The 42,631-nt window shown below is 65.2% G+C and carries 37 protein-coding genes, 1 other RNA gene and 1 pseudogene (1 of these 39 cut by a window edge); 22 read left to right on the top strand and 17 right to left on the bottom strand.

The features are described 5' to 3' along the window. Positions 1–99 precede the first annotated feature (99 nt). From IVA78_RS22640 to IVA78_RS22620, 5 genes are all read right to left on the bottom strand, one after another. On the bottom strand, positions 100–924 hold the full coding sequence (locus tag IVA78_RS22640; protein WP_247417969.1) for a TIGR00282 family metallophosphoesterase: 825 nt from the start codon (positions 922–924) through the stop codon (positions 100–102). Next, complete coding sequence (locus IVA78_RS22635) at positions 902–1,498, bottom strand: 5-formyltetrahydrofolate cyclo-ligase (protein ID WP_247468048.1); 597 nt, start codon at positions 1,496–1,498, stop codon at positions 902–904. Before IVA78_RS22635 ends, IVA78_RS22640 begins: the two co-directional genes overlap by 23 nt. A 204-nt stretch (positions 1,499–1,702) precedes the next feature. Continuing rightward, positions 1,703–1,863, bottom strand: a non-coding RNA gene (gene ssrS, locus IVA78_RS22630) — 6S RNA. Between the two features lie 256 nt (positions 1,864–2,119). After that, positions 2,120–2,503 (bottom strand): cell division protein ZapA, encoded by a 384-nt coding sequence (locus tag IVA78_RS22625; protein WP_247468047.1) that lies wholly within the window; start codon positions 2,501–2,503, stop codon positions 2,120–2,122. Continuing rightward, positions 2,500–2,790, bottom strand: coding sequence for a DUF4164 domain-containing protein (locus IVA78_RS22620; protein ID WP_008546526.1), 291 nt, complete (start codon positions 2,788–2,790; stop codon positions 2,500–2,502). Before IVA78_RS22620 ends, IVA78_RS22625 begins: the two co-directional genes overlap by 4 nt. Before the next feature lie 405 nt (positions 2,791–3,195). On the opposite strand from IVA78_RS22620, the gene tkt reads away from it, so the two are divergent. From tkt to IVA78_RS22580, 8 genes are all read left to right on the top strand, one after another. Beyond that, positions 3,196–5,181: a transketolase gene (gene tkt, locus IVA78_RS22615; protein ID WP_247468044.1), complete on the top strand. Its 1,986-nt coding sequence runs from the start codon at positions 3,196–3,198 to the stop codon at positions 5,179–5,181. A 149-nt stretch (positions 5,182–5,330) separates the two neighbouring features. Next, a complete protein-coding gene (gene gap, locus IVA78_RS22610; RefSeq protein WP_247468041.1) occupies positions 5,331–6,338 on the top strand; it encodes a type I glyceraldehyde-3-phosphate dehydrogenase in 1,008 nt (335 codons plus the stop codon). Between the two features lie 152 nt (positions 6,339–6,490). Then, positions 6,491–7,687 (top strand): phosphoglycerate kinase, encoded by a 1,197-nt coding sequence (locus IVA78_RS22605; RefSeq protein ID WP_247468038.1) that lies wholly within the window; start codon positions 6,491–6,493, stop codon positions 7,685–7,687. Between the two features lie 57 nt (positions 7,688–7,744). Then, a complete protein-coding gene (fba, locus tag IVA78_RS22600) occupies positions 7,745–8,812 on the top strand; it encodes a class II fructose-bisphosphate aldolase (protein WP_247468035.1) in 1,068 nt (355 codons plus the stop codon). Positions 8,813–9,045: 233 nt separating this feature from the next. Continuing rightward, positions 9,046–10,071 (top strand): class I fructose-bisphosphate aldolase, encoded by a 1,026-nt coding sequence (locus IVA78_RS22595; RefSeq protein ID WP_247468032.1) that lies wholly within the window; start codon positions 9,046–9,048, stop codon positions 10,069–10,071. A gap of 3 nt (positions 10,072–10,074) precedes the next feature. Continuing rightward, positions 10,075–10,749 carry a thiamine phosphate synthase gene (locus IVA78_RS22590; RefSeq protein ID WP_247468029.1) on the top strand — a complete coding sequence of 225 codons (675 nt, stop codon included), beginning with the start codon at positions 10,075–10,077 and terminating at the stop codon, positions 10,747–10,749. An 8-nt stretch (positions 10,750–10,757) separates the two neighbouring features. Further along, positions 10,758–11,840 carry a tetratricopeptide repeat protein gene (locus IVA78_RS22585; protein ID WP_247468026.1) on the top strand — a complete coding sequence of 361 codons (1,083 nt, stop codon included), beginning with the start codon at positions 10,758–10,760 and terminating at the stop codon, positions 11,838–11,840. 84 nt (positions 11,841–11,924) lie between these two features. Next, positions 11,925–12,716 (top strand): inositol monophosphatase family protein, encoded by a 792-nt coding sequence (locus IVA78_RS22580; RefSeq protein ID WP_247468022.1) that lies wholly within the window; start codon positions 11,925–11,927, stop codon positions 12,714–12,716. A 71-nt stretch (positions 12,717–12,787) separates the two neighbouring features. On the opposite strand, the gene IVA78_RS22575 is transcribed toward IVA78_RS22580, so the two are convergent. From IVA78_RS22575 to IVA78_RS22565, 3 genes are all read right to left on the bottom strand, one after another. After that, positions 12,788–15,943 (bottom strand): multidrug efflux RND transporter permease subunit, encoded by a 3,156-nt coding sequence (locus IVA78_RS22575; protein ID WP_247468020.1) that lies wholly within the window; start codon positions 15,941–15,943, stop codon positions 12,788–12,790. Positions 15,944–15,949: 6 nt separating this feature from the next. Further along, the gene (locus IVA78_RS22570; protein WP_247278087.1) at positions 15,950–17,143 is read right to left on the bottom strand and encodes an efflux RND transporter periplasmic adaptor subunit; all 1,194 of its coding nucleotides are present in this window, start codon (positions 17,141–17,143) and stop codon (positions 15,950–15,952) included. Positions 17,144–17,374: 231 nt separating this feature from the next. Continuing rightward, positions 17,375–18,403, bottom strand: a complete 1,029-nt coding sequence (locus IVA78_RS22565) for a cyclopropane-fatty-acyl-phospholipid synthase family protein (RefSeq protein ID WP_247468018.1) — start codon at positions 18,401–18,403, stop codon at positions 17,375–17,377. Positions 18,404–18,570: 167 nt separating this feature from the next. Here IVA78_RS22565 and IVA78_RS22560 point away from each other — a divergent pair, with 167 nt between their 5' ends. The 4 genes from IVA78_RS22560 (at position 18,571) to IVA78_RS22545 (ending at position 21,386) form a co-directional block, all read left to right on the top strand. After that, positions 18,571–19,587 carry a flagellar motor protein MotA gene (locus IVA78_RS22560; RefSeq protein WP_247468015.1) on the top strand — a complete coding sequence of 339 codons (1,017 nt, stop codon included), beginning with the start codon at positions 18,571–18,573 and terminating at the stop codon, positions 19,585–19,587. A gap of 23 nt (positions 19,588–19,610) precedes the next feature. After that, on the top strand, positions 19,611–20,639 hold the full coding sequence (locus IVA78_RS22555) for a peptidoglycan -binding protein (protein ID WP_247468010.1): 1,029 nt from the start codon (positions 19,611–19,613) through the stop codon (positions 20,637–20,639). After that, positions 20,639–21,085, top strand: coding sequence for a GNAT family N-acetyltransferase (locus IVA78_RS22550; protein ID WP_247468007.1), 447 nt, complete (start codon positions 20,639–20,641; stop codon positions 21,083–21,085). Before IVA78_RS22555 ends, IVA78_RS22550 begins: the two co-directional genes overlap by 1 nt. A gap of 79 nt (positions 21,086–21,164) precedes the next feature. After that, positions 21,165–21,386, top strand: a complete 222-nt coding sequence (locus IVA78_RS22545) for a hypothetical protein (protein WP_247468004.1) — start codon at positions 21,165–21,167, stop codon at positions 21,384–21,386. A 168-nt stretch (positions 21,387–21,554) separates the two neighbouring features. Here the strand turns inward: IVA78_RS22545 and IVA78_RS22540 are convergent, their stop codons facing one another. Further along, on the bottom strand, positions 21,555–23,393 hold the full coding sequence (locus tag IVA78_RS22540) for an ABC transporter ATP-binding protein/permease (protein ID WP_247468074.1): 1,839 nt from the start codon (positions 23,391–23,393) through the stop codon (positions 21,555–21,557). Between the two features lie 243 nt (positions 23,394–23,636). On the opposite strand from IVA78_RS22540, the gene rpmE reads away from it, so the two are divergent. Further along, positions 23,637–23,864 (top strand): 50S ribosomal protein L31, encoded by a 228-nt coding sequence (gene rpmE / locus IVA78_RS22535; protein WP_007599895.1) that lies wholly within the window; start codon positions 23,637–23,639, stop codon positions 23,862–23,864. Between the two features lie 159 nt (positions 23,865–24,023). On the opposite strand, the gene IVA78_RS22530 is transcribed toward rpmE, so the two are convergent. Both IVA78_RS22530 and IVA78_RS22525 read right to left on the bottom strand, forming a co-directional pair. Further along, positions 24,024–24,533, bottom strand: coding sequence for a DUF1465 family protein (locus IVA78_RS22530; protein ID WP_247278082.1), 510 nt, complete (start codon positions 24,531–24,533; stop codon positions 24,024–24,026). 573 nt (positions 24,534–25,106) lie between these two features. Then, the gene (locus IVA78_RS22525; protein ID WP_247278081.1) at positions 25,107–25,298 is read right to left on the bottom strand and encodes a DUF1192 domain-containing protein; all 192 of its coding nucleotides are present in this window, start codon (positions 25,296–25,298) and stop codon (positions 25,107–25,109) included. A 104-nt stretch (positions 25,299–25,402) separates the two neighbouring features. On the opposite strand from IVA78_RS22525, the gene IVA78_RS22520 reads away from it, so the two are divergent. Both IVA78_RS22520 and IVA78_RS22515 read left to right on the top strand, forming a co-directional pair. Next, positions 25,403–26,401, top strand: coding sequence for an NAD(P)H-quinone oxidoreductase (locus tag IVA78_RS22520; RefSeq protein ID WP_247468001.1), 999 nt, complete (start codon positions 25,403–25,405; stop codon positions 26,399–26,401). A 139-nt stretch (positions 26,402–26,540) separates the two neighbouring features. Continuing rightward, complete coding sequence (locus IVA78_RS22515) at positions 26,541–29,417, top strand: EAL domain-containing protein (RefSeq protein WP_247335013.1); 2,877 nt, start codon at positions 26,541–26,543, stop codon at positions 29,415–29,417. Positions 29,418–29,442: 25 nt separating this feature from the next. Here IVA78_RS22515 and IVA78_RS22510 read toward each other — a convergent pair. Together IVA78_RS22510 and IVA78_RS22505 are read right to left on the bottom strand one after the other, a co-directional pair. Continuing rightward, positions 29,443–30,218: pseudogene (locus IVA78_RS22510) on the bottom strand (ISAs1 family transposase); the annotation flags it as partial. A 131-nt stretch (positions 30,219–30,349) separates the two neighbouring features. Then, on the bottom strand, positions 30,350–30,610 hold the full coding sequence (locus IVA78_RS22505; RefSeq protein WP_247467998.1) for a hypothetical protein: 261 nt from the start codon (positions 30,608–30,610) through the stop codon (positions 30,350–30,352). Between the two features lie 141 nt (positions 30,611–30,751). Between IVA78_RS22505 and IVA78_RS22500 the strand changes: the two genes are divergently transcribed. Further along, the gene (locus IVA78_RS22500) at positions 30,752–32,248 is read left to right on the top strand and encodes a sensor domain-containing diguanylate cyclase (protein ID WP_247467995.1); all 1,497 of its coding nucleotides are present in this window, start codon (positions 30,752–30,754) and stop codon (positions 32,246–32,248) included. Between the two features lie 108 nt (positions 32,249–32,356). Here the strand turns inward: IVA78_RS22500 and galU are convergent, their stop codons facing one another. Next, a complete protein-coding gene (galU, locus tag IVA78_RS22495; RefSeq protein WP_247467992.1) occupies positions 32,357–33,232 on the bottom strand; it encodes a UTP--glucose-1-phosphate uridylyltransferase GalU in 876 nt (291 codons plus the stop codon). A gap of 200 nt (positions 33,233–33,432) precedes the next feature. Between galU and IVA78_RS22490 the strand changes: the two genes are divergently transcribed. After that, positions 33,433–34,830, top strand: coding sequence for a lytic murein transglycosylase (locus tag IVA78_RS22490; protein WP_247468072.1), 1,398 nt, complete (start codon positions 33,433–33,435; stop codon positions 34,828–34,830). 169 nt (positions 34,831–34,999) lie between these two features. Further along, on the top strand, positions 35,000–36,694 hold the full coding sequence (locus IVA78_RS22485; protein WP_247467989.1) for an SGNH family hydrolase: 1,695 nt from the start codon (positions 35,000–35,002) through the stop codon (positions 36,692–36,694). A 71-nt stretch (positions 36,695–36,765) separates the two neighbouring features. On the opposite strand, the gene IVA78_RS22480 is transcribed toward IVA78_RS22485, so the two are convergent. Next, positions 36,766–37,134 (bottom strand): CsbD family protein, encoded by a 369-nt coding sequence (locus IVA78_RS22480; RefSeq protein WP_247277787.1) that lies wholly within the window; start codon positions 37,132–37,134, stop codon positions 36,766–36,768. 64 nt (positions 37,135–37,198) lie between these two features. Next, the gene (locus IVA78_RS22475; RefSeq protein WP_247467986.1) at positions 37,199–37,936 is read right to left on the bottom strand and encodes an SDR family oxidoreductase; all 738 of its coding nucleotides are present in this window, start codon (positions 37,934–37,936) and stop codon (positions 37,199–37,201) included. A gap of 97 nt (positions 37,937–38,033) precedes the next feature. Between IVA78_RS22475 and IVA78_RS22470 the strand changes: the two genes are divergently transcribed. Together IVA78_RS22470 and IVA78_RS22465 are read left to right on the top strand one after the other, a co-directional pair. Then, on the top strand, positions 38,034–38,813 hold the full coding sequence (locus IVA78_RS22470; RefSeq protein WP_247467983.1) for an SDR family NAD(P)-dependent oxidoreductase: 780 nt from the start codon (positions 38,034–38,036) through the stop codon (positions 38,811–38,813). 97 nt (positions 38,814–38,910) lie between these two features. Beyond that, positions 38,911–39,798: a TauD/TfdA family dioxygenase gene (locus tag IVA78_RS22465; RefSeq protein ID WP_247277790.1), complete on the top strand. Its 888-nt coding sequence runs from the start codon at positions 38,911–38,913 to the stop codon at positions 39,796–39,798. Positions 39,799–39,960: 162 nt separating this feature from the next. Here IVA78_RS22465 and IVA78_RS22460 read toward each other — a convergent pair whose 3' ends face one another. Further along, entirely contained in the window at positions 39,961–40,605 is a 645-nt protein-coding gene (locus IVA78_RS22460; protein WP_247277791.1) for a YqgE/AlgH family protein, read from the bottom strand. A gap of 141 nt (positions 40,606–40,746) precedes the next feature. On the opposite strand from IVA78_RS22460, the gene IVA78_RS22455 reads away from it, so the two are divergent. Together IVA78_RS22455 and IVA78_RS22450 are read left to right on the top strand one after the other, a co-directional pair. Further along, positions 40,747–41,586, top strand: coding sequence for a protein-disulfide reductase DsbD domain-containing protein (locus IVA78_RS22455; RefSeq protein WP_247467980.1), 840 nt, complete (start codon positions 40,747–40,749; stop codon positions 41,584–41,586). Between the two features lie 255 nt (positions 41,587–41,841). Next, positions 41,842–42,631 carry the 5' portion of a flippase gene (locus IVA78_RS22450; protein WP_247467978.1) on the top strand. 578 nt of this gene lie beyond the right edge of the window, so only the first 790 of its 1,368 coding nucleotides appear in the window; its start codon is at positions 41,842–41,844; the stop codon falls past the right edge of the window.

The raw sequence follows: 42,631 nt of genomic DNA, 5'->3' as shown, positions 1-42,631 counted from the left end.
ATGGTCAGCCCTCCAAGAGCCGACCACCCATGAATCATTGAAAAATCGATTCGGGAATCCTAAAAATTCAGAGGAATCCGACAATCTGCCAAAGTAGTGCTAGCTCAACCAGAACTTCGGCGTCGTCGGCTCCAGCCTGCCTCCTAGCCGCACCGGCGCGATCCGCAGCGCGAGCCCCGTTGCATCATCGGTCTCCACTGCTACGCCGCTGAGCGTCGCCATTCCAGCGGCGGGCTCGAAGCGGCCCGACGGAATCCCCGAGGTGAACCGGCGCAGCGGCTCTTCCTTCTGCATGCCGATGATCGAATCGTAATCCCCGGTCATGCCGGCATCGGTCATGTAGGCGGTGCCGCCTGACAGGATCTGATGGTCGGCGGTCGGCACATGCGTATGCGTGCCGACGACGAGGCTGGCGCGGCCGTCGCAGAAGAAGCCGATGCCCTGCTTCTCGCTGCTCGCCTCGCAATGGAAGTCAACGATGATGGCATCGGCCGCGACGCCGAGCGGGCAGGCGCCGAGCTCGCGCTCCAGCGCCGCGAACGGATCGTCGAACGGGGTCATGAAGACGCGCCCCAAAGCGTTGACGACGAGCGCATGCTTGCCGTTCTTGGCCTCGACCAGCGCGGCGCCGCGGCCCGGCGTGCCGCGCGGATAGTTCGCCGGCCGCACCAGGCGCTCGGCGCGCTCGATGAAAACCAAGGCTTCACGCTGGTCCCAGGAGTGATTGCCGAGCGTTACCGCGTCGGCGCCGGCATCGAGGAATTCCTGGTAGATCGCTTCCGTGATGCCGAAGCCGCCGGCGGCATTCTCGCCGTTGACGACGACCAAGTCGAGCGACCAGTCCTTGACCATGCCAGGCAGATGATCAGCAATCGCCGTGCGTCCGGCGCGGCCAACGACGTCACCCACGAAGAGAATGCGCAACTTCAGAACTCCGGAAATCGAACACGTCCGATTCCGTTAGCACATAATCCAGCGCGACGTCGTGCGATAGTGCAGGAACCGCCTCGATCTCCTGCGCCGCAAAGGCAAGCCCGATCCCGACGATATTCTTGGCTTTCCGCAAATGCGCGAAGGTGAAATCGTAATGCCCCGCACCATAGCCGATGCGATGGCCAAGACGGTCGAAGGCGGCGAGCGGCGTCAGCATGATGTCGGGGATGACTTCGCTGGCGGCCGGCGACGGCTCGGGAATGCCGAGCGGGCCGAGCATGAGGCGGTCGCTCGGATGAAAGAGACGGAAGATCAACGACTGGCCGCGCGCGGTGACGCAAGGCAGCGCCAGCTTCGCGCCTTGCTCGGCGAGCTCTCGCATCAGCGGCATCGGATCGATCTCGCTGCGGATCGGCGAATAGCCGGAGACGATGCTGCCGGGCAGCAGCTTGAACGGCAGTCCGCGCTCGGCGAGCTTCGCGGCGGCGATGGTGCGCTTCTTCTCGCTCAGCGCGTCGCGCTTGCCGAGCGCTTTGGCGCGGAGTTCGGCTTTGGAGCTGGACATGCGCGTTTTCCCCCGAGGGCGAAGTCTTGCTCCGCCGTCATCGCCCGCGCAGGCGGGCGATCCAGTATTCCAGAGACGCCAGTGCTTGAACCTCAACGCTGCGGCGTACTGGATGCCCCGCCTGCGCGGGGCATGACACCGAGATTGACTGAACCGCAAGCGTGTCGGGACGCAATTCGACAAACACAAACCGGAAGCAAACAGTGCGAAGCCGCGGACGCCGTTGAAGCACTCGATCCCGGAGTTCCCTACGAAAGTAGGTGGGCACCATATGTCCGGGCCCACGGGCCCGGCCAGGGACAGTTCCCTAAAGGATCGATAAGGCCCCGGGGATATATGGCTCCTGACGCACGTCGCAGCCTCGCTTGCGCAATGTAACAACGATATTGACGAACCGCCAGCCCGGCGAGAGTGCGGAGCTTCGGTGCAGCCACGGCGGAAGTGCGCTCCCTCCCCCGCTTGCGGGGGAGGGTTGGGGAGAGGGTATCTCCACAGGCGAGACCCCCAAGAGGTGAGAGCCCTCACCCGCGCCTTCGGCGCGACCTCTCCCGCAAGCGGGAGAGGTTGAGCCCGCCGCCACATCGAGAACGACAGCTCAGCGCGTCTCGTCTATCGCGGCCCCTAACCGATTGCGATGCCGTTGCCGACCGTCCGGTTCAGGACCTGGGTCGACTTCTCGATGCGTTCGGCGGCGGCGTTCAGCGCATTCACCACCGCGGTCTGCGTCATCCGGGCGCGCTCGACGGCGGCGTTGCGGAAATCCCTGAGCTCGATCAGCTCCTGCTCCATGGTGCGGATCCGATTGCCGGCGTCGACCAGCTCGTCGCACACGGTCAGCGCTGCCATCACCGTGAGGCGCGCATCGCCGATCTCGCCGAACTTTCCGCGCAAGGACTGGATGCGGGTCTCCAGGCCTTCGGCGAGCTTCAGCAGCCGCACCTCCTGGCCCTCCTCGCAAGCCATGCGGTATTGCCGGCCATTGATGGTGACATTGATGTGGCTCATCCGTCCTCTCCGGTATCGAGCACCGAACGTATCGTGACAATCGCGGAATCCAGCCGGTCGGAGATCTCGCGATTGGTGCGCTCGAGCTTGCGCGCCTTCACCAGCGCACCATCGAGCTCGTCGGCGAGCCGCGAGCGGTCCGCGCCGAGCGCCTGGATTCGCGCCGCGAGCTCGTTCTCGTCGCGATCGGCATCGCGCCGCCGCTCCACCGCGCTTTCGAGTGCGTCGAGCGCCGCCGTGAGCCTGCGGGTCGCGATCTCGATCTCGACGGCGGATGATTCCGTCATGGCAGAGCTGTTGGATACGCGATCGTTCATGCAGTCAGCGGCGGAACCTACCGGCCTTTGCCCAGTGGCCTTGTTACTGGGGCTCGCCGTCCGGCAAAAGACTCGGTTCGGCAAGCGGTTAGAAGCAGAAATTTACGTGGCAAGCTAGCCAAGCGCAACGCCGCCGCGAAACTATGCACCGATAGATCGGGAGAAGGTCGTGCTGATCCGTCAGTTCTCCTGGGCCCGATCCCGGCGGAAATCCGATTTCCACACAGGCAACTTTTGCGGCCAAACCGGCGTTTGATTGCCTTGGACTCCCGGAACCGAGGTGCTATCCCAGCCCCGACCTTCAGTGGCCGCCAGGCTCCTTCCCGCGCGGGCGTACATCGCCTCCAAGCGCTTCATTTCAGACGGATTTCAGACATGACGCAGGTCGATCACACCCGTATGGCCAACGCGATCCGCGGCCTCTCGATGGACGCCGTCGAGAAGGCCAAATCGGGCCATCCGGGCCTGCCGATGGGCGCTGCCGACATCGCCACCGTGCTGTTCACCCAGTTCCTGAAATTTGACGCCTCCGCGCCGGCCTGGCCGGATCGCGACCGCTTCGTGCTCTCGGCCGGTCACGGCTCGATGCTGCTCTATTCGCTGCTGTACCTAACCGGCAATTCCGAGATGACGCTGGACCAGATCAAGCAGTTCCGCCAGGTCGATTCGCTCACCCCAGGACACCCCGAGAATTTCCGCACCAGGGGTATCGAGACCACCACCGGCCCGCTCGGCCAGGGCATCTCCACCGCGGTCGGCATGGCGCTCGCCGAGAAGATGCTGGCAGCCGAGTTCGGCAAGAAGATCGTCGACCACCACACCTACGTGCTCGCCTCCGACGGCGACCTGATGGAGGGCGTGTCGCAGGAAGCGATTGCGATGGCCGGGCACTGGAAGCTCAACAAGCTGATCGTGCTCTACGACGACAACGGCATCTCGATCGACGGCCCGACCACACTCTCCGATTCCGTCGACCAGGTGAAGCGCTTCAAGTCGGCGGGCTGGGCGGCCGAGAAGATCGACGGCCAGGACCAGGCCGCGATCACTGAGGCGATCACGCGCGCCAAGAAATCGAACAAGCCGACGCTGATCGCCTGCCGCACCACCATTGGCTTCGGCGCGCCGCACAAAGCCGGCACGTCGAAAGTGCATGGCGAGGCGCTCGGCGCCGACGAGCTCAAGGCCGCCAAGGAAAATCTCGGCATCTCGCTCGAGCCATTCGCGGTCGCCGAGGACGTGCTGAAGGCGTGGCGTGACGCCGGCCGTCGCGGCGCAGCAGCGCGCCAGGAATGGGAAGCACGGCTCGGTGAGCTCGGCAGCCGCAAGCGCGCCGAGTTCGAGCGCCGCCTGCGCCATGAGCGTCCGGCCTCGCTGGCAAAGGCGCTGCGGGCGCACAAGAAGGAGCTGTTGGAAAAACCGCTGACGGCGGCGACCCGCAAATCGTCGGAGGCGGCGATCGAGGCGATCGCGGCCGCGATGCCGATGGAATTTTTGGCGGGCTCCGCCGACCTCACCGGCTCCAACAACAACAAGGCCAAGTCGGCGACCGCCTTCTCCGCCAAGACGCCGAAGGGCCGCTTCATCCATTACGGCATTCGCGAGCACGGCATGGCCGCCGCGATGAACGGCATCTTCCTGCACGGCGGCTTCGCGCCGAACGGCGCGACCTTCCTGGTGTTCACCGACTACGCACGTCCCGCGATGCGCCTTGCCGCGCTGATGGGCGCCGGCGTCGTCTATGTGATGACGCACGATTCCATCGGCCTCGGCGAAGACGGTCCGACTCATCAACCGGTCGAGCATCTCGCCGCATTGCGCGCCATTCCCAACATGCGCGTGTTCCGTCCTTGCGATTCCATCGAGGTCGCCGAGTGCTGGGAGCTCGCGCTCAACCGCGTCGACGGCCCGACCGTGCTGGCGCTGACGCGCCAGAACCTGCCGCAGCTCCGTACCAGCGCACCGAACGACAATCCCTGCGCGGCCGGCGCCTATGAGCTGGTCGCAGCTCAGGGCGAAGCCAAGGTGACGCTGTTCGCCTCCGGCTCAGAGGTGGAGATCGCGGTCGCCGCCCAGAAGCAGCTCGCCGAACGCGGCATCGCGTCACGGGTGGTCTCTGTTCCTGCACTCGAGCTGTTGTTAGCGCAACCAGAGGCCAAACGCGCCGCGATCATCGGGAACGCGCCGGTCAAGATTGCGATCGAGGCCGCCGTGCGCTGGGGCTGGGACGCCGTGATCGGCCAGGACGGCGAATTCATCGGCATGCATTCCTTCGGCGAAAGCGGACCTGCCAAGGAGCTCTACAAGCATTTCGGCATCACCACCGAGGCCGCGGTTAACGCTGTGCTGAAGCGCGTTTCCTGAGAGTTGAGCTTGCCGCAAAAAAGGACTACCTAATCTCCCATATGATCAAGCACCGCCCGGCCGAACCGGGCGCCCGCCCCTAAAAAACCCTCGCAGGCGCACGAAAGCGCGTTGTGCGGGATGACAACGGTCATTGAAGGAGACGAAACATGGCAGTCCGCGTCGGAATTAACGGTTTTGGCCGCATTGGCCGCAACGTCCTGCGGGCTATCGCGGAGTCAGGCCGCAAGGACATCGAGGTGGTCGGCATCAACGACCTCGGCCCGGTCGAGACCAACGCCCATCTGCTCCGTTTCGATAGCGTCCATGGCCGTTTCCCCGGCACCGTCACCGTCGACGGTGACTCGATCAACCTGGGCAACGGCAAGATCAAGGTGACCGCCGAGCGCGATCCCTCGAAGCTGCCGTGGAGGGATCTCGGCGTCGATGTCGCGCTGGAATGCACCGGCATCTTCACCTCGAAGGACAAGGCGTCTGCGCATTTGACCGCCGGCGCCAAGCGCGTGCTGGTCTCCGCGCCCGCCGACGGCGCCGATGCCACCATCGTCTACGGCGTCAACCACGACACGCTGACCAGGGATCACCTGGTCGTCTCCAACGGCTCCTGCACCACGAACTGCCTCGCGCCGGTCGCCAAGGTGCTGAACGATCTCGTCGGCATCGAGACCGGCTTCATGACCACGATCCACGCCTATACCGGCGACCAACCGACGCTGGACACGCTGCACAAGGATCTCTACCGCGGCCGCGCCGCCGCGATGTCGATGATCCCGACCTCGACCGGCGCCGCCAAGGCGATCGGCCTCGTGCTGCCCGAGCTGAAGGGCAAGCTCGACGGCGTCGCGATCCGCGTGCCGACCCCGAACGTCTCGGTCGTCGACCTCAAGATCGTCGCCAAGCGCGCCACCGACGCCAAGGAGGTCAACGCGGCGATGAAGCGCGCCTCCGAGCAGCAGCTCAAGGGCATCCTCGGCTACACCACCGCGCCGAACGTCTCGATCGACTTCAATCATGACCCGCACTCCTCGACCTTCCACGAGGACCAGACCAAGGTGCAGAACGGCACGCTGGTGCGCGTGATGTCCTGGTACGACAACGAGTGGGGCTTCTCGAACCGCATGGCGGACACCGCCGTCGCGATCGCGAAGGTGATCTAAGGCCGCTCTCGTGTCCCGGACGCGATGCAGCGTGAAATGCTGCTTCGCAGATCCGGGACCCATTCAACCGCGGGACTCGCCGCAACGTGCGGTCCCGGTTCTGCACAGCGGCACTACGCGCCGCTAGTAGCGCCCGGGACAAGGGGCCTCCAATGACGAAATCATTCCGCACCCTCGACGACGTCGACGTGAAGGGCAAACGCGTATTGCTGCGCGTCGATCTGAACGTACCCATGGAGAATGGGCGCGTCAGCGACGCAACGCGGCTCGAGCGCGTCGCCCCGACCATCAGCGAGATCTCCGACAAAGGCGGCAAGGTCATCCTGCTCGCGCATTTCGGCCGGCCGAAGGGCCGCGATCCCAAGGAATCGCTCAAGCCGGTTGCCGAAGCCCTGTCCAAGGTCGTGAAGAAGCCCGTTGCCTTTGCCGACGACTGCATCGGCGAGCCGGCGGCCAAGGCCGTCGCCAGCTTGAAGGACGGCGACATTCTCTGCCTGGAAAACACCCGCTTCCATAAAGAAGAGGAAAAGAACGATTCCGCCTTCGTCGCAGAACTGGCAAAGCTCGGCGACGTCTGGGTCAATGACGCGTTCTCGGCGGCGCACCGCGCCCACGCCTCGACCGAAGGCCTCGGCCACAAGCTGCCGGCCTATGCCGGCCGCACCATGCAGGCCGAGCTCGACGCGCTAGAGAAGGCGCTGGGCTCGCCGACCAAGCCGGTCATAGCGATCATCGGCGGCGCGAAAGTTTCGACCAAGATCGACCTGCTCGAAAACCTCGTCACCAAGGTCGATGCGCTCGTGATTGGCGGCGGCATGGCCAACACCTTCCTGCACGCCCAGGGCGTCGCGGTCGGCAAGTCGCTGGCCGAGAAGGATCTCGCCGCCACTGCGCTGCGCATCATGGAGAAGGCGGAAGCCGCCAATTGCGCCATCATTCTCCCCGTGGACGCCACCGTGGCTTACCATTTCGCCGCCAACGCGCCATCGCATGCCTATGGGCTCGATGCGATCCCTGCCGACGGCATGATCCTCGACGTCGGCCCGCAATCCATCGTGCGCGTTCACGCCGCGATCGACGATGCGGCGACGCTGGTCTGGAACGGACCGCTCGGCGCCTTCGAGATGCAGCCGTTCGACCGCGGCACGGTCGCGGCCGCCAGGCACGCCGCCGAACGCACCAAGGCGAAGAAGCTGATCTCGATCGCGGGCGGCGGCGACACCGTTGCCGCGCTCAACCAGGCCGGCGTCGCCGGCAGTTTCACCTATGTCTCGACCGCCGGTGGCGCGTTCCTTGAATGGATGGAAGGCAAGCCCCTGCCAGGCGTCGAGGTGCTGCGCATCAAGTAAGCTTTAAGTCGGCAAACATTGAGTGGCCTTGCAGGCCCAAACCGGAGAAAAAGACAGATGGCTCGGATCACGTTACGTCAACTGCTCGACCATGCGGCGGAAAACGATTACGGCGTACCGGCCTTCAACATCAACAACATGGAGCAGGCGCTGGCGATCATGGACGCGGCCAACCAGGTCGACGCGCCCGTCATTATCCAGGCCTCGCGCGGCGCGCGCTCCTACGCCAACGACGTCATGCTCAAGCACATGATGGACGCGGTGACCGAGATCTATCCGCACATTCCGGTCTGCGTGCATCTCGACCACGGCAACGAGCCGGCGACCTGCATGACCGCGATCCAGGCCGGCTTCACCTCGGTGATGATGGACGGCTCGCTCAAGGCCGACGGCAAGACCCCCGGCGACTGGGCCTACAATGTCGGCGTCACCAAGACCGTGACCGACATGGCCCATCTCGGCGGCATCTCGGTCGAAGGCGAACTCGGCGTGCTCGGCTCGCTCGAGACAGGCATGGGCGACAAGGAGGACGGCCACGGCGCCGAAGGCAAGCTCAGCCACGACCAGCTCCTGACCAATCCGGACGAGGCCGTGAAGTTCGTGAAGGAGACCAAGGTCGACGCGCTCGCGATCGCGATGGGCACCTCCCACGGCGCCTACAAGTTCACCCGCAAGCCGGACGGCGACATCCTCGCCATGAACGTGATCGAGGAGATCCACCGCAAGCTGCCGAATACGCATCTCGTGATGCACGGCTCCTCATCGGTGCCGCAGGACCTCCAGGACATCATCAACGCCTATGGCGGCACGATGAAGCCGACCTGGGGCGTGCCGGTGGCCGAGATCCAGCGCGGCATCAAGAACGGCGTGCGCAAGATCAACATCGACACCGACAACCGCATGGCGATGACCGGCCAGATCCGGAAAGTGCTCAAGGACAATCCGGAGGAGTTCGATCCGCGCAAGTACCTGAAGCCGGCAATGGAGGCGATGACCAAGCTGTGCAAGCAGCGCCTCCAGGAGTTCAATACCGCCGGCCAGGCCTCGAAGATCAAGAAGGTGCTGACCACCGCCGAGATGGCCAAGCGCTACGCCAAGGGCGAGCTCGATCCCCGCGTCGCATAGCGATCGCGCTGGCGTAACGCCCTTAGGCATACCTCCCGTCATTCCGGGACACGCGAAGCGTGGGCCCGGAATCCATAACCACAGCCGGGGGTTATGGATTCCGGGCCTGCGCTTTTCGGCCATCCCGGAATGACAGAAGGCCCTTCACCCTGCGACGAACGTTAACTCGGCAATTGCCCGAGAACGGTCTATTTTCACGGGCAAGGGCAGAATCGTTTTGGGAGGACCTCTCGATGAATCTGACTGAGCTCAACAGGATTGCGACCGCCATGGTCGCGCCCGGCAAGGGCATCCTTGCCGCCGACGAATCCTCCGGCACCATCAAGAAGCGTTTTGACGCAATCGGCGTGGAATCCACGGAAACCAACCGCCGCGACTATCGCGAGATGCTGTTTCGCTCCAAGGAGGCCATGAGCCAGTACATCTCCGGCGTGATCCTCTATGACGAGACGATCTGGCAGGACGCCAAGGATGGCACGCCGCTGATCAGGCTGATCGAGGAGACCGGCGCTATCCCCGGCATCAAGGTCGACGAAGGTACGCAAGCCTTGCCGATGTGCCCGGGCGAGCTCGTTACCGTCGGCCTCGATAAGCTCGCCGAGCGCCTGAAGAAATATTACGAGCGCGGCGCGCGCTTCGCCAAATGGCGCGCGGTGATCGACATCGGCAGCGGCATTCCCTCGATGACCGCGATCAGCGTCAACGCCCATGCGCTGGCGCGCTATGCCGCGCTGTGCCAGGCCGCGCAGATCGTGCCGATCGTCGAGCCGGAGGTGCTGATGGATGGCGATCACGACATCGATCAGTGCTATGAGGTGACGCAACGCGTGCTCAACACGACATTTCAGGAGTTGCGCGTGCAACGCGTCGCGCTCGAAGGCATGGTGCTGAAACCGAACATGGCGATCTCAGGCAAGAAGTGCGCGAAGCAGGCTTCCGTCGAGGAAGTCGCGGAGAAGACAGTGCGGCTGCTGAAGGCCTGCGTGCCGGCGGCGGTGCCGGGCATCGCCTTCCTCTCCGGCGGCCAGTCCGACGAGGAGGCGACCGCGCATCTCAACGCCATGCACAAGCTCGGCCCGCTGCCCTGGAGCCTGACCTTCTCCTACGGCCGCGCACTTCAGGCCGCGCCGCAGAAGGCCTGGTCCGGCAAGGCCGAGAACGTCGCGGCCGGACAACGTGCCTTCAGCCACCGCGCGCGGATGAACGGCCTTGCGTCTAAGGGCGAATGGCAAAGCAGCCTGGAACGGAAGGCAGCCTAGATCTTGTCGAACAAGCCGCCTCCGCCGCGCCCGGCGCCGCGTCTCTATCTCGCGACGCCTGTTGTCGATGATCCGGCATTGCTCGTCGCCGAGCTGCCTGCCCTGCTCGCCTCTGCCGATGTCGCCGCCGTGCTGCTGCGGCTGAAGGAGACTGACCAGCGCACCATGATCTCGCGCATCAAGGCCTTGGCGCCGCCGGTGCAGAAGGCAGGGGCCGCGTTGCTGATCGACGGCCATGCCGAGCTGGTCGCGCGCGGCGGCGCCGATGGTGCGCACCTTACCGGCCTTGCCGCGCTGGAAGAGGCGGCGCCCTCGCTCAAACCGGATCGCATCGCCGGCGTCGGCGGGCTTGCCACGCGCCACGATTCCATGAGCGCGGGCGAGATGGGCGCCGATTACGTGCTGTTCGGCGAGCCTGACGCCAAGGGGCAGCGCCCGTCGTCACAGGCGATCGCCGAGCGGCTGGACTGGTGGGCCGAGCTGTTCGAGCCGCCTTGCGTCGGCTTTGCCACCTCGCTGGAAGAGGCTTACGACTTCGCCGCCAGCGGCGCCGATTTCGTGCTGGCCGGCGAGTTCATCTGGGCCGATCCGCGCGGGCCCAAGGCCGCGTTAATCGAGGCCGATGCTGCCATCAAGAAGGCCCATGCGACGGCGCCGGCTCGCCAGGAGCACGGCTAGCACCGGACATGAAGCTCCCGCGCATCACCATTTTGGCCACGCTGCTGCTCACAGGGCCTGCGGCGGCGCAGCTCCAGATCACCCCGCCGGCCACAACGCCGAGCGCGGCACCTGAGAAACCGAAGCCGAAGCCGCACGCGCTCACCAACAAGAAGGAGGCTGCACCGGCGCCGAAGCCTTCAGCCTCCCCGAAACCGGCCCCCTCCTCCAAGCCGGCCCCGGCCGCGACCGTGATCCCCGCGCCGCCGACCGACAATTCCAATGTCGATCTGGTGTTCGGCGCCTACCAGCGCGGGCAGTACAAGACGGCGTTCGAGCTCGCCACCGCCCGCGCGCAAGGAGGCGATCCCAAGGCGATGACCATGCTCGGCGAGCTCTATTCCAACGCCATGGGCATCCGCCGCGACTACGCCAAGGCGCAGGAATGGTACAAGCGCGCTGCGGACGCCGGCGACCGCGAGGCGATGTTCGCGCTCGCCATGCTGCGCATCTCCGGCCGCGGCGGCCCGGTCGACAAGGCCGAAGCGGTCAAGCTGATGGCGTCCGCCGCCAAGCTCGGCGAGCCGAAGGCGGCCTATAACCTCGCTTTGCTGTATCTCGACGGCCAGACGCTACCGCAGGACGTCAAGCGGTCCGCCGAGCTGCTGCGCCAAGCCGCCGATGCCGGCCTTCCCGAGGCGCAATACGCGCTCGCGACCTTCTACAAGGAAGGCACCGGTGTGCCGAAGGACCCCGAACGGGCCGTGCGGCTGCTCCAAGCCGCTTCGCTCGCCGACAATGTCGATGCCGAAGTCGAATATGCCATCGCCATGTTCAACGGCACCGGCACGCCGCAGAACCAGCCGGCGGCTGTCGCGTTGCTCCGCAAGGCATCCCGCCAGGGCAGCGCGATCGCGCAGAACCGGCTGGCCTGGGTGCTGATCAACGGCATGGGCACGTCCGTGGACAAGATCGAAGGCTTCAAATGGCACCTGGTGGCCAAGACCGCCGGCAAGGGTGACCCGGAGCTCGACAAGCAATTGTCCGATCTGCCGGCCGAAGACCGGGCCAAGGCCGAGGCCGCGGCCAAGAAATGGCTTGGGACCAAATGACTTGACCTTGGCGCCCTCGCAGGGCACCCCATCCCTTAACAGGCGCGATTTCGCGCCATTTCCTCCCGATCAAGACCAGAGCTCATGCTGTACTCCGCAACGATCAATGTCATGGTGAAGGCTGCGCGTCGCGCCGGCCGCAGCCTCAAGCGCGATCTCGGCGAGATCGAGCATCTTCAGGTCTCGCTGAAGGGCCCGGCGAATTTCGTCTCGCTCGCTGACAAGCGGGCCGAGGAGATCCTCTACCAGGACCTCGCCAAGGCGCGGCCCGGCTACGGTTTCATCGGCGAAGAGGGCGGCACTCGCGAAGGCAGCGACAAGAGCCATACCTGGATCGTCGATCCCTTGGACGGCACCACCAACTTCCTGCACGGCATCCCGCAATTCGCGATCTCGATCGGCCTTGCACGCGAGGGCACGGTCATCGCGGGCGTGATCTACAACCCCGCTAACGACGAGCTCTACATCGCCGAGCGCGGCAAGGGCGCCTTCCTCAATGACCAGCGGCTGCGCGTGGCCGGCCGCCGCCAGCTCAACGAATGCGTGGTGGCCTGCGGCCTGCCCCATCTCGGCCGCGGCGACCACGAGGAATTCCGCCGCGAGATGACCGCGATCCAGGACCGCGTCGCTGGCCTGCGCCGCTTCGGCGCCGCCTCGCTCGACCTCGCCTTCGTCGCCGCCGGCCGTCTCGACGGCTATTGGGAACGGAATCTGTCACCCTGGGACATCGCGGCCGGCCAGATCATGGTGCGGGAAGCCGGCGGCACGGTGAGCGATATCGACACGCCCGGCGATGCGCTGGTGACCGGACATGTCGTGTGCGGGAACGAGTTCGTGCACGGGGAGCTTGTGAAGATCTTGCGGAAGTCGGCGTAAGGTGCCGCCACAGCGACGCTGCGCTCCCTCGCCCCGCAACCGGGCGAGGTAAGGGATGTGACGCGACCTGCTTAGTGTCGAACCGGCGCCGGCGGCCCGTAGGCCTCGCCTTCCTTCGCCGCCACCGGCTCCCGATCCCCGCCCAACACGCGCTGCACCGAGACGAAGAACACCGGCACCATCAAGAGCGCCAGGATCACCACCGCGATCATGCCGCCCATCACGACGGAGCCGAGCGCTTGCTGGCTGGCGCCGCCGGCGCCGTGGGCGATCGCCATCGGCAGCACGCCGCAGATGAAGGCGAGGCCGGTCATCAGGATCGGGCGGAAGCGCAGGCGGCAAGCCTCGATGGTGGCCTCCACCAGCGGCTTGCCCTCCTTGCGCAGATCTTTCGCGAACTCGATGATCAGGATCGCGTCCTTTGCGGCAAGGCCAATGATGGTGATCAGGCCGACGGTGAAGTAGACGTCGTTGGGCAAGCTCCGCAGCGTCGCTGCGACGACCGCGCCGACGATGCCCAGCGGCACGGTGAGCAGCACCGCGAGCGGAATGGTCCAGCTTTCATAGAGTGCGGCAAGGCACAGGAACACCACGAACACCGACAGCGCCAGCAGGAACGGCGCCTGCGAGCCCGAGAGCTTCTCCTGGAGTGACTGCCCCGTCCATTCATAACCAAAGCCGCGCGGCAACCTGCCTGCGAGCCGCTCCATCTCGGCGATCGCATCGCCCGAGGTGAAGCCGGGTTTCGCCTCGCCGGAGATGCGCACAGCCGGGTAGTAGTTGAAGCCGGCGATCTGCGTCGGCCCCCGCGCCCATTCCACCGTGGCGAACGAGGAGAACGGCACCAGCTGGCCGCGGCTGTTCTTGACGTTGTAGTTGAGGATGTCCTCGGTCCGCATGCGGTCGCGGGCGTCGGCCTGCACCACGACGCGCTGCATGCGGCCGCGGTTCGGGAAGTCGTTGATGTAGTTCGAGCCGAGATTGGTCGAGATCGTGTTGTTGATGTCCTCGAAGGTGACGCCGAAGGCGCCGGCCTTCTCGCGGTCGATCACGAGATTGACCACGCCGGCCTCGGGCAGGCCTTCGATATAGACCTTCTGCAGCACGGGGCTCGCATTGGCTTCGGCGATCAGTTGATCCGCGGCGCGCATCAATTGCTGATAGCCCTTCTGGCCGCGGTCCTGGAGACGGAACGAGAAGCCCGAGGAATTGCCGAGATTGTCGATCGGCGGCGGCTGGAGCGCTGAGATCTTTGCATCGCGAACGGAAGACGACAGGTCGCGGTTGATGTCGTTGACGATCGCGGCGGCGGAGTCCTTTGGCCCGCGTTCCGACCAGTCCTTCAAGGTGATGAACGCCTGCGCGGTGTTCATGCCCTGGCCGGAGAAGCTGAAGCCAGTGAGGAAGGTGACGTTGTCGACGCCCGGCCGCTGTGCCAGATATTTTTCCACCTTTTCGATCACGGCTTCGGTGCGCGCGTAGGACGAATCCGACGGCGTCTGCACGTCGGTGGTGACGAAGCCCTGATCGTCGACGGGCAGGAAGCCGCCGGGCAGGTTGATGAAGGCCCAGGACAAGCCGACCAGCAGCGCGGCGTAGACCAGCATCAGGCGGCCGGTCCGCTTCAGCGAGAATCCGACGGTTCGGGAATAGCGCTCCTTGCCGCCTTCGAGCATGCGGTTGAACCAGCCGAACACGCCCCTCTTCGCGTGACCGTGGCCGGCCTCGACGGGCTTGAGCAGGGTCGCGCACAGCGCCGGCGTCAGCGACAGCGCCAGGAAGGCGGAGAAGCCGATCGCTGCGACCATGGTCACCGAGAACTGGCGATAGATGATGCCGACCGAGCCCGGGAAGAATGCCATCGGCACGAACACCGCCATCAACACCAACGTGATGCCGATGATGGCGCCGGTGATCTGCGACATGGCTTTCCGCGTCGCTTCCTTCGGCGGCAGGCCTTCCTCGGCCATGATGCGTTCGACGTTCTCGACCACGACGATGGCGTCGTCGACGAGGATGCCGACCGCGAGCACCATGCCGAACATCGAAAGCATGTTGATGGAGTAGCCGGCAAGCAGCAGCGTGGAGCAGGCCCCGAGCAACGCCACCGGCACCACGATGGTCGGAATGATGGTGTAGCGGATGTTCTGGAGAAACAAGAACATCACCACGAAGACCAGCACCACGGCCTCGACCAGCGTCGACAGCACCTTCTTGATCGAGGCTTCGACCACCGGCGTGATGTTGTAGGGAATCTCGTAGGTGATGTTCGCCGGAAAGAAGCGCGACAGCTCCTTCATCTTCGCTTCGACCGCGCTCGCGGTTGCCAGTGCGTTGCCGGTCGGCGACATCAGCACCGACAGGCCGGCGGTCGGCTTGCCGTCGAGGCGCGTGTTGAACTGGTAGCTGAGGCCGCCGACCTCGATACGTGCGACGTCGCGCAGGCGCACGGTCGACCCGTCGGCATTGGCGCGCAGGATGATGGCGCCGAACTCGTCCGGGGACGAGAGCTGGCCCTTGACCAGCACCAGCGCGGAGGTGCGCTGGCTCGACGTCGACGGCTCCGCGCCGATGCTGCCCGAGGCGACCTGCGCGTTCTGCGCGCCGATGGCCTTGTTGACGTCGTCGGCGGTCAGCCCATAACCGACGAGCTTGGCCGGATCGACCCAGACGCGCAAGCTGCGCTCGGTCGAGTAGAGCGTGGCGCGGCCGACGCCGGGAATGCGGCGGATCTCACCGAGCACGTTGCGGATCATGAAGTCGCCGAGGCCGACCTCATCGAGGCTGCCGTCGGTCGAGTTCAGCGTGATGATCTGAAGCACCGCGCTGGAGGCTTCCTCGATCAAGATGCCCTGCTGCATCACGGCGCGCGGCAGGCGCGCCTCGACGCGCTTGATGCGGTTCTGCACCTCGACCGAGGCCGCGCTGGTATCGGTGCCCGGCTGGAAATTGGCGATAATCTCGACCTGGCCGAGCGAGTCGCTGGTCGATTCGAAGTTGAGGATGTTGGCCGCGCCGTTGAGCTCCTCCTCGATCAGTCGCGTGACGCTGTTGTAGAGGTTCTCCGGGGAGGCGCCGGGATAGCTGGTCGAAACCGAGATCGAGGGCGGCGCGATGATCGGATATTGCGCGATCGGCAGCAGCGGAACCGCAATCGCACCGATCAAGCAGATGAATAGCGCAACCACCCAGGCGAAAATCGGCCTGTCGATGACGAAACTCGGCATGGCGCGTTACCGCGTGAGCTTCTGGGCGTGCCGGTTATCCGCAGTCGCGTCCGCCTCCGACCAGGATTGCGGTTTGACCTTGTCGCCGGCCGCGAATTTCTGGAAGCCTTCGACCACGACCTTGTCTCCGGCCTTCAGGCCTTCGGTGACGAACCAGAGTCCGTCCTGCACCGAGCCGGTGCGCACCGCCTGCACCGCGATGTGGTTGTCATCCTTGACGACGAAGACCTCGCTGCCGCCGCCGCCATTGCGCTGGATCGCCTGCTGCGGCACCGCGATCGCGTCGCTATCAAGACCCTGATCGATGCGAACGCGGACATACATGCCCGGCAGGAGCTCGCGCTTGGGATTGGGGAACTCGCCGCGCAGCGTCACCTGGCCGGTATGGGCATCGACCTTGGCGTCGGAAAACAGCAGCTTGCCGTCGAGCGAATAGATGGTGTTGTCATCGAGCACGAGGCGCACCTTGGCGGCGTCGGCCGCAATACGCTCGAGATCGCCGCTTTCGAAGGCGCGCCGGAGCTGGTTGAGCTCGGTCACCGACTGGGTGAAATCGGCATAAATCGGATCGAGCTGCTGGATGCTGGCGAGATTGGTCTCGTTCTGGACCACGAGCGCGCCCTCGCTAACCAGCGCCGCACCGACGACGCCGTCGATCGGCGCGCGCACGGTGGCGTAATCGAGGTTGAGTTTTGCGCGCGCGAGCTCGGCCTTGCGGCCTTCGACCTCGGCCTGGGCCTGCCGCTCGGCGGCGATTGCCTTTTCGTTCTCGGCCTCTGGCGCGGCGCGATCCTTGGTGAGCGCAGCGACGCGGCGTGCCTGCTGGTGCGCTTGCATCGCAGCAGCCTCGGCCTTGGCGACCGCGGCCTCGTTGGCCATCACCTCAACCTCGAACGGGCGCGGATCGATGCGGTAGAGCGGATCGCCCGCCTTCACTTCGCTGCCTTGCCGGAACAGGCGCTCGACCACGATGCCGGAGACGCGCGGCCGCACGTCGGAGACGCGGGTCGGCGCGATGCGGCCCGGCAGCTCACGCACCACCGCACGGGGCTGCGGCTTGACGACGACGATGCTGACGTCAGGATCGGCCGGCGGGGCGGCGGACACGGCGGAGCTGGACTCCTCGCAGCCCGCCAGCAGCGGCGCTAAGGCCGCGAGCATCATTGCAACGCATGCCGATCGCGCACGAAGTCCTGACATGAAGTGGGGTGCCCCGATGTTGTTGAAACTGATCATGCTCGCGCGAGGCCCGTTCTGGGCCTTTTACACGCGGCTGATGCCGCCAAAATAGAATGCATCTGCTGCGATGCAACGCATGGCGCGGGCGGCTCATTGTCACACAGCGCAGGGTATTGAGTTCAGGCGGTTTTTGCCCTGTCACTTGATTGTGAGTCGGGGTCCACCGCCGCGTGCTGCGACGGAACATCGCAATTACTCGGCGGCCTTCATCCGGTAGTGGCTGACGCCCCACTCGGTTCCATCAGCGTAGCCGAACAGGCCCGACGTCGCGAGGAGAAACCAGCGCCAGCGCCGCATCCGGAGTGCGGTCTCCTCGCCATAGACCTTGCGCAACGCGGCCTCGATGGTGTCGCGATGCGCATCGAAATTGGCGAGCCAGTCATTCGCGGTGTGTTGGTAATGCGTGCCGCTCCAGCACCATTCCTTCTCGATTGCGAAGATGTCGTCGAATTGCCTGACGAGGTGATGGCTCGGCATCAATCCGCCCGTGAAGGCGTGCTGCGCGATCCAATCCTCGCGATTCGCCGGGTTGAACAGATGGGAGCCGGAGCGATGAGTGACCACATGCATGAAGAAGCGTCCGTCGGGCGCGAGCCATGCGCGCAGGCGTGTCATCAGCTTGCGCCAGTTCATCATGTGCTCGAACGTCTCGACCGAGATGATGCGGTCGAACTGCCCCTCGGGCGCGAACACGTTCATGTCGGCGGTCACGACCCGCAGGTTCGACAGCCCGCGCCGCCGCGCCTCATCCTCGACATAAGCGCGCTGCGCCTGCGAGGCCGACACGGCCGTCACCTTCGCGTGCGGAAACTGCCGCGCGATCCACAGCGACAGCGAGCCCCAGCCGCAGCCGAGCTCGAGGATGGTCTGCCCGTCGGCAAGACCGGCATGCTCGACGGTCTGGCGTAGAGCCTCCTCCTCCGCCTCCTGCAAGGAGGTCGCGTCGGTCTTGTAGAAGCAGCAGGAATATTTGCGGTTGGGGCCGAGCACTTGCGCGAAGAACGAAGCAGGCACCTGGTCGTGTCGGCCGCCGGCAGCATCGGCGTCCTCGGCGATCGGCCGCAGCATCATCCGCCCGGCGAAGGCGGCATCGTCGGCCGCCCCCAGCGTGGACAGGCGCGTCGCCGTGCGCGAGCACAGGCGCTGGATCGCGGCACGAATCACGACGTCCGGTAACGGGACACGTTCGGCAGTCCCGATGATCGCGGAAACGACGCTCATGCGGCCCCCGAATGGCGAGCTCTTGCAGACACCTGCCTATCAAAGCGCGGCTTCCGGCCCAGGTTCCCCAAGCTCTCCCCGAAATCGGCGCATCCGGCGCTTTTTTTGGGCTGGCGCTGTGCCATAGTGTGCGCCGCAAGCAAGCTTCGTAACGGATGATATCGGCCATGCCGTCTGGCACTTCCCGCTCCACCATGGATATCGAGTACACAAAACTGTCCTCGCCCAGCGTCTTCCTGGTGCGGATGCTGGTCTTCCTGGTTCTGTGTACGCTGGTCGGCGTCGTGCTCTACAAGCAGATCATCCAAGCTTTCTTCGCCAATCCCGGCCTCAACGCCCTGATCGGGGCGGTGCTGTTCATTGGCATCGTGCTGGCCTTCCGTCAGGTCATCCGGCTCTATCCCGAAGTCTCCTGGGTCAACAATTTCCGCATCGCCGATCCCGGCCTGGCGCCGGCCCGGCACCCGAAACTGCTGGCGCCGATGGCGGCGATCCTCGGCGGCGAGCGCTCGGGGCGGATGACGATCACCCAGACCACGATGCGGCATCTGCTCGATTCGATCGCGACCCGCCTGGACGAAGCCCGGGACATTTCCCGCTACATGACCGGCCTGCTCGTCTTTCTCGGTCTGCTCGGCACCTTCTGGGGCCTGATCGAGACGGTCGGCTCGGTCGGCAAGGTGATCGACGGCCTCAAGGTCGGCGGCGATGCCGGCGCGCTGTTCGACACCTTGAAGGAAGGCCTCGCCGCCCCGCTCGGCGGCATGGGCATCTCGTTCTCCAGTTCGCTGTTCGGCCTCGCCGGCTCGCTGATCCTCGGCTTCCTCGACCTGCAATCGAGCCAGGCGCAGAACCGCTTCTACACCGACCTGGAAGACTGGCTCGCCAGCACCGTGCGCGAATATGGCAATGGCGAAGTGGCGGTCGCTTCCGGCGGCGGTGGCGTCGCCAGCGGCGAGCTCCAGGCCGCGGTCGAGCGGCTGCGCTCCGTGTTCAAGGAAGGCAGCGCCAGCCGCGGCACTACCGCGGCGATGGCGAGCCTTGCGGAAGCGATCCAGGCGCTGGTCTCGCACATGCGCACCGAGCAGCAGATGATCCGCGAATGGGCCGACGGCCAGGGCGAGCAGAACCGCGAGATCCGGCGCCTGCTCGAGCGCCTCGCCCGCCAGCCCGAGAAGAGTTGAGCAGCTAATACGGAAAGGCGATCATGGCTCTTGCCCGCGCCCGCCGCAGCGAAGGCACCTTCAACTACTGGCCCGGATTCGTCGACGCCTTGTCGACCCTGGTGCTGTCGATCGTGTTCCTGCTGTCGGTCTTCCTGGTTGTGCAGTTCTTCCTGTCGCAGGAGGTCACCGGCAAGGACAAGGCGCTGGAGCAGCTCAACGCCAAGATCGCGCAGCTCAACGAGCTCCTGTCGCTGGAGAAGCTCGGCAAGCTCACGCTCGACGACCAGGTCTCGCAACTGAAGGCGGGACTTGCCTCGGCCGAATCCGAGCGCGACCGCATCAAGGGCCTCTATGAGGGGCTCGCCAATGCCGGCAACGACGCGCAAGGCAAGACCGCCGAGCTCGGCAAGGCACTGGACTCGGAGAAAGCGGTCTCGGCGCGGGCGCTGGCGCAGATCGAGGTGCTGAATCAGCAGATCAGCGCGCTCAGGCGGCAATTGGCGGCGCTGGAGGAGGCGCTGGATGCCTCCGAGAAGCGCGACAAGGAATCGCAGAACCGGATCGCTGACCTCGGTTCTCGCTTGAATGTTGCTTTGGCGCAGCGCGTGCAGGAATTGTCGCGGTACCGCTCGGAATTCTTCGGGCGCCTGCGCGCCATCCTCGGCAACCGCCCCGACATCCGGATCGTCGGCGACCGCTTCGTGTTCCAGTCCGAAGTGTTCTTCGATACCGGACAGGCGACCTTGCTGCCCGAAGGCCGCGCCGAGCTCGACACCTTGGCGGCAGCGCTGATCGAGCTCGACAAGAAGATCCCGAGCGAGATCCCCTGGGTGCTGCGCGTCGACGGCCACACCGATGTGCGTCCGGTCAATGGCCCGAACTTCAAGTCGAACTGGGACCTGTCCGCCGCCCGCTCCATTTCGGTGGTGCAGTACCTGGTCTCGCTCGGCGTGCCGGCCCAGCGCCTCGTCGCCGCCGGCTTCGGCGAATTCCAGCCGCTCGATCCCGGTAGTACCGAGGAGGCCTACAAGCGCAACCGCCGCATCGAGTTGAAGCTGACGGAGCGGTAGTGAGCGCCCTCCACCTCCGCCCCTACCGACCCGAGGACGAGGCGGCCACGATCGACCTCTGGCATCGCACCTGGCAGCAGGCCTATCCGCAGATCGATTTCGCGGCGCGGCTGGACTGGTGGCGCGAGCGCTGGCGCAAGGACCTGGTGCCGAACGCCTCTATCGTCGTCGCCGAGCAGGATGGCGCGCTCAGCGGCTTCGTCACCATCGACGATGACGGCTATCTCGACCAGCTCGTGGTCGATCCCGCGCACTGGGGCTCGGATGCAGCCAGGCTGCTGGTGGAAGAAGCCAAGCGGCTGTCGCCCTCAGGCGTTACGCTGCTCGTCAACAAGGACAACGCCCGCGCCATCCGCTTCTACGAGCGCAACGGCTTTGCCCATGCCGGCGACGATCTGAACCCGACCTCGGGCCGGCCGGTGCTGAAGATGGTGTGGCGGGCGTGAGGCCCGTCACGCCGGGATCCCGCGACGTTCGTTAGCCGTTGTAGTCAGAGCAGCGATGACAAGCGGATGGAGAGGACCCATGAAGCTGCGCGATCTGGCCAAGGGTTGCTCGGTCTTTCTGGGCGTCATCGTCGCCGGATATGTGTCGACGACCTATGTCGACCAGCGCTTTGCGACGCAGGTCAACACAACGAGTTCTCCGGCGAGCGGCCCTGCGTCATCGGCCTGCGTCGATAAGGACGGCAGCTGGAAGAACTGGCCGTGGCCGAACGTGCCGGCGCTCTCGCCGAAGTGCCGGTAAAGACGGCTCCTTCACCGCTGTCATTACCCGCGCAGGCGTGTGATCCAGTATTCCAGAGACAGCACTTGAACCGAGACGCCGCGGCGTACTGGATCGCCCGCTTTCGCGGGCGATGACACTGTGGGTGGGGGCAGCGATCGCTGCGCCTCACGTCGATCGCTCAGGCTCTCACGCCCCCTCGAACTGCAACCGCGCCAGCCTCGCGTAAAGCCCGTTCGCTGCCACGAGTTCGGCATGCGTGCCCTGCTCGACGATCCTGCCCTGGTCCATCACCAGGATGCGGTCGCAGGACAAGACGGTGGCGAGGCGATGGGCGATCACCAGCGTGGTGCGGTGGCGCATCAGCTCTTCCAGCGCGGTCTGCACCAGCGTTTCGCTTTCAGCATCGAGCGCGGAGGTAGCTTCATCCAGCAGCAGCAGCGGCGCATCGCGCAGGATGGCGCGTGCGATGGCGATGCGCTGGCGCTGGCCGCCGGAGAGCGTCACGCCGCGCTCGCCGAGCGCCGTCTCGAAGCCTTCGGGCAGCCGGCGGATGAACTCGGCGGCATGCGCGAGCTCGGCGGCCCGCTCGACCTCGGCATCGGTCGCATCCGGCCGGCCGAAGCGGATGTTCTCGCGAGCGCTTGCCGCAAACACCACCGAGTCTTGCGGCACCAGCGCGATGCGGGCGCGGACATCGCGCGGGTCGGCGGACCTGACCGGCACGCCGTCGAGCGAGATCGCGCCGCTGCGCGGATCGTAGAAGCGCAGCAGCAGATGAAAGATCGTGCTCTTGCCGGCGCCGGACGGACCGACGATCGCGACCTTCTCGCCCGGATGCACGGTGAACGACACCGCATCGAGCACGTTGACGTCGCGCCGCGCAGAATAGGCGAAGCTGACCCGATCGAAGCCGACCTCGCCGCGCGCCGGCATCGGCAAGGCGCGTGGCGCGGCGGGCGCGGTGATCTCGGGCCTTACATGCAAGATCTCGAACAGGCGCTCGGCAGCACCGGATGCGGCCGACACTTCGCCCCAGACCTCGCTGAGCTGGCCGAGTCCCGCCGCGGCGAACACGGCATAGAGCACGAACTGGCCGAGCCGGCCCGGCGTGATCGCACCGGTGAGCACGTCATGCGAGCCGATCCAGAGGATCGCGACAACGCTTGCGAACACGATGAAAATGATGATGGCGGTGAGCACGGCGCGGGCCTGGGTCGAGGTGCGCGCCGCCTCATAAGCCTGCTCGACATTGCCGCCGAAGCGCTTCTCGGCGAACTGCTCGCTGGTATAGGCCTGCACGGTGCGGATGGCGCCGATCAGCTCGCCGGCATAGGCCGAGGCGTCGGCGAGCGTGTCCTGCGCATTGCGCGACAGCCGCCGTACCCAGCGCCCGAAAGCCACCAGCGGCAGCACGATCAAAGGTATGGCCAACAGCACGAAGCCCGACAATTTCGGGCTGGTGATGACCATCATCGCGGCGGCGCCGAGAAACATCATCAGATTGCGCAGCGCGATCGACACCGAGGCGCCGACGGCGGATTTGATCTGGGTGGTGTCGGCGGTGAGCCGCGAGATCAGCTCGCCGCTGCGCGCGGAGTCGAAGAAGGTCGGCGAAAGCGACAGCAGATGCCCGAACACGTCGCGCCTGAGGTCGGCGACGATGCGCTCGCCGATCGTCATCACGAGGTAGTAGCGCGCCGCGCTCGCCAGCGCGAGCACGGCAACCACCGCAAGCATCACCGAGAAGTAGCTGTTGATCAGCTCGATGCCCTCGGGCGTCAGGCCGAAATCGATCATCCGGCGCACCGCGACCGGCACCAGCAGCGTGGTCAGTGCGGCGACAGTCAGCGCGAGGAAGGCCAGTGCCGCGCGGCCGCGATAGCGGCTGATATAGGGCGCGAGCGCGAGCAGCGGCCGCAGCTTGGCGCGGCCCTTGGCGGGCTGCTCGATCAGATCGGCCTCGATCGATAGCGTGTCGGCGGAATTCAGTTGGGAATTCACTTGGGAATTCACCTGGGAATTCATTTCGGGCTGATCGACATATTGGTCATCAGGCCGTTCCACTGCGCTCATGAGATCCGACCCATTGCATTCGTTTGCTCCCAATAGGCCGGAGCAAGGGTACTGGCAAATCCGGGATGTCCCTTAGGGGAAGCCGGGTTCACCACCCGCGATGGCTTGTTTTGCAGGGGGTGGTGAGGTATAGAGCCGGCCAAATCCGTCATTCGCTAGCCACCCAAGAAGGCGCCGGGGCGCCGAGGAATTGCCATGAAAGCCGAAATTCACCCGAACTATCATACGATTAAGGTCGTTATGACCGACGGAACCGAGTACCTGACCCGCTCGACCTGGGGCAAGGAAGGCGACACGCTGAACCTCGACATCGACCCGAAATCGCACCCGGCCTGGACCGGCGGCAACGCCCAGCTCATGGACCGCGGCGGCCGCGTCTCGCGCTTCCAGAAAAAGTTTTCGGGCTTTCTCAAAAAGGATTGATCCGGCCGCAGGGCTGGGCACAAAAACGCCCCCGGCAGAGCCGGGGGCGTTTTTGTTTTCTACCACGCTGTCGTTCCGGAGCGGCTCGGAGAGCCGAACCCGGAATCTCGAGATTCCGGGCGCGATGCTCACGCATCGCCCCGGAATGACAGTGAGACCCTACCGCTCGAACGCAGCCTTCAGCGCGTTGAGGTGCGGCACCAGCGGGTTGCCGATCGCGACGTGGTCGGCGGGCGGGGTGTGGATGGTGGTGTCGAGGCGGCGCACGCGGGTCTGAAGGCTCATCGAGCGGTGGATCAGGTCCTGGAGCTGCGCGGGCAGCTTCTCGATGGTGTCGGCGGGGCCCGGATCGGCGGCGGTCAGCTTCACCTTGGTCTTCTCGCGATTGGCCTGGCTCAGCGTCATCTCGCCTTCTTTCACCGCGCGGTGCAGCAGCAGCCACGAGGCGAGCTGCATCAGGCGGGTGGTGAGACGCATGCTCTCGGTTGCATAAGTCAGGCTAACGGCACGGTCGAGCGCCTTGGCCTCCGTGCGCCCGGCGCCGTCGAGATAGGCGGCGGTTTCCTCGACGAGGTCCATGCCCTCGCGGAACAGGACGCCGAACGCCGCAGAATTGGTGAACCGCTCGCTGAGTTGAACGAGAGCGCCGTCGGCTTGCAAACGTTCCATGGTTAACGCCCCTTACGCAACTGTCTGACTGTCCGGCTTGGCGCCGGCTTATGATGAACAAATCATTGCTCGGGCAGGACGCCGAGTCCAGCCACAAGCGCGGATATGGTTTCCGCGGGTCTTTCCCAGGGATTCAACCGTAACGAGACGCAAAAAGGCGGAGTGGAGGCAAAAAAAGAGCCGCCGGAGACCGGCGGCTTTGAAAGTTGATAACAGGGAGGCGTCAAACAGAGTGGACAGGAGCCACTCGGTGTCCAAACGAGGACAGTTCCAGTCATAAACCCGAAAGCTTAATCTGAAGTAAACGAGCTAATTTTTTGAGAGTTCGTTAGCCATGTCGGCCAATGGCTGAGTGGGGTCTCGTGCCCCGGACGCCGTGCCGCACGAACGCCCTCACCCGTCATTCCGGGGCGCGACGAAGTTGCGAGCTAGATGCGCAATTGCGCATCTGAGAATCCACAGGCACGGACGGATGGAGCGGCCCGCTTCTATCAGCATGCCCGTTTGGATTTCCTGGGGTTATGGATTCCGGGCTCGGCGCTGACGCGCCGCCCCGAAATGACGGCGAAGAGATTACGACTTGAAAACACTGTTCGCCGCATCGCGCGAGGCGCGCTTCTTGGTGGCGGCTTCTTCCAGCCTTGCGATCTCGGTCTTGAGCAGGATGACGCGCTCGGTCAGTTCCTCGACCGACAAGAGTGAGAGATCCTGTCCGATTTCATGGCTGATCTTCTTGCGCGGCCGGTCGTCGTCTTCCATCGGCATCGTCGTTCCTCCTGCGTTCGCGGCTGAGGCGGTTGCCAGCTTGGAGCGCGCTGGCTAAGCAATGGCCTCGTTCCCATTTCCGCACCTTTGCTCAAGGACACATCATGGACAAGCTGCCCGCGCAAATGACCGTGGTCGCTATCTCCCAGCCCGGCGGACCGGAGGTGCTGGTGCCGGAACAACGGGCCGTGCCGCAGCCCGGTCCTGACGAGATCCTGGTCAAGGTCGAGGCCGCGGGCGTCAACCGGCCCGACGTCGCGCAGCGCTCCGGCGCCTATCCGCCGCCGCCCGGCGCCAGCGACTTGCCGGGCCTGGAGATCGCGGGCGAAGTGGTGGCGGTCGGCAGCAATGCCAAGCGGCACAAGGTTGGTGACAAGGTGATGTCGCTCGTCGCCGGCGGTGGTTATGCGCAGTACTGCATCGCGCAGGACGCCCAGGCCATGAGCGTGCCGCCGTCGCTGTCGATCAAGGAAGCCGGCGCACTGCCGGAAACTCTGATGACGGTCTGGCACAACGTGTTCGAACGCGGCGGCCTCAAGGCCGGCGAGACGCTGCTGATCCATGGCGGCTCCTCCGGCATCGGCACCATGGCGATCCAGCTCGCCAAAGCGTTCGGCGCAAAAGTGTTCGTCACCGTGGGGTCGCAGGACAAGATCGATGCCTGCCTCAAGCTGGGTGCCGACCGCGCCATCAATTACAAAACTGAAGACTTCGTCGCCGTGATCAAGGAAGAGACCAACAAGGCCGGCGTCAACCTGATCCTCGACATGGTCGCCGGCGATTATGTCGATCGCAACTATGACGCCGCCGCAGTTGACGGCCGCATCGTCCAGATCGCGACCCTCAACGGCCCCAAGGTCAACGTCAACATTGCCAAGGTGATGGTGAAGCGCCTCACCCATACCGGCTCGACGCTGCGCCCCCGTAGTAATGCGGACAAGGCGGCGATGGTGGCCGCGATCGAGGCGAAAGTGATGCCGCTTTTGCGTGAAGGGCGCATCAAGCCGCTGATGGACAGCACTTTCCCGCTGGAAAAGGCAGCCGATGCGCACCGGCGCATGGAGACGAGCGCACATATTGGCAAAATTGTGTTGGAGGTGTAGGCCGCCGGCCCACAGGGCAAGGCGGAAACCCTTTGATTTTCCTCGCTTTCGTGGCATCTATCGCGACGCACCGAACCAATTCTGTCCGGTCTGAAATCGCCTTGCACTCGAAGTTTGCGTCGAACGCGGAGAACTGACCTTGCGTCTGATCAGGTGCCTCGCGCCCATCGCGCTGGGCCTCATGATGCTCGTTGCCGCGTCCCCTGCACGCGCGCTCGACGCTGTCAGCGTTCGCAGTGACGCGCCCGCGATCGATCTCACCGGTGTGCTCGAGCATCAGCGCAGCGATGCTGATCGCATCCAGGTTTCGACCGCGCCCGGCACCGACGGCATCGTCCGCCGCATCGAGGTGCGCGCCCGCGAAGGCGGCCAGAACTGGGTGGTGTTCGCCCTCGCCAACAACACCGACGACCAGCTCGACCGCCTGATCGTCGCTCCGCATTACCGCATCGTCTCGTCAGGGCTGCTCTGGCCCGACCTCGGTCTGTCGCGCATCGCCACCATCACGCCTTCGACCGGTGACCGGCCCGAGCGGCAGGAAAGCCCGACCGCCGACGTCTTCCGCATCACGCTCGACCCCGGCGCCGTCATCACCTTCGTTGCCGAGCTGCGCACCGACAAGCTGCCGCAGCTCTATCTGTGGGAGCCGGAAGCTTACAAGGACAAGGTCAACTCGTTCACGCTCTACCAGGGCATCGTGATCGGCATCTCCGGCTTGCTCGCCTTAGTGCTGACCATTCTGTTCGTGGTGAAGGGCAGCATCATGTTCCCGGCCGCCGCGGCGCTAGCATGGGCGGTGCTGGTCTATATCGGCGTCGATTTCGGCTTCTGGGGCAAGGTGCTCGACATGTCGAACAACGCCGAGCGCATCTGGCGCGCGGCGGGCGAAGCGATCCTGGCGGCGACGCTGCTGGTGTTCCTGTTTGCCTATCTCAACCTCAGTCGCTGGCATGTGCGCTATTCGCACATCACGGTGGGCTGGCTCGCCTTCCTGGGATCGCTGGTGGCGCTTGCGCTATTCGATCCGGCGGTCGCCTCCGGCATCGCGCGTATCTCGCTGGTGCTGATCGCCTTCGCCGGGTTCGCGCTGATCGTCTATCTCTCCACCCACGGCTTCGACCGCGCGGTGCTGCTGATCCCGACCTGGTTCCTCCTGGTGGTCTGGGTCGTGGCGGCCGGCATGACGGTCGCCGGCTCCGTTACCAACGACATCGTCGGCCCGGCCCTGCTCGGCGGCCTCGTGCTGATCGTGATGCTGATCGGCTTCACTGTGATGCAGCACGCCTTCGCCGGCGGCGGCGCCTCGACCGGTGTCGTCTCCGACATCGAACGGAGGGCGCTGGCGCTGGCCGGCTCCGGCGATCTGATCTGGGATTGGGACGTCTCCGCCGACAAGGTCTTCACCAGTCCCGAGACCGAGGCCTTGCTCGGCCTCAAGCGCGGCACGCTGGAAGGCCCCGCTGCCTCGTGGCTCGAAGTGCTGCACCCGCTCGATCAGGATCGCTTCCGCGCCGCGCTGGACAGCGTGCTCGATCAGCGCCGCGGCCGCCTGGTGCAGGATTTCCGCCTGCGTACGCCGGACGGCCACTTCATGTGGTTCGCGCTGAAGGCGCGCCCGGTGGTCGGCTCCGACGGCGAGGTCTCGCGCGTGGTCGGCACGCTCACCGACGTCACCGAGCTGCGCAACGCCGAAGAGCGCCTGCTGCACGATTCCGTGCATGACAACCTCACCGGCCTGCCCAACCGAAAACTGTTCATGGACCGGCTGGGTGCGGTGGCGCATTTCGCCAAGACCATGCCGACGCTGCGACCGACGCTGATGGTGATCGACCTCGACCGCTTCAAGCAGGTCAACGATTCCGTCGGCATCGCGGTCGGCGATTCCATCCTGCTGACGCTCGCTCGCCGCCTCACCCGCATCCTGAAGCCGCAAGACACGCTGGCACGGATGGCCGGCGACCAGTTCGGCCTGATCCTGCTCTCGGAGCAGGACCCTGCCCGCATCACCGCCTTCGCCGAGACCATCCGCAAGACCATCCGCGCCCCGATCGCCTTCAACGATCGCGAGATCTTCCTCACGGCCTCGATCGGCCTCGCTTTGTCTGATCCGCAGACCCAATTGACGGACGAGATCATCAAGGACGCCGAGCTGGCGATGTATCACTCCAAGCGCATCGGCGGCGACCGCATCGACGTCTACAAGCCGGCGATGCGTGCGCGGAAGACCGACCGGCTGACGCTGGAGAGCGAATTGCGCCGCGCCATCGAGCGGCAGGAGATCACGATCCTGTACCAGCCGATCGTGCGGCTGGAGGATCGTTCGATCGCGGGCTTCGAGGCGTTGGCGCGCTGGGACCATCCGAAGCTGGGGCGCATGGCGCCTTCGGAATTCATCACCATCGCGGAAGAGACCGGGCTGATCGTCGACCTCGGCATGTTCGTGCTCGACCAGACCGCAAAACAGCTCGCGGTGTGGCAGCGCGCGATGCGCTCGCGCGAGCCGATCTTCGCCTCCGTCAACGTGTCGTCGCGGCAGCTACTGCGCCACGATCTGATCCACGACATCCGTACCGTGCTGTCGCGCTCCTCGGTCGCCCGCGGCACGCTGAAGCTGGAATTGACGGAATCGCTGGTGATGGAGAATCCGGAGCATGCGGCGCAGATGCTGACGCGCATCCGCGAGCTCGGCACCGGGCTGTCGCTCGACGATTTCGGCACCGGTCATTCCTCGCTGGCCTATCTCCAGCGCTTCCCGTTCGACACCATCAAGATCGACCAGTCCTTCGTGCGCACCACCAATCGCGGCACGCGCCCGGTGATCCTGAAGTCGATCATCGCGCTCGCGCACGACCTCGGCATGGACGTGGTGGCCGAAGGCGCCGAGACCGATTCCGACGCGGTCGAGCTCTACCAGATGGGCTGCGAATACGCGCAGGGCTTTGCCTTCGGGGAGCCGATGGACGCCGATGCCGCGATGCGGCTGCTGACGGAAGTGCGGCTGGAAGCGGCGAGCTAGGTTACCCTCCCCTGGAGGGGGAGGGCTATCGCATATGGCGAAGCATACTGAGGAGGAAGGCATCATCCCAGCCCGCGCGCTTGATTTTGCGTCGAATCGAGGCGGTGTCGGGATGAGATCGCAAGATATTAAGGGCGAGCCTGCGCAGGATGGCAAGGTTCTCGGGAGCGTTGTCCTTTCGGGCACGGTTTCCATCCTCGGCGAAGTGAACATCGAGCACCCAGTGGAGCTGGTTCTCGATGCCCCAGTGGCTTCGGGTGACGTGCAGCAGCCGCTTGGGAGAGATGTATTTGGAGAGGAGATAGTGGCGCACGAGCGGCGCATCGGCCGGCTTCGCCCGGGGGCGCCTGCGCGAGGTGACGCGCCCCAGCGCGACAACGCCGGGAAAGCCATGGCGTGCCGCCAGGCTGGTGTTGCGCATGACGGTGGCACGCCGCGCTTCGTGCCGATCGTGACTGGAGGGGTCGATCTGTGCGGCGCTGCTGCGCTTGCCCGATCGTGCAAACTGCTGCGTGACCGCTTTGAACAAAGGGCCACGGTTGGCCTTGATCGCCAGTGCATAGTCGCCACCCGCAGCACGGCACTGGCAAAGGCGCGGCTGCAATGCAGCGCATCAGCTGTGACGATACAGCCCTCCAGACTGAGAAGCTCCAACACCTCCAAGGCGCCTGCGGTCTCGTTCCGGCCGGGCGCTTTCTGCTGAGCCAAGGCCATGCGGGCTTCCACCGCGAAGACGTTGACCAGATGCAGCGGCGTGGCCTTCCCACCACACTCGTAGGCGCCGCGCAACGCCTTGCACTCGGGCACTGCTGGATGGGGAGAGACCGTCACCCCACCCCGTCTCACATCTCGCTGCGCTCAATGTGAGTCGACCCTCCCCTCCAGGGGAGGGTGAGACCGCCCGCAAGGCACGAGCCCCCGTACTATCCCCCTCATCTGCGCTCCTTCTTCTGCTTCCTGAACCGCACGCTCGCACCGTCAGGCATGCGCGTCGCCACGAAGCCGGCGGCGAGGCAGGCTTCGCGTTGCGGCATCTGGATGTCGGGGCTGCGCAGGCTGTCCCACCAGGAGGCACGATGCGCCGCGCGCGGCAGGGCCGCGCCGATGATCTCCTCGATCTGCTCAAAGCTCAGCACCAACTCGTCCTGCTTCTGCCGCATCAGATAGTCGCGCAACGCGTCGTAGTCGTTCACAATCGTCCTCTCGTCCCGCTCGCATGAGGCTGCCCAAACCGTGCGCCTCATAAACCGATTCTTAACTCATTGCGGCAAGGCCGTCCTGCCTTAGACACTACTCAAGCTTTCGGGCGCATCCACTAGGATCGGGAGCAAGCGATGCTGTCTGGATGGCGCGAAGTCACGGCCCGCCGGCCGTGGCGGATTTCGGCGAAGCTGCTGATCATCTCGTCCGTGGTGACGGTGATCGGCTTCTCCGCCATTTGCGTCAATGTGATGCTGGACATGCGCCGCGGCGAGGAGGCGCTCGCCCGCCAGACGCTGGAGAATTTGGCGACCACCATCGAGTCCGACGTCAGCCGCAACATCGAGATTTATGACCTGTCGCTGAAGGCGGTCGCCGCCAACATGCTGCTGCCCGAGCTTGCGACGGTTTCGAAGCCGATCCGTCATCTGATCCTGTTCGACCATGCGACCACTGCGAGGCATTTCGGCGCCATCCGGGTGTTCGATGCCGAGGGCCGGTTGACCATCGACGCCTCCACCCTCGACCCGCTGCCAGAGGTCAGGAGCGAGGAAGATTACTTCAGGGTTCATCGCGACAATCCGGACATCGGGCTCTTCATCAGCCGTCCCATGCTGTTTCGCGGCGCCTATTCCATCGTGCTGAGCCGGCGCGTCAGCGATACCGACGGCGGCTTCATGGGCGTCGTCGCCGGCTCGATCCGATTCAGCTATTTCCACGAATTGTTCGAGCGGCTGAACCTCGACCCCGACGACAGCATCACCGTACTGAAGCGCGACCGCACCATCATGATGCGGCGGCCGTTCGATCTCGACGTCATCGGCAAGAATCTCGCAACGCAGGGGAGCTGGAAGGCCGACAATCTCAAGGCCGGCGGATCCTATGCCGGCCAGGGTCCGGTAGACGCGACGCCGCGGCTCTATTCCCGGAGCGGCGATAGCGGGCCGCTGTTCGTGGTGGCCGGCAAGCCGCTGACCGCCGTGTTCGAGCTGTGGCAGAGGGAAGCCTATCGCATCGGCGCCGTGGTCCTGGCGCTGATCCTGTTCATGCTGGCGTCGACGCTGGTGCTCGCGCGCGAGATCGGCCGACGCGCCGAGGCCGAGCACAAGCTCGAGGAGATGGCGACGACGGACGCGCTCACCGGCCTGAAGAACCGCCGCAAGTTCGATTCCGTCATCGACGTCGAATGGCGCCGCGCGATGCGCCAGAAGGCGCCGGTCGCGCTGTTGATGATCGATGCCGATCACTTCAAGGCTTACAATGACACGTTCGGCCACCAGGCCGGCGACCAGGTGCTGGTCGGCATCGCCATCTGCATTTCCGACTCGGTGAGCCGCGCCGGCGACTGCGCCGCGCGCTATGGCGGCGAAGAATTCGCCGTGCTGCTGCCGAACATTTCGGCCGCGGATGCCTACAAGATCGCCGAGACGATCCGGCTCAAGGTGCAGGGCTGGTCCGACGATCAGGCGAGCACAACGGTCTCCTGCGGCATCGCCAGCCTCGTTCCCAGTGCCGGCATGGACTGGCCCGTCCTGGTCGCCGCCGCCGACAAGGCGCTCTATGCCGCCAAGGCCGGTGGGCGCAACCAGTCGGTGGTCGCGAGTTTGCCGCAGTTGTCGTTGGTGGCCTGAGGGATTCGTCTGGATGTCATTCCGGGGCGGCTCCAAGAGCCGAGCCCGGAATCTCCAGATTCCGGGTTCGATGCTACGCATCGCCCCGGAATGACGTCAAAGGTGAGGTCAGGTCCCCAGATACTTCTTCATCTCCGCGATAAGCCCATCGCGCAGCTCCGGGCGCTTCATGCCGTAGGCGATGTTGGCGCGGAGGAAGCCGGGCTTGGAGCCGCAATCGTGACGCTCGCCCTCGAACTCGACGCCATAGAATTTCTGGGCCTTGGCAAGGCCGATCATGGCGTCGGTGAGCTGGATCTCGCCGCCGGCACCGCGCTCCTGGGTTTCCAGGATCTTGAAGATCTCAGGCTGGAGGATGTAGCGGCCGGTGATCGAGAGGTTGGAGGGCGCGGTGCCCTTGGCCGGCTTCTCGACCATGCCGTCGACCTCGAACATCTTGCCGTTGCGCTTTCCGACCCCGCAGATGCCGTATTGATGCGTCAGGTGATCGGGCACCGCCTCGACCGCGACGAGATTGGATTTCTCGCCGAGCGACGATGCCATATCGATCATCTGCTTCAGGCAGCCCGGCGTGTTGAGCACGAGCTCGTCCGGCAGCACGACTGCAAACGGCTCGTTGCCGACGATGTCGCGCGCGCACCAGACCGCGTGACCGAGGCCGAGCGGCGCCTGCTGGCGCGTGAAGCTGACGGCGCCAGCGTCCGGCTGGTTCTGCGCCAGGATCTCCTGCTCGGCCGTCTTGCCGCGCGCCTCCAGCGTCGCGTCGAGCTCGAACATCCGGTCGAAATGATCTTCGATGACGTTCTTGTTGCGGCCGGTGACGAAGATGAAGTGCTCGATGCCGGCCTCCTTCGCCTCGTCATAGACGTACTGGATCAGCGGCTTGTCGACGATGGTCAGCATTTCCTTCGGCATCGCTTTGGTGGCGGGCAGGACGCGGGTGCCGAGGCCGGCGACGGGGAATACGGCTTTGCGAATTTTCATGGGATCGATCGAATACCTGAGGACGTGAACACAGCAATGGCATCTTGCTAGCCTGTTTGCAGCCGCCAACAAAGGCGGATGTGGGGCCTCGCCCCTACAGAGTTAAGAAAAAGGCAGTCACCAAAATTTCACCTTTGTTAAGCTATTGGCAACGCCTACCAGGCCTCCTGATGGCGGAATTTCAGGCCGATGGGTGGGACATGATGCAATCAGTGGCACGACTGGCAGGACGGACTGGGTCCGTGACCGGCGCGACGATGATTGCGGCGGCTTTGCTGCTGCCTGCATGCGCGCACGCCCAGGCGCAGAACGGCCTATCGAACCTGTTCGGCGGCATCTTCTCCGCCCCGAACGCGGCGCCGTCGCAAGCCTCGCCCGGGCCCGGCAGCGCACAAACTGGAGCTCAACCTTGGAGCGGCGAGGACGGCGCCTCCGGCCATCCGCTGATGACGGCCGCTGCGATCCGCGAGGCCGCGGGCAATTTCAACAATTGTGTCGCCGCGATGTGGCCGGATGCCGCACGCCGCAGCATCACGCAGGAGAATTTCCAGCGCTTCACCGCAGGCCTCAGCCCCGATTTGCGCATCATGGATCTGATGGACTCGCAGCCGGAGTTCACCAAATCGATCTGGGACTACCTCGACATTCTCGTGAACGACAACCGCCTCGCCAAGGGCCGCGAGATCCTCGCCACATACAAGGCGCAGTTCGACGCCACCGAAAAGGCCACCGGCGTCGACCGCTACATCATCGCCTCGATCTGGGGCATCGAGTCCAATTACTCGACGCAGATGGGCGACCGCAGCGTGCTGCAATCGACCGCGACGCTCGCCTGCATCGGCCGCCGCCAAACCTATTTCAAGGACGAATTCCTCTCCGCGCTGGAGATCCTCAACCGCGGCGATCTCAGGCCTGAGCAGCTGCGCGGCTCCTGGGCCGGCGCCTTCGGCCCGACCCAGTTCATGCCGACCGCATTCAAGCGCTTTGCCGTCGACGGCGACGGCGACGGGCGGCGCGACGTCGTCGACAATCCGACCGACCTGATCGCGTCGACCGCCAACAATCTGAAGAAGGACGGCTGGCAGGCCGGCCAGACCTGGGGCTACGAGGTCGTGGTGCCGCAAGGCTTCAACTACATGCTGGCCGACCGCGCCAAGGCGATGACGATCGCCCAATGGGAGAAGCTCGGGCTGAAGCGCCCGAACAACCAGCCCTTCCCGCATCCGGCCGAGAAGGCCTATCTGCTCGCGCCGGCCGGCGCGCAAGGACCAGGCTTCCTGATGCTGCAGAATTACCGCGTCATCATGAAGTACAATCCGGCCGAGGCCTATGCGCTGGCGATCGGGCATTTCGCCGACCGCTTGCGTGGCGGGGGCCCCTTCGTGCAGCCCTGGCCGCGGCAGGAACGGGAGCTGTCGCGCACCGAGCGGCTGGAGCTGCAGCAGCTGCTGGCCCAGCGCGGCTTCTACAAGGGCACCCCGGATGGCCAGTTCGGCGGCCAGACCCGGGAAGCCCTGCGCAATTTCCAGGCCTCGATCGGCGTGCCGGCCGACGGTTTTGCCTCCTCCGACGTGCTGGACCGGCTGCGCGGGCGGTAAAATCGCGCCCAAAGTAACCCTGAACAGGGATTTTGGCAGGCAGCCTTGACCGGGCGGCTGTTCCCCGGTGTATGGCAGAAGTTTCTGCAACAGAATCTGCCCGTTTGGCGCCTGATTCCGTTATTATATTCGAGCCACTTCCAATCCCATTGCGCGTGCCCGAGATCGCATGTCGAAGAAGTCCCTGTTCAAGGCGCTGACCGAGACCGGCCCATTGATCGCGCTGGGGACGGCGCTTGCGATCCTGGTGTCGGTCGCGGCCCCGGCCTCGGCGCAATTCTTCAACTTCCCCGGCTTCGGCGGCCCGCCACAGCGCGCGGCGCCACCGCCACCACGTGGTGGAGGTGGCGGCGGCTGGTTCGGCGGCGACTTCTTCGCACCATTCCAGCAACAACAGCCGCAGGCGCCGCGCCAGGATTTTTCGCGCGCGCCGGCACCGGGCAAGCGCGACACTATCCCCGACAAGAACGTGCTGGTGATCGGCGACGCCATGGCCGACTGGCTCGCCTATGGCCTCGAGGACGCCTACGCCGAGCAGCCCGACATGGGCGTGATCCGCAAGCACAAGACCACCTCGGGCCTCATCAAGTACCAGCCGAAGGGCGAGCCCGCGGATTGGGCGGCTGCGGCGAAGGGCATCCTCGAGACCGAGAAGCCCGAAATCATCGTGGTCATGCTCGGCCTCAACGACCGCATCGCGATCCGCGAGCCTGTGGCCGACAAGTCGGACAAGGCCTCTGACAAGGACAAGAAGAACGACAAGGGCGCGCGCGGCAAGCCACCGGGCAAGCCCGGCGATGCCAAGCCCGACACCGCTGCCAAGCCTGAGGACAAACCCGCCGCGGATACTGACCTGCCGCAGGATGACGCCGACAACGCCGATACGCCGGCAGCCACTGCGCCGGAGAAGACGGCGCGCAACCCGAATGGTCTCTACGAATTCCGCGACGAGCGCTGGATCGAGCTCTACGGCAAGAAAATCGAGGAGCTGGCCAACGTGCTCAAGGCCAAGGGCGCGCCGGTGCTCTGGGTCGGTCTTCCCGCCATCCGCGGGCAGAAGGGTACGGCGGACATGCTGTTCCTGGATTCGCTCTACCGTGAAGGCGCAGCCAAGGCCGGCATCACCTATGTCGACGTCTGGGACGGTTTTGTCGACGACGCCGGCCGCTTCCTTCAGAAGGGTCCGGACTTCGAAGGTCAGATTCGTCAGCTCCGCAGCTCTGACGGCGTCTATTTCACAAAACCCGGCGCGCGCAAGCTCGCGCACTATGTCGAGCGCGAGATCACGCGCCTGCTTGCGGGCCGCTCCGGTCCGATCGCACTGCCGAGCGAGCCGGCGACGCCCGACACCAGCGCCGAGCCCGGCAAGCCCGCGCCGCGGCCGCTGGCCGGACCGATCGTGCCGCTGGTCGCGGCCTCGATCTCGACCGATCAATTGCTGGGCGGGCCAGGCTCGCGTCCGGCCGCGGTCGATGCACTCGCTGCGAAGACGATGGTGAAAGGCGAGCCGCTGAGCGCCCCCGCCGGGCGCGCCGACGACTATGCCTGGCCGCGCCGCGAAGTCGGACGCGAGCAGGCCAAGGGCGATACGCCGATGGCGACGACGACGCCTGAGGGCAGCGCTGCTCAGGGTTCACCGGGGGCGGCCGCCGCGATCGCGCCGCCAAAGCTCGCGCCGAAGAAGCCGCAGCAGCTTCCGCCGCAGCAGCCGGCACAGGCAGCGCCGTCATTCCGGGATTTCTTCGGCTTTGGCTCTCCGCAGCCACCGCGCCAACTGGCGCCAGCCCCAGGCCCCCGCAATCCGAATCCGGCGATCCCGCGGCCGCCGGGCAATGTCGGGCGCGCGGCGGAAGTGATCCGGTAAATCGTATCTCTGATTTCGTCATTCCGGGCGCGCAGAGCGCGCGCCCCGGATGACGGGTCTAGCTGTTAGCCCTAATAGCGCCAGCGCGGCGGCGGACGGCGGGCGGGGCGCGACATCAGAAGCGCGAGTGCGAAGCCGATGCCGGCCGCAGTCAGCAGCGCGCCGAGCGGGTTGTCCTGCACCTTGCGGGCGATGGCTTGCGTGCCGTCGCGGAACGTATCGCCGCTGGCCTCATAGGCATCCTTGGCGTAGCTGGAGGCCGTGTCCGCAGCTTCGCGCGCCGCGTCCTTCGCCTGGCCGTACAGGTTCTGCACGGTGCCTGCGGCTTCCCGTGCCTTGCCTGAGGCCTGCGTTTTGGCGTCGCCCGCCATCTCGCCCACGGTGCCTTCCACGCCGCCTGCCATTTCCTTGGCTGATCCAATGATCCGATCCGCGTCCATGATAATCCTCCTCGGTGATCAGCCGAAGTAACCGATCAGAAGCAGCGCGGTTCCTTGCCATGGCCTACAGAATGAGGCCGCCATCGACGACCAGCGTCTGCCCCACGATGTAGGACGACAGCGGCGAGGCCAGGAACAGCGCCGCGCCCGCCATGTCGGCCGGCGTGCCCAATCGCCGGAGCGGGATGCGCGCGAGCGCGCCTTCGAGCCGCTTGGGATTGTCGGTGGTCACCTTCGTCATCTTGGTGTCGACCAGACCGGGCGCGATGCCGTTGACGCGGATGCCGTCCTCGGCCCAGGCCTCGCCCAGCGTACGTGTCAATCCGACAGCGCCCGTCTTCGAGGCGTTGTAGGCGGGATTGCCCATGGTGGAATGATAGGCCGCGGTCGAGGACACCATGATCAGCGCGCCCTTTGCATCCCGCAGCATGGAATGAAACCGCGTGGCGCAGGCCATCAGGCTCATCAGGTTGACCTCCACGACCTTGCGGAAGCCGGCCATCTCGAATTCGCCGCGGCGATAGAGCACCGCGCCTTGCGCGAGCACCAGGATGTCGAGCCGCTCGAAGGGTGGCTTGAACGCCTCGATCGCCCCGGCATTGCTGACGTCGAGCTGAGCGTAGGCGAGGCCAGTGAGATCGGAGCCTTCCTCAATCGAATAATCCTCGGGCCGAGCGCGCGTGCCGCAGACGGCGACATGCGCACCCCTGGCGCGAAAAGCTTGCGCAATGCCGTTGCCGATACCGCTGGAACCGCCGACCACCAGCACCTGCCTGCCTGAGAAATCGAGCTCGTTTGCCATCGCGGCCTCCCGTTTGTTTTTGCTTGTTTGACCTGTCTGCGGATCGATGCCAGCCTTGTCAATCATAACAAGAACAAGCAGGGCGCGAGGAAGCAGCATGTCCGAATTCAAACAGCTCAGCCGGTCAGTAAAGGGCCTGACCGTCCTCGTCACCGGCGCGGCCAGCGGCATGGGACGCGCCACCGCGCGCGTGTTCGCCACTGAAGGTGCGAACGTTGCCCTGACCGATTATGACGAGCAAGGCGCGCATGCGGTTGCCAAGGAAATCGCGGCAAGCGGCGGAGCAGCGAGGGCGTGGAAGCTCGATGTTGCCGATGGCGACGAGATCAAGCGCGTGGTCGGCGATGTCGCGGCGCATTTCGGCGGGCTCGACATCGTCGTCAACAATGCGGGCACCTCACTGCGGGTCGCGATCGATGACGAGGCCTATGAGGACGCATGGGCCAAAGGCCTCGCCGTGATGCTGACGGCGCATCCGCGCGTGATCCGCGCCGCGCTGCCGCATTTGCGCAAGTCGAAGTGCCCGCGCATCCTCAACATCGCCTCGACCGAGGCGCTCGGCGCCACTGCCCTGCACAGCCCCTATTCGGCGGCGAAGGGCGGCGTTGCGAGCCTCACCCGTTCGCTGGCGGTGGAGCTCGGCCGCGAGGGCATCACCGTCAACTGCATCTGTCCCGGCCCGATCCGCACGGCCATCACCGATCGCATCTCGGAGGAGCACAAGACCATCTACGCCAAGCGCCGCACTGCACTCGGCCGTTACGGCGAGCCCGAAGAGGTCGCGCATGTGACGCTCAGCCTGTGCCTGCCGGCTGCCTCCTTCATCACCGGCGCGGTGATCCCGGTCGACGGCGGCCTGATGGCCCGGAACGCGTAAGAGCCATGCGCGCGGCGCGTTGACATCGCCGGACGCGGGAGGCATTTTTTTCGCAAACGGAGCGGGAAAACTGCTCACAGATGCGGGAGAAATCGCCATGACGATCGCCATCCGGCAGCTTCAGAAGCATTTTGTCGGCGAGGTTTCGGGCCTCGATTTGCGCAAGCCACTCACGGCGGATGAGGCGCGCGAAGTCGAGGCCGCGATGGACAAATATGCGGTGCTGGTCTTCCACGATCAGGACATCACCGACGAGCAGCAGATGGCGTTCGCGCTGAATTTCGGCCAGCGCGAGGATGCGCGCGGCGGCACCGTCACCAAGGAGAAGGACTATCGGCTGCAATCCGGCCTGAACGATGTCAGCAATCTCGGCAAGGACGGCAAGCCGCTGGCGAAAGACAGCCGCGCGCATCTGTTCAATCTCGGCAACTGCCTCTGGCATTCCGACAGCTCGTTCCGTCCCATCCCGGCAAAATTCTCGCTGCTGTCCGCGCGCGTGGTGAACCCGAAGGGTGGCAACACCGAATTCGCCGATATGCGGGCGGCCTATGACGCGCTCGACGACGAGACCAAGGTTGAGATCGAGGACCTCGTCTGCGAGCACTCGCTGATGTATTCGCGCGGCTCGCTCGGCTTCACCGAATACACCGACGAGGAAAAGGAGATGTTCAAGCCGGTGCTGCAACGTCTGGTGCGCACGCACCCGGTGCATCGCCGCAAATCGCTGTACCTCTCATCGCATGCCGGCAAGGTCGTCGGCATGAGCGTGCCGGAGGGCCGTCTATTGCTGCGCGATCTCACCGAGCACGCGACGCAAGCAGAGTTCGTCTACGTCCACAAATGGAAGCTGCATGACCTCGTGATGTGGGACAACCGCCAGACCATGCACCGCGTCCGCCGCTACGACCAGTCGCAACCGCGCGACATGCGCCGCGCAACGGTGGCGGGCACCGAGCCGACGGTACAGCAGCAGGCGGCGGAGTAGCGCGTCATTCACGATGCCTGGTCATCGCCCGGCTTGATCCGGGCGATCCAGTACTCCGAGACGGTTGTGATCGCGCCGATAGGCTGCGGCGTACTGCATGCCCCCGATCAAGCCGGGGCATGACAGCGAGGGTGACGTACGACACCGGACGACGGCTAACAACTACGCGTGCCCGGCCTCGTTGGAGAGCATGCCGGGATCAATGCCGATTTTCTGCAAAGCGCGGTTGTATTTGTCGTCGACGTCGTCGCCGAAGATCAGATCCGCGTCCGCGTCGCAATGCAGCCAGCCGTTGCTCTGGATCTCGGTTTCGAGCTGGCCCGGCGCCCAGCCGGCATAGCCGAGCGCAAGGATGGCGTGCTTGGGGCCGGAGCCGTTGGCGATCGCGCGCAGGATGTCGACGGTCGCGGTGAGGCAGACGCCGTCGTCGATCCGTAGCGTCGCGTTCTCGATGTAGAAGTCGCTGGAATGCAGCACGAAGCCACGGCCGGTGTCGACAGGACCGCCGCGCAGCACCTTCATGCTTTCGGCATTTTCAGGCAGCTTGATGTGCTCGCCCTTCTTGATGATGCCGAGCTGCATCAGGAGCTCGGGGAAATCGATGGAGCCCGCGGGATGATTGACAATGATTCCCATCGCGCCTTCGGCGGAATGGGCGCAGAGATAGATCACGGAGCGCTCGAAACGGGGATCGCCCATCACCGGCATTGCAATCAGGAGTCGGCCGTCGAGATAACCGGCCGAATTGGGGAGCGCGGGGCCTGCGCTGCGGGTGCTGTCGCCCGTCCTCTTGCCTGTAGGAGCCATGGTGAAGCACTCCGGTTTCAATTCCTATCCTGATGTCGGGCCCGGCCGCTGTCAAATCAAGGCTTGCAGAGACCTGGTCCAGATGCATCCATCACAAGCAATTCAATGGTTTGCCCTGGGGCGCCCCTGTAAAGACGTGCCATGACCAGCATAGTTCCCCTGCGTGCGGCGATTGGCGTCGCGACAACCCTGATCGGAGCGTCGCTGGCATTCGCAGCCCGTGCCGACGACGCTTCGCCGTGGCAGCGCGACGGACATTCCGCAGTGCGGCTGGTTGCGGGCTCGCGCAGCGGCGCTGTCCTGCTTGGCGGTATCGCGTTCCAGCTCCAACCGGGATGGAAGACCTACTGGCGCGTGCCCGGCGACTCCGGCGTTCCGCCGCGGTTCGACTTCTCCAAGTCGGACAATGTCGAAGCGGTGACCGTGATGTGGCCGGCGCCGCTGAAGTTCGACGACGGCGCGGGCGGCCATTCGATCGGCTACCGCGACCAGATCGTGCTGCCCCTGCGCATCGTCGCCAAGGCCGCCGACAAGCCGGTGACCTTGCGCGCCGAGATCAACTATGCAGTGTGCGAGAAGCTCTGCATTCCCGTCGAAGCCCGCGCCGAACTCGGCTTCAACAGCGTCGCCTCGACCGAGGACGCCAATCTGCGCGCGGCGCTGGACACCGTGCCCAAGCCGGCCAATATCGGCGATCCCAATCCGCTTACCATCCGCGACGTCAAGCGCGAGGGCAACAAGGTGGTCGTCGACGTGGTCGCGCCGGCGGACGCGCGCAACGTCAATCTGTTCGTGGAAGGGCCGACGCCCGATTGGGCGCTGCCGATTCCGGCCCCGGTCCATCACAGCCCGCCGGACGTGAAGCGATTTTCCTTCGAGCTCGACGGGCTGCCGCCGGGCGCCAAGCCCGACGGTGCGGCGCTGAAGTTCACGCTGGTGGGACCGGACAAGTCGTACGAGTTCAACACGAACTTGGAGTAGCGTCGTCCCAACCCGAGCCGTGGTCCGGGAAAAGCGCAGCGAATCGGAGCGCGGACCCACTACCTCAGGGAGTAGTGGTGGCGCGAACTCGTCGCCCCGAGCCTTCGTCCAACTTCTCCCTGGGGCAACGAGTCCTGGCCTTCGCCTGGCCTTCCGGGACGACGTTGCGGTTTCTACAGCACGCCCACCCAACCGAATCTTAACGAGTGGTTGCTAATTCCCGGGCCTGCCGCAGTATGCGGACGGGGAACTCAATTGGCCGTGATGGATGCACAACCCGCAACGACCGGACCAGCCGGGTTGATCGCGCGGCTGCGCGGCAGGCTGACGGGCGGCTCGAGCGAGGCCTCGCTGACGCGGCGGCTGGCCGCCACCATCTTCGTCATCCGCGTCATCAGTGCAGGCCTCGCCTATGTCTCGCAGATTCTGCTCGCGCGCTGGATGGGCACGTCCGACTACGGCATCTATGTCTATGTCTGGACCTGGGTGCTGCTGCTCGGCAGCATGATGGATTTCGGCATCTCCGCTTCCGCGCAAAAGATCATTCCGGAGTACCGCGCCAGCGGCGCGCACGCGTTGCTGCGCGGCTTTCTCTCCGGCAGCCGCTGGCTCACCTTTGCCGCCTCCGCGCTGGTGTCGCTCGGCCTTGCCGGCATCGTCAGGCTGCTGTCACCCTGGATCGATCCGGCCGAGGTGCTGCCGCTCTATATCGGCTGCATGACGCTGCCGGCCTTCGTGGTCGCCAACACCCAGGACGGCATCGCGCGCTCGCACGACTGGATGCAGCTCGGCCTGATGCCGCAATTCATCATTCGCCAGGCGCTGATCATCGGCATCACGGCGTGCGCCTTCCTGCTCGGCTATCATCTCGGCGCAGTCGCAGCGATGGTCGCGAGCCTAGGGGCGGTGTGGATCGCGATGGCCGGGCAGATGGTGGTGCTGAACCGCAAGCTCGCCGATCACATCGAGCCGGGCCCCAAGGCCTACGACATCGGCGGCTGGCTGGCCGTCTCGCTGCCGATCCTGCTGGTGGAGAGCTTCTACC

This window comes from Bradyrhizobium sp. 137, from assembly GCF_023074095.1.
Classification (GTDB): Bacteria; Pseudomonadota; Alphaproteobacteria; order Rhizobiales; family Xanthobacteraceae; genus Bradyrhizobium.
The sequence above is the reverse complement of the archived record's forward strand: the minus strand, read 5'-3'. Positions and strand labels throughout refer to the sequence as shown.

Excerpts from the sequence above, each read along its gene's own strand:
- IVA78_RS22635 (WP_247468048.1), bottom strand. The coding sequence starts at position 1,498 with ATGTCCAGCTCCAAAGCCGAACTCCGCGCCAAAGCGCTCGGCAAGCGC.
- IVA78_RS22625 (WP_247468047.1), bottom strand. The coding sequence starts at position 2,503 with ATGAGCCACATCAATGTCACCATCAATGGCCGGCAATACCGCATGGCT.
- IVA78_RS22620 (WP_008546526.1), bottom strand. The coding sequence starts at position 2,790 with ATGACGGAATCATCCGCCGTCGAGATCGAGATCGCGACCCGCAGGCTC.
- tkt (WP_247468044.1), top strand. The coding sequence starts at position 3,196 with ATGACGCAGGTCGATCACACCCGTATGGCCAACGCGATCCGCGGCCTC.
- gap (WP_247468041.1), top strand. The coding sequence starts at position 5,331 with ATGGCAGTCCGCGTCGGAATTAACGGTTTTGGCCGCATTGGCCGCAAC.
- IVA78_RS22605 (WP_247468038.1), top strand. The coding sequence starts at position 6,491 with ATGACGAAATCATTCCGCACCCTCGACGACGTCGACGTGAAGGGCAAA.
- fba (WP_247468035.1), top strand. The coding sequence starts at position 7,745 with ATGGCTCGGATCACGTTACGTCAACTGCTCGACCATGCGGCGGAAAAC.
- IVA78_RS22595 (WP_247468032.1), top strand. The coding sequence starts at position 9,046 with ATGAATCTGACTGAGCTCAACAGGATTGCGACCGCCATGGTCGCGCCC.
- IVA78_RS22585 (WP_247468026.1), top strand. The coding sequence starts at position 10,758 with ATGAAGCTCCCGCGCATCACCATTTTGGCCACGCTGCTGCTCACAGGG.
- IVA78_RS22580 (WP_247468022.1), top strand. The coding sequence starts at position 11,925 with ATGCTGTACTCCGCAACGATCAATGTCATGGTGAAGGCTGCGCGTCGC.
- IVA78_RS22575 (WP_247468020.1), bottom strand. The coding sequence starts at position 15,943 with ATGCCGAGTTTCGTCATCGACAGGCCGATTTTCGCCTGGGTGGTTGCG.
- IVA78_RS22570 (WP_247278087.1), bottom strand. The coding sequence starts at position 17,143 with ATGTCAGGACTTCGTGCGCGATCGGCATGCGTTGCAATGATGCTCGCG.
- IVA78_RS22565 (WP_247468018.1), bottom strand. The coding sequence starts at position 18,403 with ATGAGCGTCGTTTCCGCGATCATCGGGACTGCCGAACGTGTCCCGTTA.
- IVA78_RS22560 (WP_247468015.1), top strand. The coding sequence starts at position 18,571 with ATGCCGTCTGGCACTTCCCGCTCCACCATGGATATCGAGTACACAAAA.
- IVA78_RS22555 (WP_247468010.1), top strand. The coding sequence starts at position 19,611 with ATGGCTCTTGCCCGCGCCCGCCGCAGCGAAGGCACCTTCAACTACTGG.
- IVA78_RS22545 (WP_247468004.1), top strand. The coding sequence starts at position 21,165 with ATGAAGCTGCGCGATCTGGCCAAGGGTTGCTCGGTCTTTCTGGGCGTC.
- IVA78_RS22540 (WP_247468074.1), bottom strand. The coding sequence starts at position 23,393 with ATGAATTCCCAGGTGAATTCCCAAGTGAATTCCCAACTGAATTCCGCC.
- rpmE (WP_007599895.1), top strand. The coding sequence starts at position 23,637 with ATGAAAGCCGAAATTCACCCGAACTATCATACGATTAAGGTCGTTATG.
- IVA78_RS22530 (WP_247278082.1), bottom strand. The coding sequence starts at position 24,533 with ATGGAACGTTTGCAAGCCGACGGCGCTCTCGTTCAACTCAGCGAGCGG.
- IVA78_RS22525 (WP_247278081.1), bottom strand. The coding sequence starts at position 25,298 with ATGCCGATGGAAGACGACGACCGGCCGCGCAAGAAGATCAGCCATGAA.
- IVA78_RS22520 (WP_247468001.1), top strand. The coding sequence starts at position 25,403 with ATGGACAAGCTGCCCGCGCAAATGACCGTGGTCGCTATCTCCCAGCCC.
- IVA78_RS22500 (WP_247467995.1), top strand. The coding sequence starts at position 30,752 with ATGCTGTCTGGATGGCGCGAAGTCACGGCCCGCCGGCCGTGGCGGATT.
- galU (WP_247467992.1), bottom strand. The coding sequence starts at position 33,232 with ATGAAAATTCGCAAAGCCGTATTCCCCGTCGCCGGCCTCGGCACCCGC.
- IVA78_RS22490 (WP_247468072.1), top strand. The coding sequence starts at position 33,433 with ATGATGCAATCAGTGGCACGACTGGCAGGACGGACTGGGTCCGTGACC.
- IVA78_RS22485 (WP_247467989.1), top strand. The coding sequence starts at position 35,000 with ATGTCGAAGAAGTCCCTGTTCAAGGCGCTGACCGAGACCGGCCCATTG.
- IVA78_RS22480 (WP_247277787.1), bottom strand. The coding sequence starts at position 37,134 with ATGGACGCGGATCGGATCATTGGATCAGCCAAGGAAATGGCAGGCGGC.
- IVA78_RS22475 (WP_247467986.1), bottom strand. The coding sequence starts at position 37,936 with ATGGCAAACGAGCTCGATTTCTCAGGCAGGCAGGTGCTGGTGGTCGGC.
- IVA78_RS22470 (WP_247467983.1), top strand. The coding sequence starts at position 38,034 with ATGTCCGAATTCAAACAGCTCAGCCGGTCAGTAAAGGGCCTGACCGTC.
- IVA78_RS22465 (WP_247277790.1), top strand. The coding sequence starts at position 38,911 with ATGACGATCGCCATCCGGCAGCTTCAGAAGCATTTTGTCGGCGAGGTT.
- IVA78_RS22460 (WP_247277791.1), bottom strand. The coding sequence starts at position 40,605 with ATGGCTCCTACAGGCAAGAGGACGGGCGACAGCACCCGCAGCGCAGGC.
- IVA78_RS22455 (WP_247467980.1), top strand. The coding sequence starts at position 40,747 with ATGACCAGCATAGTTCCCCTGCGTGCGGCGATTGGCGTCGCGACAACC.